This is a genomic window from Methylobacterium sp. OAE515 (assembly GCF_041806315.1).
Classification (GTDB): Bacteria; Pseudomonadota; Alphaproteobacteria; order Rhizobiales; family Beijerinckiaceae; genus Methylobacterium; species Methylobacterium tardum.
Genome location: NZ_JBGMUV010000001.1, coordinates 175,366 through 230,851, shown reverse-complemented (window position 1 = coordinate 230,851; position 55,486 = coordinate 175,366). Strand labels below are relative to the sequence as shown.

The window sequence follows — 55,486 nt, the reverse complement described above, 5'->3', positions numbered from 1 at the left end:
CGGCCCGCGGGAGGCTCTTTTCGCGCCCTAGCCGCCCGCGGCATCGACCTCCGCGCCGCGGCCCAGGCCGCGCAGCAGGTCGGCGAGGTGCGGCCGCACCCGCAGCTGCAGGGCGTGAAGCTGCCGGACCGCTTCGCTGAGCTGACCGTCCCGGTTCAGCATCGCGTCGGCGAAGCCGATCATCCGGGCATTGGGCCAGGCGGGCTCGCGCAGGGCGTGCAGGCGCGCCACCAGCGCCTCGGCGGATGTCTCGGCCTCGGCCTGCGCGAACACCATCAGCAGCGCCGCCGTCGAGCGCGACAGGCCGTAATGGCAATGCACCAGGAGATGGGCGGCACCGTCGAGCTGCCGTCCGAAGTCGAGGATGGCCGCGACGTGCTCGGGCTGCGGCGGCACGAGGCCCTCGCCGGGGCCGAGGCAATCGTGGAAGCGCAAGGTCGTCCGGGCATGGAGGCCGTAGCCCGCGAACGCCTCGGGTTCCGGCGTGCCGGGATCGAGCAGGGACAGGACATGGCTGACGCCGCGCGCGCTGTGGCCCGCCAGCTCCTCCAGGCCGCAGACGGTGTGCAGGGTGACGGCGGGCTCTGATTGCATTCGCGGCGCGTAGCACGGGCGGATGCCCGTTTCGAGCCGGGACGGAACTGGCCCCGGCGCCCGCGACTTTCGAGAACCGGCGCGGACGTGCTACCTGCGGCCGCCGATCCCGCGCCGGCCGGATCGGAGTTGCTCGAACGAGATGCCGTTGGACGAGACTTACATCGCGCACCCCCCCACGGCCGGGACGCGGCGCCGGACGGTGTTGACCGCCGGCCTCGGCGCGGCCGCCGCGATCGCCGGGCCGTTGGCGGCTCCCGCCCGCGCGGAGGGCGCACCCGAACTGCGCTGGCGTCTGTCCTCGGCTTACGCGAAGAGTCTCGACATCCTGTTCGGCGCGCCCGAGGCGCTCAGCCGGATCGTGGCCGAGGCCACGGATGGGCGCTTCCAGATCCAGGTGCAGGGCCCGGGCGAGCCGGTGCCCGCGGACGGATTGCTGGACGCCGTGGCGGCGGGCACCGTCGAGATGGGCCACGGCCCCGCGACGCTGGGCATGGCCAAGGACCCGACCTTCGCGCTCGCCACCGCGATCCCGTTCGGCCTCAACGCGCGGGGCGCCGCCGCCTGGTGGCAGGCGGGAGGCGCCGCCGAACTCTTCGGCGAGGTCTTCGCGAAGGCCGGCTTGGTCTGTCTGCCCGGCGGCAATACCGGTGCCCAGATGGGCGGCTGGTTCCGGCGCGAGATCAAGAGCCTCGCCGACCTCCAGGGCCTCAAGTTCCGGATCGGCGGCATGGGCGGGCAGGTGCTGGCCAAGTTCGGGGTCCAACCGCAGGCGGTGCCGGGTCCCGAGATCTACGCCGCCCTGGAGAGCAAGAAGCTCGATGCCGCCGAGTGGATCGGCCCCTACGACGACGAGCGGCTCGGCCTGCAGAAGGTCGCACCGGTCTATCACTATCCCGGCTTCTGGGAGGGCGGCGCGATGCTGCACTTCTGGTTCAACGCCGAGAAGTGGAAGGCGCTGCCGAAGGCCTATCAGGCTATCCTCCGGATGGCCGCCGCCGAGGTCGGTGCCGATGTCCAGGCCAAGTACGACGCGCGCAACCCCCAGGCTTTGCGCCGGCTCGTCGCCGCGGGGGCGCAGCTGCGCCCCTTCCCCCAGGAGGTGATGGAAGCCGCCCTCAAGAACGCCAACGACGTCTACGGCGAGATCGCCGCCAAGAACCCCGATTTCCGTCGGGTCTACGAGGCGATGCGCACCTTCCGCAACGAGGAGTACCTCTGGTTCCAGGTGGCGGAGTATACCTACGACAATTTCATGATCCGGGCCCGGGCGCGGGGATAGCGTCCGGTCGGGCAAGGGCGAGCGGGGAGGGCAGGATGGCCGGAGCGCTGAAGGTCGGGTTGGTGCTGCTCGGGGCCGCGCTGCCCCTCCAGGCGCAGGCGCAATCGTCCGCCAACCTGACGGCCCTGCGCGGGCTCGTCCCGGTGGCGCGGCTGCAGACCGCGCCGGACGGCCGGGCGGCGCTCGACGCGAATCTACGCATCACCGGCGACATCCAGACCGGCGATCTCAAGCAGCCGATCCTCCTGCCGTTCTCCGAGCAGCAGCAGCTCGCCCTGCGGGACTGCTTCATCACCGACGGCAACGCCGCGAATCTCGCCGACGGCCTCGGCACGACGCTCGCCCAGGCCTATCACGCCAAGGCGACCTACAGCGACTACAAGACCTTCACGAGCATCGCCCCGGCGGTCGCCAACCTGATCGGCTACACCAACAACGTGAGCAAGTCGGATTCGAATTCCGGCAAGTACTTCTTCGCCAACGCCACCACCAACGGCAAGCATGCGGTCTCGGCCGAGGCCGCCGCGATCCTGGCGGACGGCGCCGTGACCGACGTGTTCGGAAAAGCCTACGACCGGCCCGCCGGCAGCCCCGGTGCCGACCGCTACGGCAATTCGCGGCCGTTCCAGACCCTGCCGCGCCTCCGGGCCTATCGCGGCAAGGACTATTTCGGCGATCCCTCTCACAGCCTCGACTGGCTGCGCGGGCCCTCGCAGGATCTCGTCGACAGCCCGTCCTACCCGAGCGGCCACACCACCTACGGCTATACCGAGTCCATGCTGCTCGCGCTCCTCGTGCCGGAGCGCTACCAGCAGATGGTCGCGCGCGCGGCCGAGTACGGCAACGACCGGATCATCGTCGGCGCCCATTACGCGATGGACGTGCTCGGCGGGCGGGCGACCTCGCTCCACGCCCTGGCTCACCTGCTGGCCAACGATCCGGCCTATGTCGGCCAGATCCGGAAGAACCCGGCCGTGCTCGACAAGGCCAGTGCCGAGGCCGACAAGACGGTGGGCGTGACCGATTACCGGGCGCTCCTGACGGAGGCCCGGGCGGCCATGACCGAGGCGCTGAAGGCCGGCTGCGGCGACACGGTGGCGGCCTGTGCCGCGAAGGATGACGGCCGTTTCAAGGATCCGGCCGCCAACGCGGCGTTCTACGCGGCGACCCAGACCTACGGCCTGCCCGTGGTGCATCCGGAGATCGCCGGCCGCCGGGAAGACGTGGCCAAGGTCGCCCCGGAGGCGGGCCACCTGCTCACCGCGGCCTTCCCGTCGCTGACGCTCGACGAGGCCAACGCGATCCTCACCGAGACGCAGGGACCAGGCGGCGGCTTCCTCGATGACGGCTCGGAGTTCGGCGTCTATTCCCGCCTCGACCTCTACACGGCGGCCGGCAAGGCCGCGGCGCTGGCGGCGAGCCGCGGCGGGACGAGCGCGACGCGCTGAGGGGGACGCCGACTGCGTCGCGCCGTCAGCGCAACACCCCCTCCGCCAGGGCGCGCTGGATGCCGCGCACGTCGGTACCCTTCTTCAGGGTACGCTCGATCGGCTGCGGCGTACCTGACACCCAGATCTTGAGTTCGGCATCGAGATCGAACGTGCCGGCCGTCTCGACCGAGAAGCGCACGATGGCCCGATAGGGCACGGACAGGAACTCGACCTTGCTGCCCGTGGCACCCTGCACGTTGATCAGGATAACGCGGCGCTCGGTGAACACGAACACGTCCCGGATGATCTTGAAGGCGAGGCGGGCCGTCTCGCCTTCGATCAGGATTCCCTCGAGCCTGCGCTCGAGGGAGGCGGCATCGACCGCGCTGCCGTGGCCCAGCAATCCATCAAGTAGACCCATGATCCCGCCGCTGCGTCATGCCTGTCGACCTACGATAGCACCCACCCGAGGCGAAGATTCTACCGATACGGGCCGGCGGGAGCGCCGCGAGGCTCAGGCACGGCGCCCCGCTCTCACGGCGACCAGTCGCGCTCACGGCGTGCGCTTGCGCAGCACGAAGTCCCCGAGCGCCAGGAACTTCTGGGCCCGCTTGCCGGTGTCGACCTCGGTGGTGAACACGTTGCCCTTCGAATCGACCGCGAGGTTGTGGACCCAGTGGAACTGGCCCGCCATGCGCCCGTTCCGGCCGAAGGCCCCGACCACCTCGCCGGTGGCCCGCGACAGGGTCCGGACCTCGTTGTTGGCCCCGTCGGCGTTGAGCAGGTAAGTCTCGTCGGCGTCCGGCCACAGGGCCAGCTCCCAGACCGAGCCGTTCGCCCGGGTGTTCTTCTCGACGAAGAACTCCTTCACGAACGTCCCGTCCTTCTTGAACACCTGGATGCGGTCGTTCGTCCGGTCGCACACATAGACCAGCCCATCCTGGGCGATCCGCACGCAGTGGACCGGGTTGGCGAATTGCTGCGACGGCGCCGCCGCCGGGTCGTAGGGGCCGAGCTTGTCGTCGGTCGGCGGCTTCCCGTAGGCGCCCCACATCCGTTTGAACGCGCCCGTATCGCGGTCGAAGACGATAATGCGGTGGTTGTAATAGCCGTCCGCGACGTAGACCTCGTTCGCCGCCATGTCGAAGTCGACATTGGCGGGCTTGCCCAGGCGGCTGGTGTCGCGGCTGTCGGTCTGCGGGCCGGACTTGCCGATCTGCAGGACGAACTTGCCGTCGGGCGTGAATTTCAGGAGCTGCCCGTCCTGGTCGCCGTTGCCGGCGATCCAGACGAAACCCTGGCCGTCGATCTGGATCCCGTGCTCGTTGGTCGGCCAGTCGTAGCCCGCGCTCGGGCCGCCCCAGCTCCGCAGGAGGTTGCCGGCCTGGTCAAATTCCAGCACCGACGGAGCCGGCTTGCAGCACTTGGTGCGCGGCGGATCGAGGCTCGCGGCCTTCTCGTCATCGGTGAGCGTCCGGGGCCGCTGGACCACCCAGACATGGTCCTGCGCGTCCACGGCGACGCCGGCCGCCTGACCCATGATCCAGTCATTCGGCAGCGGCTTCGGCCAGGACGGGTCGACCTGAAAGCGCGGTGCGTCCGCAGCAGGCGCCGGGCCGGCGAGGGTGAGCAGGCAGGCGAATGCCGGCAGCGCGGCGAAAATCCTCATGGCGTATCCTCAACCGCGCCTGTCCCGGCGCTCGCGGCCAGCATGGCGACCGGCGCAAGCGGGATCCAGCCACACGGGGAGCACTCCGATGACAAAGGGCGCCGGATCAGGGGCCTAAAAAGAAAAAAGGCCACTCCCGAAGGAGCGGCCCGAAGTCTAGGGAGGAAACGCCCAAGAAGGGCTGCGGAAGGGCGACGCCATCGCTCTCCCGCGCTGCACAATCTGCGCTGATGGGCGAAAATTACAAGGGGATCAGGACAGCAGGGCTGTCCTTTTGTGCGTCTGCACACGCGTGCGCGGACGGCTGTGTTGAAAATGTCGCATGCGGTGCATCGCGGCCGAAGTCTGAATTTTGGCGGACCAGGGCGACGGAAGATCCCATAAGGTCCTGATCAGGCGCGGTTTTGTCGGATCACGCGGCGCTCTGCGCCGCGGTTCGATTGCGTCTTCTCATCTCGGACCCGCCGAGAGACGAATTCGCCCTGCGCTCTAGCTCTCCGGCCAAGTCTTCCGTGGGACGGCTGAAGCAAGGGTCAGGGTGCGCATGGCGATTCAGGGCGAACGGATCCGGGTCCTCAACGATGTCGAGCCGCGCGGAGACGGGGATTACGTCCTGTACCTCCTGCAGCAGGCCAATCGGGCCCAGTTCAACCCGGCCCTGGAATTTGCCATCGAGGAGGCGAACCGGCTGAACCTGCCGGTCGTCGCCTGCTTCGGCCTGCTCGATGGCGCGAGCGGCTTCCCCGAAGCCAATGCCCGGCACTACGCCTTCCTGCTTCAGGGGCTCGCGGACGCGAAGGCGGGTCTCGAGACGCGCGGGATCGGCTTCGTGATGCGCAAGGCCTCACCCGCGAAGGTGGCGATTGACCTGTCCGCGGACGCGGCGCTGCTCGTTCTCGACCGCGGCTATCTCGCCATCCAGAAGGGCTGGTACCGGGAGATCGCCGCGGCCGTCACGACGCGGATCGTTCAGGTCGAGGGCGACGTGGTCGTGCCCGTCGAGACGGCCTCGAAGAAGCATGAATATGCCGCGCGGACGCTGCGGCCGAAGCTCAACCGGCTCTGGGACCCGTTCATCGCGGAGCTGACGCCGCGCAAGCTGAAGCGCAAGGCGGAGGGCCTCAAGCTTGAGACCGAGATCGACGTCTCCGATCCGGAGGCGGTGCTCGCCGGCATGAGCCTCGACCGGGTGGTCGGGCCGGTGAAGCGCTTCACCGGCGGCGAGACGCAGGCCCGCAAGCGGCTCAAGGCGTTCCTGAAGGATGGGTTCGCGGGCTACGGGGCCGGGCGCAACATGCCGGGGGCCGCCGCCGCCTCGCACATGAGCCCGTACCTGCATTTCGGCCAGATCTCGCCGGTGGAGATCGCCCTGGCAGTGCGGGGGGCCAAGATCGGCGATGACGACGACCACAGCGCCTATCTGGAGGAGCTGATCGTCCGGCGCGAGCTCGCCATGAACCACGTCTTCTACACGGAGGGGTACGACGATTACGACAGGGCAGTGCCGGATTGGGCGCGCAAGACCCTGGCGGAACACGCCGAGGATGCCCGCCCGCACACCTATTCGGAGGACCAGCTCGCGGCCGGCGAGACCCATGATCTGTACTGGAACGCGGCGATGCGCGAGATGCGCGAGACCGGCTACATGCACAACCAGTTGCGGATGTACTGGGGCAAGAAGATCCTCGACTGGTCGCCTTCGCCCAAGGAGGCCTTCGCGCGCACGCTCCGGCTCAACAACCGCTACTTCCTCGACGGACGCGATCCGAACTCCTTCACCAACGTCGCCTGGGTGTTCGGCCTCCACGATCGCCCGTGGCAGACGCGCAAGGTCTTCGGCACCGTCCGCTATCAGAGCGAGAACTCGCTCAAGAAGTTCGACGCCAAGGCCTATGTGAAGGCCGTCGAGGCGCTCTGTGCGGCGGAGGCGGACGGGTAGGGCGGGCCTGGCGCCGATCGGGCCCGAGGCTCCGACTTTCGGCGCGCCGGGTCAGGCTGCAGCGGTCGGCGCCACAGCCGATCTGAACATGCGCGCAGCCCGGATCGGTGCGGTGTCGCGCGGCCTATGCGCCGTCGCGCGCCCGTCCGTGCCGGACCTCGCGGATCCGGACGGGGCCAATCCTTGCCGATTGCGGTATAGCGTTCGCTCCGGCAGTGCGGGTGCAGAGCTCAGACAGGATCGAGATGCGGGACGAGGCGCAGGAGACGATGGACGCCCCGCTCCCGAAGCGTTCGCGCTACCGCCGCTCGATCATGCGGCTGCGCTCAGCCTCGATGGAGGCCTATCCGCTCTGGCGCGGCCGGCTGCTGTTCCTGGCCGGCGGCATCGGCGTCGGCCTCGCCGCCGTGCTGATGGCCAAGGGCGCGGATCTCGCGCAGGACGGATTCCGGCGTCTGATTGCGATCTCGCCGCTGATCGCCCTGGTGCTCACGCCGGCGGGGTTCGCGCTCGCGGCGCTGCTCGCCCGTACGGTCTTCCCAAACTCGCAGGGCTCAGGCATCCCGCAGGTGATCGCCGCCCGCCACGCTCGCGATGCGGGCTTCCGCTACGCCCTGATCTCGCCGCGGGTCGCCTTCGGCAAGGTGATGGTCCTATTCCTGGGACTGCTCTGCGGCGCCTCGGCCGGCCGCGAGGGGCCGACCGTGCAGGTCGGCGCCGCGATCATGGCCGCCTTCGGGCGCCTGACGCCGGAGCGGCTGCCGGGGCTGCTGCTCGCCGGCGGCGCGGCGGGCGTGGCGGCGGCCTTCAACACGCCGCTCGCCGGAATCGTGTTCGGGATCGAGGAACTGGGCCGGGCCTACGAGGCGCGCTCGTCCGGGCTGATCGTCGCCGGGATCGTGGCCGCGGGCCTGACCTCCCTCTGGCTCCTGGGGAACTACACCTATTTCGGAACGACCCAGGCGGAGCTGCCGCTGGCCGCGGGCTGGATCGTGCCTCTGATCGCCGCCTTGGGGGGCCTCGCGGGCGGCGTGTTCAGCCGCCTCGTGATCCTGTTCGCCCGCGGGCTGCCCGGCGCCGCCGGGCGGCTGGTCCGGGGCCGGCCGGTCCTGTTCGCGGCGGCCTGCGGCCTGTGCGTCGCCCTGTGCGGGCTCGCCTCGAGCGGTGCCGCCTACGGCACCGGCTACGAGGAGGCCCGGGCGATCCTCCACGGCGACGCCGCGGCCGGCTGGAGCTACGCGCCGCTGAAATTCGCCGCCACCGTGCTCAGCTCGATCAGCGGCATCCCGGGCGGCCTGTTCGCGCCGTCCCTGGCGGTCGGGGCCGGGATCGGCGGCACGGCCCACGGCCTGCTGCCGGACATGCCGGTGGGGGCGCTCGTGCTGATCGGGATGGTGGCTTACCTCACCGGGGTGCTCCAGGCGCCGATCACGTGCTTCGTCATCGTCACCGAGATGACCCAGAACCACTCGATGATGATCCCCCTGATGGTGGCGGCGCTGATCGCCGACGCCGCCTCCAAGGCGGTCTGCCGCGGCGGGCTCTATCACACCCTGGCGGAGATCATGCTGGAGCGCGCCGACGTCCCAGCGCAGCCGGTGACCAAGACCGCCTGACCGATCTTGAGAATAAAAGCGGACCGGGCCAGATTCGGCGGAACGGTCTCGCTTGGCGCCGGTTGAGGCAGGAATTGTCAGCCCGCCCTGCGGGCCAAGCCGGAGTGACGCCATGACCCTTCTGAAGTGGGCCCTCATCTGCTTCGTGATCTCGCTGATCGCGGGCGGTCTCGGATTCACCGGCATCGCCTCGGGCGCGGGCTCGCTGGCGCGGATCCTGTTCGGGCTGTTCCTGCTGATCGCCATCGTGATCGTCGTGATCGCCTTCGCGGTCGGCCAGGCGGTGTTCTGAGGCTGGCGCGATGCGGGACCGGGTCTGCCTCGTCACCGGGGCGACCAACGGCATCGGCTACGAGACCGCCCTCGGGCTCGCGCGCCACGGCGCGCGGGTCGCGATCGTCGGCCGGGATGCGGAGAAGGCGCAGGCCTGCGCCGCGCGGATCCGCGCCGTCGCGCCCGGCGCGGCGGTCGACGAGCATGTCGCGGACCTGTCCGCCCAGGCCGAGATCCGGCGCCTCGCCGGCGTGCTACGGGGCGCCTATCCGCGCCTCGACGTTCTGGTGAACAATGCCGGTGCGATCTTCGACCGGCGCACGCTCACCGTCGATGGCATCGAGCGTACCTGGGCCCTGGATCACCTGGGCTACGTGTTGCTCACCCTCGAACTGCTCGACACCCTCAAGGCCTCGGCGGCGGCCGGCGGGAAGCCGCGGATCGTCAACGTCGCCTCGGCGGCCCATTACCGGGGCCATATCAACTTCGACGACATCGAGGGCGCCCGGCGCTACGGGGCGATGCGGGCCTACGCCCAGGCGAAGCTCGGCAACGTCCTGTTCACCTACGCTCTGACCCGGCGCCTCGGCGGCAGCGGCATCACCGTCAACGCCCTGCATCCGGGCGTGATCAACACCGGCTTCGCCCGGAACACCGGCGGCCTGTTCGGCACCGCGTGGTCGCTGATGCGCCCGTTCCTGTCGAGCCCCGACAAGGGCGCCGAAACCTCGCTCCACGTCGCGACTGCCCCCGAACTCGACGGCGTCACCGGCCGCTACTTCTCGCATCGGCGGCCGAAGCCATCCTCGGCCGAGAGCCGCGACGAGGCCGTGCAGGAGCGGGTCTGGGCACTCAGCCTCCGACAGGTCGGCCGGAGCGGCTGACCGGCGCAAGGAGCTGGTCACGCCGCCGCCCGGACCCCGTGCTCGCCCTGCTGCTGGATCTCGATGAACACCCGGGTGACGTCCGGGCTGCGCTGCTTCAGCGCCCGGTCGAGGCGGGTCACGAGGCTCTCGACCTCGCCGGCGCTCAGGTCGTCGGCCATGTCGATGCTGAGATTGACCAGGATGTCGGACGGACCAAGGTGCTGGGTCAGCACCTCGTTGACGTGGAGCACGCCCGGCTCGGCCCGCGCCAGATCGCCGATCGCCGCAACGATCTCGGGATCGGCCGCCTCGCCGATCAGCAGGCCGTGGGTCTCGATCATCAGGAACCCGGCCATGCCGACGAGCACGAGCCCGATCCCCACCGAGGCCCAGCCGTCGAGGCTCGGCATCTCCAGGATGTGGGACAGGCCGACGCCGGCCAGCGCGATCAGGAGGCCGATCAGCGCGGCGGCGTCTTCGGCCAGCACCGTGAACAGGGTCGGATCCTTGCTGCGCCGGATCGCCCGCACCGCCGAGTGCTTGCCCTTCTCGGCCCAGAACTGGCGCATCGCCACGAAGAACGACGTCCCCTCGGCCGCGATGGAGAAGCCCAGGATCGCGACGTTCACCCAGATCCCCGGCAGCCGGTATCCGAGGATCTCGGCATCCACGTCGGGCTCCGGATGGCGGATCCGCGCGATGCCCTCGTAGATCGCGAACAGGCCGCCGCCGAGGAAGATCATCAGGGCGACTACGAAGGCGTAGAAGTAGATCTCACGCCCGTAGCCGAATGGGTGGCGTTCGTCGGCGGGCCGCTCGGCCCGCTTCATGCCGACGAGCAGCAGCACCTGATTGGCCGTGTCGACCACCGAATGCACACCCTCGGCGATCATCGCGGTCGAGCCGGTCAGCGCCCCGCCGACGAACTTCGCCGCCGCGATGGCGAGGTTGGCGCCGGCCGCCGCGTAGATCGCCCCCGTGCTCTCATGCGCCATCCGGTACCCTCCTGCACTCCATCACGCGCGGCGGCAGCCGCGGCGGTGCAAGCGTTCCCGCGCGCGACCGGTTCCCGTGTGGACGCGGACCGACACCCCGTGCAACCTGCGCCCGTTCAAGAATGCTCGGAGGCAGCATGGCCGACGCCCGCTACGATCCCGACAACATCTTCGCCAAGATCCTGCGGGGCGAGATCCCGTGCCATCGCGTCTATGAGGACGCGCACACGCTGGCCTTCATGGACGTGATGCCCCAGGGCGAGGGCCACACCCTGGTGATCCCGAAGGCCCCGGCCCGGGGCCTGCTCGACGCCGAGCCCGAGTCGCTGAGCGCCCTGATGACGAGCGTCCAGACGGTCGCCCGCGCCGTGAAGGCAGCCTTCCAGGCCGAGGGCCTGACGCTGTTCCAGTTCAACGAGCCGGCCGGCGGCCAGACCGTGTTCCACCTGCACGTCCACATCATCCCGCGGCGCGAGGGTGTGACGTTGAAGCGGCACGAGGGCGGGATGGCCGACAACGCAATCCTGGCCGAGCACGCCGCGCGGATCCGCGCGGCGCTCGAAGGGCAGGGCTGACGCTCAGGCGGCGCTCACCGAGTCGCCGGATTGGGCCATGCTGGCGAGCAGCCGACGCAGGGCGGCGTTCTCAGTCTCCAACTCGCTGACGCGCTTCAGCAGCATCGCCAGAGCCGCCTCGGTCGACGCCGGATCGGGCGCGGGCGCCGAACCGGCGGTCCGGGCCGGCTCCTCGAACGTGACGCCGATGCCGTCCTCCCGGCGCCAGCGCAGGGTCGCCCGGTATGTGCGGTCCTTCTGCGGGATGTAGAGGTCGAACGCCTCCGGGAGCGTCGTCGCGTCGCTCATGACGAGGCGCGCGCCGGAGGAGGACATGTCCCGCACGAGGCAGTCGAAGCTCGACGACCCGTTGTTGAAGACGATGCGGCCCTTGAGGAAGACCCTCTGCCGCGTCTCTTTGCGATGCTCGGACATGCGGCCGGCTCCGAAGTGCTGACGATGCTCCGGATCCTGCCTGCCAGCCCTTAAGGAATCTTGGTCAGGATACTGGAGTCGCGGCCCGTTTGAGCGGCCGGATGTTGATGGATCGACCGAGGCCGGGGGTGCATCCCGGCTACGCCCGCAGGCCGTCCGGCTCGATCGCGCGGGTCTGGACGGCGCGCAGCAGCGCGATCACGAGACCGAAGATCGTCAGCACGTCGCAGGTCAGGCCGAAGACCGAGCCGACCAGCAGGTTGTGGCCGCCCCAGCACAGCGAGGCACCGAGGAAAAGGAGGCGCATGGGCTGCGGCGCCGCGTTGAGCCGCGCGGCTGTCGCGAGCAGCGTCCCGACGGCCGCGCAGGCCGACGGCCAGCCGTTCCACGTGGCCACCGTCAGGCAGGCCGCCACGAGGGTGCTCGCCGCGAAGAGCGGCGGGACCCAGCCACTCCGGCCCGGCATGCCCAAGCACCGCAGGGAGACGAGGCTCTGCATCACCGAGATGGCGCACATCGCCGTGCCCGTCAGCGCGCCGAGCGTCAGGTAATGGGCGCCGAAGCAGGCGGCACAGGCCGCCGACGCCAGGAGGATCCGATCCCGGCGCGGCATGACGCCAGCGATGAAGCCGAGAGATAGACCGAGTGATCCGAACAGATCGAGGTGCGCCGCGGCCGAAGCGTACCAGGAATACAAAACATCGACGGCGTTCATTGTCAGCGCCCAAGCGGCGCAGGGGCGCCGTTTCTGTCGGATGCGCTAGGTTCGCATGGTAATCAGCTGGTTAACGCCAGCCCGCCCCCGCCCGCATGGTCACGCGAGCGTGTCCGCCGCGCCGCAATCGTGAGCGAAGCCGGCTTCACGCCCGGTCTTTCCGGGGCGCCGGAGGCGAGCCCCGCAGATCAAATCATACGCCAAGCTGACAAGTATTAGCCGTGTAATCGGACTAGAGGGGAAGACTTAACATATATCAATCTGGGAATGCGGTTCGTCGCCTGGGGAACAATGCCTGCCAAGTCCGGTTTTCCGGGCATTGAACTCGGGACGACATCTCGGCCACTCGGGCCGCGATGGGTGCGACCGTGCGCGATACCGGTGGTCTGACCCAGCTCTCACATGCAGCTTCCGACGAATGACGACCATCATCCGGTTGCCGAGCGCTTCCGGGACTTCATCCAGCATGTGCCGTTCCCCTGCGTGGGCGCCAAATCCGCCCTCTCGCGGGGCCAGATGAAGATCGTGGTCGCCCGCGACATCACCTCCGGCTGGGACGACACCCGCATCTATCCGGCGCTCCTGTCCTTCATCTACCGCTACCGCGCGCAGCCGAATCTGTTCCAGAGCTTCGTGGTGCTGTTCGAGGGTCCCCGGACCCTCTCGGAGGAGGCGTTCGAGGCGGCGCTCTGGGAGCGGGTGCAGTCGCTCTCCGACAAGGACCAGTGCCTCGGCCAGGGCTACGACCCGCGGGTCGCCTCGGACCCGGAGGATCCGCACTTCTCGCTGAGCCTGGGCGGCGAGGGCTTCTTCTTGGTCGGGCTGCATCCGGGGGCGAGCCGCCGCGCCCGGCGCTTCGAGACGCCGGCCCTCGTGTTCAATCTCCACGACCAGTTCGAGCGCCTGCGCGCGGAGGGGCGCTACGAGCGCCTGCGCGCCTCGATCGTCGACCGCGACGCCGCCTGGACCGGTTCGGTCAACCCCATGCTCGCCCAGCATGGCGAGCGCTCGGCGGCCCGGCAGTTCAGCGGGCGCGCGGTCCCCGACGACTGGGCCTGCCCGTTCCGGCGCGGGGCCGCCGCGGCGCCCTGGGACGCGCAGCAGGTGGCCGAGGATCTCTCGAACGGCGCCTTCGTGGCGCGCCAGATGGACAGCTGAAGGGCCGCCCGATGACGCAATCCGAACCGTTTCCCCAGAACGAGGAAGCTGTGCTGGCTCTGGGGCGCGCCGTGCGCTACACCGGCTACACCTTCACGACGGTGACCCCCGCGACCCACGCCCACGTCAACGCCCGGCCGCGCAATGCCGAGGCGAAGAGCCTGCGCGACGTGTTCGGCTGGAGCCGTCCGTTCCGCGCCGACCTGCTGCCCGAGCCGATCCTGCGGCTGATGCGGGAGGCGGGCGCCGTGGTCGAGGACGGCCCGCTTCTGCGGCCCACGATCCGGTTCTCCAGCCTCGACGGCGAGCTGTTCGCCCATTCCTCGTACCCGCCCAGCGCCGCCGACGCGGTGTTCTTCGGGCCCGACACGATGCGCTTCGCCGGCGCGGTGATCGCCCATCTCGCAGGTCGTTCGGGGCCGGTGCGCCGCGCGGTCGATCTCGGCTGCGGCTCGGGCGCCGCCGGAATCTGCGTCGCCAAGCGCGCGCCGGGCGCCGAGGTCGTGCTGGTCGACATCAACCCGGCCGCCATGCGGGCGGCGCGCGTCAACGCCCGGCTTGCCGGCACGGACGGCGTCGACGTCCGCCGCAGCGACATGCTCCGCGACGTCGAGGGCCAGTTCGACCTGATCGTGTCGAACCCGCCCTTCATGATCGACACCGCGGCGCGCGCCTACCGGCACGGCGGCGGTCCGCTCGGCGCTGGGCTGTCGCTCGCTGTGGCCGAGCAGGCGGTCGAGCGGCTGGCGCCCGGCGGCAGCCTCGTCCTGTTCACCGGTGCGGCGATCGTCGAGGGCGAGGATCCGTTCCGCGACGCCGTGGCGGCGCTGTGCGACCGCGCCGGCCTCGACCGGAGCTATCGCGAGTTCGACCCCGACGAGTATGGTGAGGAACTGGCGAATGCCGTCTACGACGAGGTCGAGCGGCTCGCGCTGGTCATCCTTACGGTCACGCGCCGGTGATGCCGCGATGAACGACGAATTTCTCCGGGATGCCCTCGTGGGCCTGACGGCCGGGCCGAAGACGCTGCCGGGGAAGTTCCTCTGGGACGAGACCGGTTCCGACCTGTTCGACCAGATCTGCCACAACGCCGACTACTACCCGACCGCGCAGGAGACGGGGCTCCTGCCCCAGGTCGCGGCCGACGTGGCGCGCGCGGTGGCGCCGGGCGTGACGGTGGTCGAGTTCGGCAGCGGCGCGAGCCGCAAGATCCGCACGCTCCTCGACGCCCTGGACAGCCCGTCCGGCTACGTGGCCATCGACATCTCGGGCGCGTATCTCGAAGCAGCGATCCGGCGGCTGGCGCCGGATTACCCGGGCATCGCCATGGTGCCGGTCTGCGCCGACTACTCGAAGCCGGTGCAGCTCCCGGTCTCGGCGGGGCCGGGCGGGATCCTCGGCTTCTACCCGGGGACGAGCATCGGCAACTTCGACCCGCGCGACGCCGGCCTGTTCCTGGAACGCGCGCGCGCGACACTGGGTCCGAGCCTGTTCCTGGTCGGTGCCGACGGCACGACTGATCCGGCGCGCCTGGAGCGCGCCTATGGCGGCGCCGACGGGCTGATGGCCGCCTTCCACCGCAACATCCTCACCCGTCTCAACCGCGAGTGCGGCGCCGATTTCGACATCGACAATTTCCGGCACGAGGTCCGGCTCCTGCCCGAGCCGTTCCGCGTGGAGGCGCATCTGGTGGCGATCCGGCCGGCCATCTACCGGCTGGGTGACCGGAGCATCGCGTTCGCCGCCTCCGAGAGCATCCGGACGGATACGTCGCACAAATACACGGCGGACGCGTTCCAGGCCGTGGCGCGAGCGAGCGGGTGGCAGCCCCGCGCGCTCTGGCAGGCGGACGGGGGCAGCTTCAACCTGCACCTGCTGCAGGCGGAGGCCTGATCCGGGTTCCGATCAAGGTCCCCGGGTGACGGACCCCTTCGTCATCGCGAGCGCAGCGAAGCGAACCAGGGCAGCGCGACACGGAGCCTCGTCGCGCCGACGCGACTGCATCGCGTCGCTCGCAAAGACGCCGGCACCGCGATCCGTGGATCAGATCGAGGCGATGGGCTGGTGCTTGCCGTCATGGGCGGCGCCCGAGGCCATGCTCTGGGTCTCGCCGGCCTGCTGCTGGTCGCGCCGCGGAGGCGGATAATCCGTCAGCGGACGCCAAGGCGCCGCCGGGGCGCCGAGGCGAATGCTGCCCGGCTTGAGATACAGCCAGACGGCGAAGGCCATCCACGGAACGACGAAGAAGACGAAGGCGGCGAGCCCCACGGCATTCCTCCGGGCAGTGATGCGGTTCGGTGAGAACGCGGCACCGGCCGATCGGGATCCCGGGCTCCTCCGGCTATGGAGACGGGCGCTGTCCGGCCGCCTGCTCGGGCGCTGCACGGCCGGCCGGGAGGACGAGGTCGCCCAGAGCCATCTGCACCGCAGCCAGGCCTTCAAGCCCGTGCATCAGAGCGATCTCGCCGCGCTGCTCGTGGCGGATGCCCTGCGCCATGATCCGCAGGCGGAGGTCATTCGCCTGGCGCATCGCGTCGTCGGCCATGGCGATCGCGCCGGCATGGTGGAACGTCATGAGCGCCACGAACCGCGCGTCGAAGGCCGGGCCGTCCAGGCCGCGGAGCGCCTCGATCTGGCCGGGATCCAGCATGCCCGGCATGGAATCCCGCTCGGCCGGCGCGCAGATCTGCGACGCGTCGCCGAACCAACTGCGCCACCATTGGTCGAAGACCGTGTTCTCGCCGGTCTGCGCGGCCGCGATCAGGCGGGCGAGCGACCGGAGATGACTGTCCTGGGCGCGCTCGGCCCCGAGCTTCGCGAGCGCGATCCCCTGCGCGTGGTGGGCCATCATGCGCCGCATGTAGCCCTGGTCGTAAGCCGGATCGTGCCCGGTCCAGGGGATCTCGCGGCCCTGCCAGCCGAGGAGCGCCAGCGTACCGAGGGCGAACACGCCGAGGATAGCCCCGCCGCTCCAGACGGCCGCGAACCGGCCGTGCGCCGAGGGGCGCCGCCCCGCCACCGCGTCCCGCAGATACGGGAACAGCGGATAGAGCGAGGCCGAGGTGAGGTGGACCAGGAAGCCGATCCAGTAGGGCTGCTCCAGCGGGAAGATCGGCTGCCAGAACGGCAGGAGCGGCACCAGGAAGAGCCATTCCGACGCGGAGGTGAAGAGGGCCCAGACCGGCGCGATCAGCAGGATCGTCCACGGCCGGAGGCCGGCGGTCCAGCGCCCGAACAGGCCGAAGAACACCAAGGCCCAGGAGAAGTCCGCCCATTGGTGGAACAGGATGCCGGTGAGGATCACCGGCCAGGACGGCTCGACCTGGAAGGCCGTGTCGCGCATCGGGATCGCCGCGACCACCATCCAGTCGACCACGGCGTCGCGCCCGATGCGGGTGGCGGTGAACTGGCTGACCAGGGTCGAGAACGTGCTGCTGAACAGGCCGAGCAGGGCCGCGGCGCGCCAGTTGATCCCGGCCTTGCTTGACCAGAGACGCCTCACGATGCCGCTCACGCTTGGGTCCCCGCCCCCGACCGGGTCTGCCATAGGGGGCCGGCTCGGCGCGGGCGACAGCCTATGTTGGAGATTGCCGCGCCGCGCGCCTGGAGCCCGGCCCCGGCGGGACCTACAATGCCGCCGCTTGGCCCGATGCCGGCACGCAGCACGCAGCCTGCAGGGAGCACGTGATGGCAGATCTCTCCGGAAAGACCGTCCTGGTCACGGCCGCGGCGCAGGGGATCGGGCGCGCCAGCGCGCTCGCCTTCGCGCGGGCCGGCGCGCGGGTCTACGCCACCGACATCAACGCGGACGCGCTCGCCGCCCTGCAGGCCGACGGCCTTCAGACCGCGATCCTCGATGTGCTCGACGCGGGCGCCGTCACCGCCCTGGTCGAGCGGATCGGCGCGGTCGATGTCCTGTTCAACTGCGCCGGAATCGTCCATGCCGGCAGCATCCTAGAGATGCCCGACGCCGACCTCGACTTCGCCATCGACCTCAATGTCAAGGCGATGATCCGCACGATCCGCGCCGTGCTGCCGGGCATGCTGGAGCGCCGCGACGGCGCCATCGTCAACATGGCCTCGGTCGCGTCCTCGGTGAAGGGCGTCCCGAACCGCTTCGCCTACGGGCTGACCAAGGCGGCGGTGGTCGGCCTGACCAAGTCCGTCGCCGCCGATTACGTCGGCCACAACATCCGCTGCAACGCGATCTGCCCCGGCACGGTGGAGAGCCCGTCGCTGCAGGAGCGGATCCGCCAGCAGGGCGATTACGAGCAGACCCGCGCGGCCTTCGTCGCCCGCCAGCCGATCGGGCGGCTCGGCACGCCGGAGGAGATCGCCAATCTCGCCGTCTATCTCGCGGGCGCGACCTACACGACCGGGCAGGCGGTCGTCGTCGACGGCGGCTGGACGATCTGATCCGACGGCAAGCGTCTCAGAACAAGCGTCTCAGAACAAGCGTCTCAGAACCGGGCGACCAGCGCGACGCCGCCGATCATCAGGGCGCCGCCCAGGATCCGCCAGAGGCCCGCTTCGTGGACCTTGAAGCCGACCAGTCCGAAATGGTCGAGCAGGATCGAGGTGACCACGCCCGCCGTGACGATCAGCCCGAGGAAGGTGGCGGCGCCGATCCGTTTGGAGATGTAGAGCTGCGCCATCGTCAGGCCCGCGCTCATCAGGCCGCCGAGCCACGCCCACCAGGGCACCTGCGCGAGGCGGTCCATCCCAGGCACGCCGTACTGCCCCGTCACCAGCATGGTTGCCCCGATGGTGAGGATGCTGACGACGAGGCTGACCACGCCGGCCAGGAGCGGCCGCGCCAGGGACTTGGCGAGGCCCGCGTTCTGGCCCGGTTCGATCGCGGTGGCGATGCCCGCCAGCAGGGCGAAGCCGTAGAGGAAGATCATGCTGGGATCCTGAAGGAAGCGGAGCGTCGGAGGGTCGGGCGGCGGGTCAGAACACCGCCACGAGGGCGACGCCCGCGACCATCAGGACACCTCCAAGAATGCGCCAGCGGCTGGCGCAATGGCGCTCGAAGCCGATGAGGCCGTAATGGTCCAAGGCGATCGAGCCGATCACACCCGCCGTGATGACGCAGCCCAGGAACGGCGCGGCGCCGACCTGCTCCGAGATGTAGAGTTGCGCGAGCACGACCGCGGCCCCGAGGATGCCGCCGGGCCAGGCCCACCACGGAACGCGCGTGGCCGCGTCGGTCGGGCTCTGGCCGCGGAGCCGGACGACGATGATGACGCCGAGGAAGCAGACGATTGCCAGGGCGAAGCAGAAGACCCCCGCCAGCATCGGCTGCCCCGTGACCTTCGCCAGCGTGGCGTTCTGGCCGGGCTCGATGGCGTTGGCGACGCCCGCCAGAAGGGCGAAGCCGTAGAGATACCACATGGGCTGTCCGGAATGTCCCGAGGGAGGGCGCCCGGCGCGCCGGGCGGGCAAGCGGGCGTTGGCCTGCTGGGAAACCCTGGAGCGCGCCGGGCGACTCCATCCCCTCGCCGGCATGACCCAGAGACAGATCGCCTCAGGCGACGGGTTGCTGGAATGCGGGCCGCTCATGACGGCGGACCCGGGGAAAGTTTCCGCCTCTCGGGTGGTTTGCGTACGATAGCCCGAGTGGATGATGGACGCCCGCAGCCCGACGACCACGCCGAAATCGCAGGATCGTCAGGCCGAACTGACCTTGCGTGGCATCGCGCTCGGCGCGGGCATCACGGTCATCTTCATGGCCGCCAACCTCTATATGGGCCTGAAGACCGGGATGACGTTCTCGTCCTCCATCCCGGCCGCGATGATCTCGATGGGTGCGTTCCGGCTGATGGGCGGCGCCGGCATCCTCGAGAACAACATCGTGCAGACGCAGGCCTCGGCCGCCGGCACCTTGTGCAACGTCATCCTCGCCCTGCCCGGGCTCGTGCTGATCGGACACTGGCACGGCTTCCCGTTCTGGCAGACCACGGCCGTGTGCATGCTGGGCGGCCTCCTCGGCGTCGCCTTCTCGATCCCGCTCCGCCGGGCCCTCGTCTCGGGCAGCGACCTTCCCTATCCCGAGGGCATCGCCGCCGCGGAGGTGCTGCGCACCGGTCAGGAGGAGGAGGGCGGCCACGGCCTGCGCGACCTGCTCGGGGCCGCCGCGGCCGCCGGGACGATCGGGCTCGCCACCACCGGGCTGAAGATCCTGGGCGACGGGTGGAACGGCGCGATCAGCCTCGGGGGGGCGGTGTTCCGCACCGGAACCGGCTTTTCGCTGGCGCTGGTCGGGGTCGGCTACCTCGTGGGCATCGGCGCCTGCCTGGCGCTGCTGACCGGCGTCGTGATCGCTTGGGGCATCGCGGTGCCGGTGCTGACCGCCCTGTCGGCCGATCCCGCCAAGTCCGCCGGGGAGGCCGCCGAGGCGGTCTGGTCTGGCCAGGTGCGCCTGATGGGCGCCGGCATCATTGCGGTGGGTGGGCTGTGGACCGTGGGGTCGCTGGCGCGCCCGATCCTGGCGAGCATCCGCTCGGCCCTGTCGGGCAGCGGCGGCCTCGGCAAGGATCATCCGCGCGAGGAGCGCGACCTGCCGATCACCTGGGTCGCCGCCGCGACGCTAGGCCTGTGCGTGCCGCTCGCGATCCTGTTCTACTTCTTCGCCATGCCCGCCGATCTCGGCAGCCTGATGATCGTGCTGGCGGTCGCCGCGACCCTGTTCACCGTTCTGTTCGGCTTCCTGATGGCGGCGGCCTGCGGCTACCTCGCGGGGCTGCTCGGCTCCTCGTCGAGCCCAATCTCGGGGATCGGCATCCTGACCACGATGGCCACCGCGCTGCTCCTGCCCTTCATCCTCGGGCATTCCGGCGGGCCGGAGGGCGACCGCTTCGTCACCGGAATGGCGCTGCTGCTGACGTCGGTCATCATCACCACCTCCTCGATCGCCAACGACAACCTGCAGGACCTGAAGACCGGGCAGGTGCTGGGCGCCACGCCCTGGCACCAGCAGGTCGCGCTGATCATCGGCGTCGGCGTCGGCGCCGTGGTGATCGCGCCGCTGCTGTCGCTGCTCTACGAGGCCTACGGCTTTGTTGGCGCCCCCGCGCATGACGGACAGGATGCGGGCAGTGCCATGGCGGCGCCTCAGGCCGCCCTGATGACTCAGATCGCGAACGGCATCACGCACAGCGAGCTGCCCTGGCGCATGGTGCTGATCGGCGCCGGGCTCGGCGTGGTCCTGGTCGCCGCGGAGACGTGGCTGAAGCGGCGAAACCTCACCTTTCCGGCCCTGACGGTCGGGATCGGCATGTACCTGCCGCTCTCGGTGGAGATGACGATCGCCATCGGCGGCATCCTCGGCTGGGTCGCCGAGCGTCGGCTGCGCGCCCGGGTCGGCGGCAAAGGCGACAAGAAGGCCGATAAGGCGGTAGGAGCCGCCCGCCGCCGCGGCGTGCTCCTCGCCTCCGGGTTCCTCGTCGGGGAGAGCTGCGTCGGCGTGCTGCTCGCCGGCACGGATCTCCTGGCGGGGCACAGCTCGGCGATCGCGATCGCCGGCAAGGGCTTCGCGCCCTACGCCACCGGGCTCGGCCTCGCGGTCTTCCTGGCGGGTCTGGCCGTCTACCTACGGATGGTATCCGCCGCCGAGCCGTCAACCGGTGAGCGGAGGGCCTCCTGATGCCGACCGCCGTCGTCCAGGCTTGAACTGGTCGCGGGGCCTCGACCCCGAAACGGGAGTTGGAGATGGCAGCGGCTGAACCCCGGGAGCGCGTCTTCCCGCTGAGCGCCGGGATCCTGTTCGGGCTCGGTCTCGGCGGCTTCTTCGACGGGATCGTGCTGCACCAAGTCCTGCAATGGCACCACATGCTGAGCAGCTGGTACCCGATCGACACGATCCCGAATCTCGAGATGAATACCCGCTGGGACGGCATCTTCCACAGCGCAACCTACGTCTTCGTGGTCCTCGGACTGTTCATCCTCTGGCGCGCCGCGCACCGCACGCACCTCTACTGGTCCAGCAAGCTGCTCGCCGGGTCGCTCCTGATCGGCTGGGGCCTGTTCAATCTCGTCGAGGGCGTGATCGACCACGAGATCCTCGGCGTGCATCACGTCAACGAGCTGACGCCGCGGGAGCAGTGGCTCTACTGGGATCTCGGATTCCTGCTCTGGGGCGGCGCCATGCTGGCCGCGGGCCTCGGCCTCGTGCAGGTCGGCCGGGCGGAGGAGGCCTCGGCGGCGCGGGCCGCCGCATGAGGGCCGCTGGTTCGGGCCTCCGGCTGGTCCTTCCCTGGCTCGTCCTGACGGCCGGCCTGATCCTCGCCACCCTGCCGGCGTGGCGGCCCCTGATCTTCGGGACCGTGCTGACCCTCGACGACCTGCTCAGCCTGCGCTGCCTGCCCCGCTGAACGACGGGGAGCCGCGGATCAGGGCTGGTCCGCCGCCTCGCCGAGCAAGGTCCGGATGAAGCGGCGGGTGCGCGGATCGCCCGGGCGTCCGAACAGGTCGGCGGCCGGTCCCTGCTCGACGATCGTGCCGCCTTCGAGGAACACCACCCGGTCGGCGACGCGTCGCGCGAGGCGCAGGTCGTGGGTCGCCATCAGCATGGTCATGCCTTCGCCCGCGAGGCCGGCCAGCACGTCGACCACCTCGGCGGCGAGTTCCGGATCCAGCGCCGAGGTCGGCTCGTCGCAGAGCAGCAGGCGCGGGGAGGGGGCCAGCGCCCGGGCAATCGCCACCCGCTGCTGCTGGCCGCCCGACAGGCTGGCGGGCCAGTCCGAGGCCTTTTGGGCGAGGCCGACGCGCTCCAGCAGTTCCAGAGCGCGCGCCCGCGCCCTGGCCTGCGGCCACCGGGCGACGGTGACGAGCCCCTCCGTGACGTTCTCCAGCACGGTGCGGTGGGGGAAGAGCTGGAAGTTCTGGAACACCATGCCGGTCTGCCGGCGCACGGCGAGCACCGCGCGCCGCGCCGGCGGGCTGTCCGGCCGGAAGGTGAGGCGGAGATCGCCGAGGGTGAGCGTCCCCGCCTGCGGGATTTCCAGCAGGTTGACGCAGCGCAGGAGCGTCGACTTGCCCGAGCCCGACGGGCCGATCAGCGCCGTGACCCGCCCCTCGGGGATGGCGAGGTCGACGTCGTGCAGGACCGTGGTGGCGCCGAAGCGTTTCTCGATGGCCGACAGGGCGATCACGCGCGCGCCTCCAGGTAGCCGCCGTAGCGGCCGAGGCGCCGCTCCAGGAGCGTCTGGAGCCACGACAGCAGCGAGGACAGGACCAGGTAGATCAGGGCGGCCTCGCTATAGAGGATCAGCGGCTCGTAGGTGACGGCGACGATGCGCTGCGCCGCCTGGAACAGCTCCGGCACCGTGATGGCGGCGGCAAGCGAGGTGTCTTTCACGAGGGCGATGAAGGAATTGCCGAGCGGCGGCACCGCCACCCGCGCGGCTTGCGGCAGGATCGTGCGGCGCAGGGTCTGGCTCGGCGTCATGCCGATCGCGTAGGACGCCTCCCACTGGCCGCGCGGGAGGGACGCGATCGCGGCCCGAATGATCTCCGACGTGTAGGCGCCGACATTGAGCGTGAAGCCGATCACCGCGGCCGGGAAGGCGTCGATCAGGATCCCGGCGCTCGGCAGGCCGTAGAAGATCACGAAGAGCTGCACGAGGAGCGGGGTGCCCCGGAAGATCCACACGTAAAGCCATGCCAGCGCCGCCAGCGGTCGGGGCGCGAACAGGCGCACGAGGGCGGTCCCGAGGCCGAGCCCCAGGCCCAGGACGAAGGCGATGAGCGTCAGCGGAACGGTGAAGCGCAGGCCGGCCGCGAGCAGCGGCCCGAGCGACTGGAGCATGAGGTCGAGCCAGTGCGGCACGGGGTGGCGTTTCCTTCCGGGCGGAAAGTTACGGGCTATACAGGTTTGGCACCGAGACGCGCGCTTCTTCGCGCAGGATGCGGTGCGAAACGCGTCTCCCGTGCGGGAGCGGGCCAGCTTTCGGGTCATCGACCCGCTCCGTCATTACGAGCGAAGCGACGTGACCCAGGGCAGCGCGACCGCGATGAAGGTGGCGCCGACTGGACTGCTTTGCTTCGCTCCGCTCGCAAGGCCGGGGAGGACGCGGCGGCCCATCACGGTAAGTATGGCGGGACGGGTCTCTCCGCAGCGAACCCCGACCTGACCGACCGCCGGGGGCGCATCGCGCTCCGGTATCGGCGACTTGCTCGGATCTGGGAGCCCTCAGGCAAGCGGGTCCCGCTGCGGCCCCGGCCTATTTCGAGACGTCCGCGCCGAAATACTTCTGCGCGATCGCCGCGTAGCTGCCGTCGGCCTTGATCGCCTCCAGCGCCTTGTCGATCGCGGCCTTCAGCGCGGGATTGTTCTTGCGCAGGATGATCCCGGACGCGTCCGCGTCCTGCTGCTCGGCGGCGATCTTCACCGGCGCGTTCGGCTTCTGCTTGTGGAAGTCGAGGAACGACAGGCTGTCGTTGACGGTCGCGTCGGCGCGCCCGGTGATGACCAGCTGGACCGACTGGTCGAACCCGTCCGTGCCCACGAGCTCGGCCCCGGACTGCTCGGCGAGGCGCGCGAAGTTGCTGGTCAGGCTCTGCGCGGCCTTCTTGCCCTTCAGGTCGGCGAAGGACTTGATGTCCGCCCGGTCGGCGCGGGTGATCAGCACGGCGCGCGCCCGGATATAGGGCTCGGAGAAGTCGAACTTCGCCTGCCGCTCCTTGGTGATGCCGACCTGATTGATCACCACGTCGTAGCGCTTGCCGTCGAGCCCGGCGATCAGGCCGTCCCACTTGCCCTCGAGGAATTGCGGCGTGACGCCGAGCTGCTCGGCGACCTTGCGGCCGATCTCCACGTCGAAGCCGACGAGGGCCCCGGAGGCGTCGTGGAACGTGAAGGGCGCGTAGGTCCCCTCGGTACCGATCCGCAGGGTCTTGGCGGCGCGGATCGCGTCGAGATCGTCGGCCCGGGCGGGTGTGCCCAGGAGAACCGCCGAGACCGCCAGCATCGCGGCCACGCCCGTCGAGAAAAGTCGCATTCCTAATTGCTCCTGCTCGATAACAATGTTCTCTCGCCGTCGCTGAAGTCGATCCCGGCTCCGCACGTACATCGCAGCAATGAATCGAGTCGGGTGGCGCTGGCAAGAGACCGGATCGACGGAGGTGGATTCCTGCCCCGTCGTGACGCTCTACTCCGCGCCGCGGATTCTTTATCAACCGGTGCCCGGAACCCACCAGACGACCAGCCGCCGACGGGCGAACTGCACTGTCCCCACCGATCGCACCGCGTCACGACGGCGGCGCGGCGGGTTCGTGGTAGACGGGACGGATCCCGATCCCCGACCGAGTCCGGCGCCGGGGCGCGGCCCGACCGACGGAAGGATCGCCCATGACCTCGCCCATCCAGACCTATCGCGGCGTGTTCCCGGTCGCCCCCACGGTGTTCGACGCCTCCGGCGCCCTCGATCTCGACGGTCAGCGCCGGGCGATCGACTTCATGATCGCGGCCGGCAGCGAAGGTCTGTGCATCCTCGCCAATTTCTCGGAGCAGTTCGTTCTCACCGACGACGAGCGCGAGACCGTGATGCACGCCGTGCTGGAGCACGTCGCCGGGCGCGTGCCGGTGATCGTGACGACCACCCACTTCGCCACGCAGGTCTGCGCCGAGCGCTCGCGCCGGGCGCAGGCCGCCGGAGCCGCAATGGTGATGATCATGCCGCCCTATCACGGCGCCACGATCCGGGTGCCGGAACTCGGCGTCTACGAGTTCTTCCGCGCGGTGTCGGACGCGATCTCCATCCCGATCATGATCCAGGACGCGCCGGTGGCGGGCACGCCGCTCTCGGCGGCGTTCCTCGCGCGTATGGCCCGGGAGATCGAAAACGTCGCGTATTTCAAGATCGAGACCGCGGGCGCCGCGGCCAAGCTCCGCGAGCTGATCGCGCTGGGCGGCGACGCGGTGGTCGGCCCCTGGGACGGCGAGGAGGCGATCACCCTGATGGCCGACCTCGATGCCGGCGCCACGGGGGCGATGACCGGCGGCGGCTATCCGGACGGGATCCGGCAGATCACCGACGCCTACGCGGCCGGCCGGCGGGAGGCGGCCATGGACGCCTACGCGCGCTGGCTGCCGCTGATCAACTACGAGAACCGGCAATGCGGGCTTCTGGCCTGCAAGGCGCTGATGCAGGAGGGCGGCGTGATCGCCCACGAGACCGCGCGGCTGCCGATCCAGCCGCTGCACCCCGACACACGCGCCGGCCTGATCGAGCTCGCCTGCCGGAACGACGCGCTCGTGCTCCGCTGGGGGCGCTGAGGCGGGCGCCGCCGCGGCGGCAATCGTCTCGGAGCACAGGGGCCGCCTCAGCCCACCTGTCCGAGCACCGACGACAGGCGCGCCACCGCCTCCCGCGCCAGGGCCGGGCTGATGGCGAAGCAGATCCGCACCAAGCCTTCGCCCTCCGGCCCGAAGGCGGTGCCGGGCGCGACCCCAACCTTCGCTTCGCGCAGCAGGCGGAGCGCCAGGTCGAGGCTCGGCTCGTCGCCGCCCATCCGGGCCATCAGGTAGAACGCCCCGTCCGGCGGCGCGACGGTGACTCCCGGCAACCGGGACAGCCCGTCCACCAGGATCGCCCGCGCCTCGGCGCAGCGATCGACCATGGTGCGGATGAAGCCGTCGCCCTCCTCGAGAGCCGCGATGCAGGCGTGCTGCACGAAGGTCGAGATCGAGGTCGTGCTGTACTGCCCGAGCTTCGCGAAGGTGGGCGCCAGACCGCGGGGGTAGATCACCCAGCCGGCACGCCAGCCGGTCATCGCCCAGTTCTTGGAGAAGGTGTTGGTCACGATCAGCCGGTCGTCCTCCGTGCAGATCTGCAGGAAGGACGGCGCGATGCGGTTGCCATAGGTGAAGTGCGCGTAGACCTCGTCCGAGAGGATCCACAGGCCGCGGTCGCGGGCGAGGTCGCGCAACGCCGTCATCTCCGAGAGCGGCATGGTCCAGCCGGTCGGGTTTGAGGGCGAGTTGATCATGATCACGCGGGTGCGGGGCGTCAGCGCCGCCTCGATATCGGCGAGCGGCAGGGCGAAGCGCCCGTCGGGCAGCCTCCGATACGGGACCGTCACGGGCACGCCCCCGGCGATGCGCACCGCCTCGCGCAGGTTCGGCCACGCCGGAGACGGGATAATGATCTCGTCGCCGGGCTCCAGCAGCACCTGGGCGGCCTGCATGATCGCGTTCATGCCGCCGGCCGTCACGGCGAACCGGTCGGGCGGGATCTCCACACCCCAGTGGCGCGCGTGATAGGCGCCGAGCGCCGCCCGCAGGGCCGGCAGGCCGAGGGACGTCGTGTAGCGGGTGTGCCCCGCCAGCATGGCCCGGTGCGCCGCCTCGACGATGAAGGGCGGGGTCGGCAGGTCACCCTCACCGATCCAGAGCTTCACGACCTCCGGATCGTCGCGCCCGCGATCCGCCACAAGGCCGATCTGGCTCGTACCGATCCCCTGGATGCGCGCCGAGAGGGCATCCGTGAGATCGGCGGGCGCGGCGGGAGCGAGGGATGCGGCCATGATTCGCGACGGCTCTCCGTGCGCCGGGACGCGCGGTTCCCGCGCGACGCAGCAGGCCGATGGCGACCAGCGGGCCTGCAAGGATCCCGGCAGAGGGGTGATCGGCCGGACCCTGACGCGTTCGGGCCCATCCGTCCAGGCCCGCGAAGGCGGGACCCGGGGCAATCGCTTGGGAGATTATGTCTCCAAGACCGAGGGCGGCATCATAGGCTGATGCTGGCAGATATCCGGCCACCAGGCTGGTCGACCACTTCGTCATTCCGGGGCGCCGGAGGCGAGCCCGGTATCTAGAACCGCCGTCGGTGCAGAACGAGAACCACCCGAGTGTCTGGAGCCTGGGCTCCGCTGCGCGGCCCCGGGATGACGGGGCGGACGCTTCAGCGTCAAGGCCCCGTGCCCGGTCAGGCGACCGCGAGGGTGCCGCGGTAGATCGCGATCAGCGAGACCCCGACATGCTCGATATGAGCGCGCAGGAGTTCGGCCGCGGCGTCGACCTTGCGCGCCTCGCACAGGTCCAGGATCTGCGTGTGCTCCAGCTCGGCACGGTCGATATCGGACGGCGTCGAGAGCTGGATGCGGGTCGGGCGATCGCAATCCTGCAGCAGGCCGGACACGATGGTCAGCGCACGCGGGCGGCCTGCGTGCCGCAGGAGATCGAGGTGGAACCGGCTGTTCAGCTCGCCCCACCTTTGGACCTCGCCGGCTTCGAGCGCGCGGCTGTACTCGCGCGAGAGCGCGTGCAGGTCCTGCAGATCAGCTTTCGTGAGATGGGGCGCGGAAAGTGCCAGGAGTTGCGGCTCAAGCTGGCAGCGCAGTTGGAAGATGTCTTCCACTTCTTCGAGGGACAGCCCCGAGACCACGGCACCACGGTGCGGCATGATCTTGACCAGGTTGCTGGCTTCGAGTTGCAGGAGCGCTTCTCGCACCGGGATGCGGCTGATCCCGAACTCCTCGGCCAGCGCATCCTGACGAAGCTGGACGCCGGGCGGCAGTTCCCCGTTCAGGATCCGCTGCCGGATCGAATCGGCCACGGCGGCCGACACGGTCTTGTGCCGCAATCGGTCGGATGCGGGTCGGGCCGGAACCGCTGGGGACATCAACGCCTCGGAATATGTGTACGCATTTATACAGAATGGTCCGCTGCGATCAAACCCTGCCGGTGACAAAAGCGTCGCTGATAATTACGTCAGGTTGCCGAAAAAGCGGGCTCAGGCGCAGCCGGCACTCGCTAGAGTGCACGCGGATGGGCAGCTGGACCGCCCACAGAGCGAACTTGAGGCTTGTGCCGGCACCGAACGGTCGCAAACCACTCACTCCCATCCGAAGGCGCATTCCACAGGAAGCGCACGCCCTGTGCCGGGCGAGCGCGGAAGGGGAGGGGAACATATTCCAAGTCCCGCCAAATGGCCCTCAAGTACATTAGTTTTTCAACAGGCGCGGTTCGGCACGGCCGTGCGGATCCGCCCAGGGGGCCTGGGCGAGCCTCCGCACGAGGTAGCCGATCAGGGCGGTCACCCGGGCCGGGCGCGGGTCGCCCGGTGGCGTGACGAGGTGAAGGGCGATCGGCGGCGGCGACCAGCCGGGTAGGACCCGTTCCAGGCGGCCCGCCTGCAGGTCGTCCCAGATCATGAAATCCGGCTGCAGCGCGAGACCGAGGCCGGCCCGGAGCGCCGGCGCAAGCGCCTCGGCGTTGTTCGCCCGCAGCTGGCCGCCAGGCACGATGACGGCCTCGGCCCCGGCCCCGTCCACGAAGCGCCAGCGATCGGGCGTCGGCAGGTAGGCGTAGCCGAGACAGGCGTGCCGAGCGAGGTCGTCCGGATGCGCGGGGCGGCCCTCCCGGTCGAGATAGGCGGGTGTGGCCACGAGCGACCGCCGGATCGCGCAGAGGCGACGCGCCCGCAGGGACGAGTCCGGCAGGGCCGCGATGCGCAGGCCAATATCGAAGCCGCCGCCCACGAGGTCGACCACCGCGTCGGAGAGGTGCAGGTCCACCGACACGGCCGGATGCTCACCGAGGAAGGCGGGCAGGAGCGGCGCCACGTGCATCACCCCGAAGGTCATAGGCGCGGCGAGGCGCACCAAGCCCCGCGGTTCCGCGGCCCCGGCGGTGGCGAGGGCCTCGGCCGCCTCGCCCTCGGCGAGGATGCGCGCGGCGCTCGCCTTAGCGGCCTGTCCCGCCTCGGTAAGCGCGAGCTTGCGCGAGGTGCGGTTGAACAGCCGCGCCCCAATCCGGGTCTCCAGCCGGCCGACGGCCTTCGAGACGGTGCCCTTCGACAGCCCGAGATCGGCCGCGGCCCGGCCGAAGGAGCCGGTCTCCACCACCTTGGCGAACACCGCCCAGGCCTCGAAATCGGGCAGTCGCATGGTTCAAATCCGGAAACGATAGGTTTCCATCGTTTCTATTTTCGGGCGACCTGGCAAGGGGCACATTGCGGTCATCGGAACAGGCGCCGCGTCCTTCGCGGCGATCCTCAGGGAGACATCGCCATGGTTCAGACCGGCCTCCACCACGTCACGGCCTTCTCCGGCCCGGCCCTGCGCAACCTCGACTTCCACACCCGGATCCTCGGGCTGCGGCTGGTGAAGAAGACCGTCAACTTCGACGATCCGGGCACCTACCACCTGTATTACGGCGACGCGGCCGGCCAGCCCGGCACGATCCTGACCTTCTTCCCGATCGAGCACGCGGCGCCGGGCCGCGTCGGGATCGGCGAGACCCAGGAGACCGCGTTCCGGGTGCCCCGCGCGTCCATTGGCTGGTGGACCCACCGGCTGATCGAGAAGGGCGTCGCCCACGAGCCGCTGGTCCAGGTCTTCGGCGAGCCGACGCTGCGCTTCCGCGATCCCGACGGCATGATGCTGGCCCTGGTCGGCGTCGATGCCGGGGACGAGGCGGCCTGGGCCTCGGCCGAAGTGCCGGCCGAGCACGCGATCCGCGGCTTCCACGGCGTGACGCTCCTCCTCGACAAGGCGGAGCCCACGGCGGCGATCCTCACGGAGGTGCTGGGCCTGCACGAGGTCGGCCGCGAGGGCAACCTGGTCCGCTTCGCGGGCAGCGCCGCGATCGGCAGCCTCGTGACCCTACGGGCGGTAGGCGGCTTCCTTCCGGGGCGGCCGGGCGCCGGGTCGGTCCACCACATCGCGTTCCGGGCCGCGGACGATGCCGCCCAGGCCGCGATGGGCGAGCAGCTCGCCGCACGGGGGCTCCACGTCACCGAGCAGCGCGACCGCCAGTACTTCCGCTCGATCTACTTCCGCGAGCCCGGCGGTGTGCTGTTCGAGATTGCCACCGACGCGCCCGGCTTCGCAGTCGACGAGCCGGTGGAGGCCCTCGGCCAAGCCCTGAAGCTGCCCGCCGGCCTCGAGCCGCACCGGGCCCAGATCGAGGCCGTGCTGCCCAAGGTCGCCTGACCCCACAGGCCCGCCCCGCAACCCGCGGGGTGGGCGCCCGCACTCACCACCAGCGAGGTCGCCATGACCCAGGACACCCTCGGCTTCATCCACCATTTCGAGCCCGGCGCCGATGCCGCGCGGCCGCTCCTTCTCCTCCACGGGACCGGCGGCAACGAGCTGGACCTCCTGCCGCTGGGCCGGATCGTCGCTCCGGGCGCCGCCCTGCTGTCGCCGCGCGGCGCGGTGTCGGAGAACGGCATGCCGCGCTTCTTCCGGCGCCTGGCGGAGGGCGTGTTCGACGAGGCGGATCTACGCCGCCGCACCGCGGATCTCGCGGGCTTCGTGGCTGCGGCGCGGGAGCGCTACGGGATCGGAGCGCCCTTGGCGCTCGGCTTCTCCAACGGCGCCAACATCGCCGCGTCGCTGCTGATGCTGCGGCCGGAGGCGCTGGCCGGCGCCGTGCTCATCCGCCCGATGGTGCCCTTCGCCGAGTCGCCTGCCGCCGACCTCGCCGGCAAGCCGGTCCTGATCCTCTCCGGGGCGATGGACCCGATCGTGCCGGTGGAGAACGCAAGCCGCCTCGCCGACCAGCTTGCCGCCGCGGGCGCGGCGGTCGAGCACCGGATCCTGCCCAGCGGCCACGGACTGTCGCAGGCCGACATCAACCTCGCCATCGACTGGACCCGCGGCCGCGCACTTCCGAGCGCCGCCTGATCTTCGCGTCCCACGCACACAGGACGACATCCGCTATGGACTCCTCGATCTCTCCCCTCGCGCTCGTCGCCGGCGCCTTGCCGGCGACCCTCCTGCCGGTCACCGGCCGCGTCCTGATGAGCGCGCTCTTCCTGGTGAGCGGCGTCGGCAAGCTCGCCGCGCCCGCCGCGACCCTCGCCACCATCCGCGCCGCCGGCCTGCCGCTGCCGGAGGTCTCCTTCGCGGCCGCCGCCCTGGTCGAGGTCGGAGGCGGCCTGCTGCTGATCGCAGGCTACCGCGCCCGGATCGTCGCCCTCGTCCTGGCGGCCTTCGCGGTCGCCACGGCGCTGACCTTCCACAGCGTCCTCGCGGATCAGAACCAGATGTTCCACTTCCTGAAGAACCTCGCGGTGGCGGGGGGCTTGCTGCAGGTCGCGGCGTTCGGGGCCGGCCCGCTCAGCCTCGACGCGCGCCAGGGCCGGGCCTGACCGGTCGCCTTCTCGGAACCGGCCGCCGGTTTTCATCCAGAGTTGAGCGGGGCAGCGGCCTTTCCCGCGCCGGTCGGTGCCCCTAAAGCCTGTCGGAGCCTCGGACCGGGGCCTGACAGCTGACGGAACCGCGGATGCCGACCACCGACGCTCCTCTCGCCCTCGGGATCATCGGCGCGGGGATCATGGGCGAGCGCCTGCTCAACGCCATCCACGGGGCGCCGGACTCGCCCGTCCGGGTCTCGGCGATCTGGGATCCCGCCCCGGACGCCCTCGACCGCGTCGCCGCGGCCTTTCCGGCGGTGCCCCGCGTCGCCGATGCCGCTGCGGTCGTCGCGGCGAGCGGCTGCGTCTACGTCGCCTCGCCGCCGGCCTCGCATCTCGGCTACGCCCGCGCGGCCATCACTGCGGGGCGCAGCGTGTTCTGTGAGAAGCCGCTCGCCATCGATCTCACCGAGGCGCGGGCCTTCGTGGCGGAGGCCGGGACGGCCGGCGGGGTGAACTTCCCGTTCGCCTCGTCGCCGGGCGTGGCGGCGATCGCGCGCTGGATCGAAGCGGGCGCGATCGGGACGCCGCGGCGGCTCGCCATCGCGGTCGAATTCGCCCGCTGGCCGCGGCCCTGGCAGGAGGACGCGGCGCGCTGGCTCGACGCGCGGGACGAGGGCGGCTTCACCCGCGAGGTGGTCTCGCACTTCCTGTTCCTGGCCCGTCGCCTGCTCGGCCCCCTGCATGACATCCGCGGGCGGGTCGATTTCCCCGAGGCCGGCCGGTCCGAGCGGGCGATCGACGTCACGCTGACGGCGGGCGGCCTTCCGGTCACCCTGACCGGTCGGGTCGGCGCCACCGCCGCGGACGATCACAACACCTGGACCCTGGAGGGTGACACGGGCGCCGTGCGGCTGCGCGACTGGGCCATCGCCGAGCGCCGCGGTCCGGACGGGCGCTTCGAGCCGGAACCCGACGCGATCCCCAACGAGCGGCTGCGCCCGATCACCCTCCGACGCCAGATCGAGGGCGTAGTGCGGATGGCGCGCGGTGAGCCCCACCACCTCGCCACCTTCGCGGAGGCGCTGGCCGTGCAGGAGGCGGTCGAGGCCATCCTGGCGCTTTGAAGGGCGGAGGCCCTCGGACCCTGTCCGGGTGATTGCTTCGGCCTCACCGTCCTTGCGAGAGCAGCGAAGCAATCCAGGGGCGCAACTCGTGGATGGCGCGCCGTCCTAGGGTCCGTCCGCCATCCGTGCAATCTCAGCCTGGGCACGAGCACAACGATCACGATGCCAGGGGCAGTGTTTATGCGCCCGGGTGCTCGGAGTGTGAGGCTGACCCCGCAAACCCCGCGCAATGATCTCAGGTACGGCTGATCGAGAATTGCGATCGCATGGCCCGATGATTGCGGTTCGCTGCATCTCACAGAGCTGACCTTACAAAGTCGAAGATCGCTCCCGACAAGCTTCGGCGCGGAATGATTGAGAGCTTCTGCGCGCCAACAGTGATGATCTGCGCTGTCGTGCAGCAGGGTGCTTGACGAGCTGAGACGATTGTCCTATTGCCATCTCCGGCAACGTTGCTGTGGTTGCAGCTGAAGCACCAGCGACAGTCTATCGAGCATGACAGCCCCGGCGAATCCATGCAGGCCCGGAAGCTGGCATCGGTCCGGATCGATCATCGGCGGGCGGATGCAATCGTAAGATCGTAACACGCGGCTCGGCTGCGGCGAACATAGCTGTTGTCAAAAGAAACATCAGTCATTTTACGTCTTTGTAGGAGCCGTTGAATGAGTGCTGCCATTTCCCCTTTCGGGATATCTCGCTTTCGGACAGGGCCCCTGCCGACTGATCGTTTGGCAACGCCTTCTCTGGACGATGTCAAAACAACACAGCTGAAGCAGTCGGCCGATCCGCGATCGACTCTGACGCTATCTCCAGCAAGCAGAGAAGCAATATTCCAAACTGCAAACATACCGCAAAATCCGGGTGACGACCTTCCTCCCAATAATCCAGTCGACAACCCGCCGGAAATCATTCCGAACCCTCCGGACTACCCGGAACCAACTCCAACGCCTCCCTATGATCCCCCGCCGTATGGTCCGGGGTATCCTGGCGAGGAACATTGAAATCAAGTCTTATAAAACTTGGCAGGTACTCTTCGGGGCGCCTGCCCCAATTGAACTCAATCATATGAAATATTGTTGTACAATAGTGCCCGTAATTACCTGCAGCATAGGCCTATTGTGTTCAGTTGCGACATCGTATGCGAGCAAAGTGTTTGAATACTCGCACATAGGCATATATGAAAACGATCGATTTGTTTGTCGAGGGCTGAAAATCGGCAACGATATCATAACGGCGGCCCATTGTTTCCGAGGAAGAAAGGGGCTTGGAATCAGATATTTTATTGGCGGACAGATCAGATTTGCCGAGATTTCAGGAATAAAAGCTTTGTATTCGCACTCGCCCGTCATTGACATAGCCATATTTCAGGCGAGCGTTCCTCTCGCGGCCGAAGTCGATGGCGTTATCGCCATCGGGGACGCTGAGCCGATCGAAAAGTTCAACGGAAAGCAGAATTTCTCAATCGAATTAAAGTCATTCGACGCCAACGGAAATGAGGCGCGTTCTCAAGCTGTTGAAATTTTGCCTATGAATTACTTAAAGGGATACGACGATATCGTTCTTCTGTCTCTGGATAAGCAAAGCCGTATCAGTCTTCCTGATCCGAAAAGCGCCGGATCGATGGCGTTTTCGATCAACATGCACGAGAACATGATCGTCGATCCCTCGGATTTGATATGCCAGGGCCAGTCAGGGTCGCCGGTCTTTGCACGCAAGAATAATGTAAAGTATCTTATAGGTGTTCTAATTCGGGGGAAGCCAAATGGATACTATAATAATGTTCTATGCGGGAAAAGTGCTTATGCTCTCCGGCTTGATGGTGCGGCCGGAGCTTGGATAAGAAAGAATTTGTATCCGACGGATTAGGATTTGGACTCGTTCTGCACCAGAAGGCGACGATCGCAGCCGGGGCGACGGCTGAGGCGCAGTTGCGGGCGAGCGTGTCGTATCCGGTGGCTATGCGGCGGAAGTCCTTGAGCTGGTTGAAGGTTGCCTCGATGCGCCAGCGTTCCCGGTAGCGCTGCTTGTCGTGGCGGAGCCTTCTCTTGCGTCCGCGCTTGCATCGGTCAGTGCGCAGCCAGTCGGCGTCGTAGCCCGAGTTGGCGCTCGGGCGGCGGATCCGGCCGGGCGCCTCGGCCAGGACGGCCGGAGCGGCGGTGACATCGCTGGCGTTGCCAGGCGTCAGCAGGAGGACGCCGAGCCGGCCGAGGACTTCGGTGATCGCTTCCGTCCCGCCGTCCTTGCGAGCGGAGCGAAGCAATCCAGTCGGCGCGACGCCGGATGATGTGGCGCTGCCCTGGGTCGCTTCGCTGCGCTCGCGATGACGGAGCGGTTCCGTCACCCGAGGGCTTCAGCCGGATACCGTCTCAGACCTCGAGGAGGTCGACCAAGAACGGGATCAGCGGCGCGTCGGCGGGCGGCATGGCGAGATCGCGCAGCGCCTTCGGCCGGATCCATTTGAGCGCCTGTCCCTCCATCGGGCGCGGCGTGCCGGTCCAGCGCCGGCAGACGTAGAGCGGCATCAGAAGGTGGAAGTCTGGATAGGCGTGGCTGGCGAAGGTCAGCGGCGCGAGACACGGCTCCTCGACCCGGATGCCGAGTTCCTCGGCGAGCTCCCGGATCAGCGTCTGCTCGGGGCGCTCGCCGGGCTCGACCTTGCCGCCGGGGAACTCCCACAGGCCGGCGAGCTGCTTGTCCGCCGGACGCTCGCTGACGAGCACGCGCCCGTCGACATCGACGAGCGCCACCGCGACGACCAGCAGGAGGCGGAGCGCGGGCTGTCCGGACGCGCTCACGGGGCCACCGCGAAGCTGGCCGAGACCTCGGAGGACATCTGGATCGTGCCGGCCTCGATCGGGACGCGCCGGCCCTTGGCGGGCATGGGCGCCGGGAGGGCGCGACTGGCCATTGGGAACGGCGCTCCGCCCTGGGTCGAGAGGGTGCAGAGCGGGCCGAGCTTGGTGCCGAGCGCCTCGGCGAGCGCCTCGGCCCGGGTCCGGGCGTCGCGCGCCGCCGCGACCTGGAGGGCCGATTCGGTCGTGTCGGGATCGCGCAGCCCGAAGCTCACGGAATCGATCCGGTTCGCACCCGAATCGAGGGCTTGGCGCAGCAGATCCCCGAGGTGGTCCATGTCGGCAAGCCGGACGGTCACGAGATTGCTCGCGCGATACCCGTCGGGCTCCTCGGTGCTGCCGCCGCCCGGCCGGACCACCGCGCGGGTTGCGGCCTGGAGCGTCACCGCGGCCGTCCCGATATCCGCCGGCGGCACGCCGAGCGTGCGGGCCTGCGCGGAGATCCCCGCCACCGCCTTCGAGGCCGCGTCGAGGGCTGCCGCCGCGGTGGCGCCGCGCGCCTCGACCCCGATCGAGATCTCGGCGAAGTCGGGCGCCCGCGTCTCGACGGCGCGTCCGACCACGCTGATGTGGCGCTTGCAGGCCGAATCGTCGGCGTGGACCGGCGCGACCAGAAATGCCGCTAGGACGGTGCCGGCGAGGGCCGCCCTCACGAGCGGTAATCCCCGTTGATCTCGACATAGGCCTTGGTCAGGTCGCAGGTCCAGACGCGGGCCGCACCTGCGCCGAGGCCGAGATCGACCCGGATACCGATCTCCGGCGCGCGCATGATGGCACTCGCCGCTGCCTCGCTGTACGCGGGATCGCGGGCGCCCTCGACAGCCACGCGCACGTCGCCGAACCAGATGGCCAGCCGGTCCCGGTCGGCGGGCTCGCCGGCCTTGCCCACGGCCATCACCACCCGGCCCCAATTGGCGTCCTCGCCCGCCACTGCGGTCTTCACCAGCGGCGAGTTGGCGATCGCCATCGCGATCCGGTGCGCGGAGGCGTCGCTCTCGGCGCCGGTGACCCGCACGGTGACGAACTTGCGCGCGCCCTCGCCATCCTTTGCGACCAGCTGGGCCAGTTCGACCAGCAGGCTCTCCAGCGCCGCGCGGAAGGCTGTGAGGCGCGGGTCTGCGGGATCGGACACGGCCGCGTTTCCGGCCCTGCCGGTGGCGAACAGCATCAGCGTGTCGGAGGTGGAGGTGTCGCCGTCCACCGTCACGCAGTTGAAGCTGGTCTTCGTCCCTGCGGACAGGAGGGCCTGCAGCACGTCCTGCGGCAGGGCGGCGTCGGTGAAGACAAAGGACAGCATCGTCGCCATGTCGGGGGCGATCATGCCGGCGCCCTTGGCGATGCCGTTGATCGTCACGCTGACGCCGTCGATCTCGGCCGTGCGGGTGGCGAGCTTCGGGAATGTATCGGTGGTCATGATCGCGCGGGCGGCCGCGTCCCAGGCGGCAGGCCCGTCCTCGGCCCGGGCCGCGCACTCCGCCAGCACGCCCTCGAAGCGCTCCGCCGGGAGCGGCTCGCCGATCACGCCGGTGGAGGCGACATAGACTTCGCGCGCGTCGCAGCCCGCCGCCTGCGCGGCGATCGCGACGGTGCGCGCCACCGCCTCGCGGCCGAGCCGGCCGGTGAAGGCGTTGGCGTTGCCGGAATTGACCACCAGCGCCCGCGCCGCGCCGTCGGCGAGCGCCTCCCGGCACCAATCCACAGGGGCCGAGGGGCATTTCGAGCGGGTGAACACGCCGGCTGCCCGGGTCCCGGGCTCGAGGGCGACGTAGAGCACGTCGGTGCGGCCGCTATAGCGGATCCCGGCCTGAGCGGTGGCGATTCGCACCCCGGGCACGGGCGGCAGATCGGGGCTCGCGGCGGGCGCCAGCGGGGAGACGGGCGGTGATTTCGCGGACGACATCGGCTCGGGCTCCGGCAGCGCGCGGCGTGAGGGGCCGCGGCCGGCCGGTGTTGCCCACGGGACCGCCGCGCCGTCAACTGCGTGCCCAGTGTCTGGTCACGCTTCGGGCTGCATCGCCTTTGTGCAGCGGCGGCGCCGAATGCGGCGCCTTCACGGCGGCGGGCTTGCGTGTGGATTGCTTCCCAGCTTAGCATGCTGCATCGCAAAGCCAGCGCGAAGTCGAGTGCGGAATGCCCCCAGCCGACGTCGAGACTGCCTCCGACAGCCTTCCCCAGGGCAGCTGCTACCGTATTCAGGTGCTGGTTGTCGGCCGCCACAAGCGCTGGCGCGACGAGGTCTCGGCGCAAGTCCGGATGCTGGGTTACCAAGTCACCGCCTGCGACCGCGGCGTCGATGCCATGACGGTGCTGGCTCTCGGCCTGCCGGTCGACGTGATGGTGGTGGATACCGCGCTCCATGGCGGATTGTGCTGCGCGCAGCTCGCCGTCGAGGCGCGGACCCTGCGGCCGGGCCTGCGCATCATCCTCGCCCGCGATCCGGTCGACGCCATGGGCCCGGAGGTCTCGGCCCGGGTGCCCGACGCGCTGCTCGTCCCGCGCGACCAGCTCCAGAACGGGATGGTCGCCACGACGATGCGTGAGGCGCTGGCAAGCCGCGCCGCCTGAGGCGCCGCTTCAACTTCTCCCCGGCTCGGCCGGCGGGCGGCCGCGACGCTGAGAGCATCCCGCCGAACTTGGAGCGCATCCCGGCCGAGCGGGCGCGCAAACCCGAGCCGACGCATCGGTGAATCGAGGGTCGCCCCGCGGCAGGGACGCTGCGTCAACGGCGTCTGCGGAGCGTCGAGCCATGGGAATTGATGGTTCCGCTTTGATCCCGAATCGCGCGATGTAAACGGCGGGACTGTTCAAATGCAGTCACCGACATGATCGAGCGGACAGCGCGGGCGCGCGGGGTTTCGCGCCGATCCGGCAGCGTACACGTACAAGGTGACGCTGTCATGCGACGCGAGCGAATGCCCAGCACTGGTACATCGTAGCGAGAATGCGGCAAATTTGGTTTGCCGATGCGTCAGAAACTCGGGGATGGTGTCGGGGCCGCGAAATCAGATATTCGGTCGAAGTCTGTCCGAGCAAATTCTGTAGTACAAGTTCAACTTGATCTGGCGACATGATGTTGTCATGTTAGTATCATCTATCATGCGGCCGAATGATGGGCCTGTTTTTTGGAAGAATGATCCGTGAGATTTGGGATCCGTACGCGCCTTTACGCGGGATTTGCGATGCTCGTCATGTTGACGGGCCTTATCGGTGCGTATGCGATTTATCAGCAGGGTGTGATGGACCAAGAACGCGCGCTGCAGGAGCGCGTGGAACGGGGAAGGCAATCGGTCCTCACAATCGACGGTTATGCCGCGCGTCTGATCGGACATGCCGAGCGGTACCGGCTGCATCCGGATACCGCGCTGATCAGCGCGATGGAGCAGGCTCGGCAGGCGATCGAGCAGACCTGCGACAAGCACGTCTCGCTGGCCATGACGGATGGGGGGCGGAAACTGTACGACGACATGCGCGCCAGCGCCCGCACGATGAAACCGGAGCTGGACCGGCTCGCGGCGACAGGCGCAAGCTTGCGTGATGCCAAAGCGAAGTTGTTCGAGGTCGGCAATACGCTCACTGCTTTGCTGAACATCCTGCTCGTGGAGGCGCGTGCACGCGCCGGCGAGTCGATGCTCGCGCGCGCCGAGCATATCGAGACTGCCGTGCTGCGCTCCCGCCTCGCCTCCGCGCGCTTCGTGATCAGCCTGGATCCACAGGACCGCAAAGCCTTCGAGGAGCGGGTGGAACAAGCTCTGGCGGTCATCGATGGGTTCAAGGAGCCGCAGGGGACCGCCTTCGCGCAGCAGGTTAGGGCCGTCCGCGACGCGCTGACGGCGAGCGCGATGGGCCTGCGCGCCTACGACCGGGCCACAGACGCCGCGCAGGCGACGTTCGAGACCGGGATCAAGCCCCACGTCGAGGCAATCGACCGAATCGGCCAAGCGCTGCGCGACCGGATCCTGGCGGCCGGCGAGAAGATTGCCCGGGACACCGCGGAGACTGCGGCACGGGCTCGGTCCATCCTGATCGGCCTGGTCGGGTCGGTGCTGATTCTCGGGGGTATCCTGGCCTTCGTGCTCGCCCGCAGCATCATCCGGCCGATCGACGGCATGACGGAGGCGATGACGAAGCTGGCTGGCGGCGATCTGGCGGTCTTGGTGCCCTATCGCGATGCGACCGATGAGATGGGGGCGATGGCCCGCGCCGTCGACATTTTCCGCCAGAATGCCGTCGCCCGCGCCGAGCTGGAGGCCGCGCAGGCGGCCGAGCAGGCCGCCCGCCTGCGCCGGTCCGAGCGGGTCGATGACCTCGTGCAGGCGTTCGAGCGGAAGATCGCCGCCTCGCTCGACATCGTCACGACGGCGACCACTGAGCTCGACGCCACCGCACGGGCGATGACCCGGGTGGCCGACGATACCAACAGCCAGGCCGTGACCTCGAGTACGGCGGCCGAGCAGACCTCGTCCAACGTCCAGACCGTGGCGGCGGCGGCCGAGGAGATGGTCTCCTCGCTCCAGGAGATCGAGCGGCAGGTCGTCCGCTCCAACGAGGTCGCCGGTCATGCCGCCCACGAGGCCGAGGCGACCAACGCCGCCATGGCGAGCCTGCGCGCGGCGGCCGAGCAGATCGGTGCGGCCGTGACCCTGATCTCGGGCATTGCCAGCCAGACCAATCTGCTGGCTCTGAATGCCACGATCGAGGCGGCCCGCGCCGGAGAGGCGGGGCGGGGCTTCGCGGTGGTCGCCGCCGAGGTGAAGGAGCTCGCAGCGCAGACGGCGCGGGCCACCGAGGAGGTCGGCGCTCAGATCGCCGCGATTCAGGCGGCCTCAGGCCAGGCCGCGGAGGCGATGCAGCAGATCGGTTGCACGATTGCCGCCGTGAACGAGATCAGCGGCGCCATCGCCGCGACTGTTGTGGAGCAGACGGCGGCGACGAGCGAGATCTCGCGCAATGCCGGCGAGGCGGCGCGGGGCACGGAGGACGTCTCGGCCAACGTGGCGCGGGTTCTGGCTGCCGCCCGCCAGACCGGCAGCGCGGCCGCGCAGGTGCAGAGCGCGGCCGCCGAGCTGGCGGCGCAGTCGCTCACCGTCAAACGCGACGTCGACCGTTTCCTCAGCGACATCCAGGCCGCTTAAGGCAGAAGCGCCGGTCGGTCCGGGATCCCCACGTCCGCTGGATCCGTCGCCCAGCGCGGCTCCCGATAGCGTCGAGTCAAAGGAGACGACCGCGTCCTGGGCTGCCGTGACCCATCCCGCCCGCTCCTCCTGAGGTGCCGGAGCGCAGCGAAAGCCTCGAAGAAGGGCTCCAGGGATCGCGCGTCTGGCTGGAGCCCTCCTTTGAGGCGGCTCACGCCGCACTTCAGGAGGAGGGGCATGGTTTGGACAACCGTTCTCCGAAACGGCCTGCTGCCTGGCGCGACCGGATCGGAAGCGCCGCTAGATCGCGGCGGCGGGATCCGACTCGTCGCCGTCCTGTCCGCGGCGCTCGCGCGGGCGGCGCTCCAGGAACGAGCGGCCAAGGGCACGCAGCGGCGCCGTCAGCCGGCGGACATCCGCGGCCCGCTCCATGAAGCGCTCGCCGTTGCGGATCTCCTTGTCGAGCCGCGCCATGGTCCGGGCGAGCGCCGGATCGTCGTCGTCGAGCCAGACCTGGGTCACGCGAGCGAAAGCGATCACCACGCCCTGCAGCTTGAGCTGGCCCAGCGGCCCCTCGGTGTCGATCCCGGCCGCCGCCAGCATGTAGCGGTGCGAGTTCAGCATGACGCCGTTCAGCGCCAGCATCGACAGCGGCTCGCCGCGGAGCGCGTAGGCGATCCGGCGCAGCGCTGGCTTGTACGGCTCCATGGCGTCGAGGCGGCGCATCAGCACGTCGAACAGGCGTTCGCGGGTCGGCTCCTCCTCGAGGCCCGCGAGGTCGCCCTCCAGGACCTTGCGGTCGATGATCCGGGTGAGGCCGCCGAGCACCGCGCCCTTCGACGGGAAAAGGTCGCGCAACTCGGCCAAGGTCAGGCCCGCCTCCCGAGCGATGTCGCTGACCTCGATGTCGTTCCAGGGCTGCTCGGCGGCGAGGCGCATCAGGGCCTCGACGGCGGCCTCCCGGGGTGGCAGCTTCGGCGGGCTGTCGCTCGGCGCTGCGCCCGCCTGCCCAGAGGCCTCGGCCGCACCGCCCACCTGCGTGACGTTCTCGTCGGTGCCGCTCGCCTTCGCGGGGCTCGCGGTCTTGCGGGGGCGCTTCGGGGAGGCTTTGCTGTCGGTCATGGGTCGGTCGCCCGCATCTGTCGGTCGTGTCGCCTCATGTAGGTGGCCCGGCGGCGAAGGGCAGGGCCGTCGCGCGGCCATGCCGCACAGAGGCCGGCCCGCTGTCAGCCGGAGAGTTCCCCGGCCCGCCGACGGGCCGCCGCCACAGCCTCCCGCATCAAGGCGTGGAGGCCGTCCGGGCGCATCAGAACGTCGAGCGCCGCCGCGGTGGTACCGCCGGGCGAGGTGACGTTGCGGCGCAGTTCCGCCGCGTCGGCGGGGCTCGCATCGAGGAGCGCGCCGGCGCCCGCCACCGTCGCCCGGGCGAGATCGCGGGCCACGTCGGGGTCCAGGCCGGCCGCGACGCCGGCCTCGGCCAGGGTCTCGGCGAGCAGGAAGACGTAGGCCGGGCCTGAGCCCGAGACCGCCGTCACCGCGTCGATCTGCGCCTCGTCGGCGAGCCACGCCACCGTGCCGCTCGCCGCGAGCAGCGCCTCGGCAGCCGCGCGCTGCTCGGGCGAGACCTCGTGATTTGCGCAGGCGCCGGTGGCGCCCCGGCAGATGCTCGCCGGCAGGTTGGGCATCGCCCGGACGACGGCGCGCGCCCGCGGCAGCCGGGCGCGCAGGTCGGCGATGGTCTTGCCCGCCAGGATCGAGACGAGGAGCGTGTCGCGGCCGATCAGCCGGTCCAGCCCAGGGGCGGCCGTCTCCAAGCCCTGCGGCTTGATCCCGAGAACCAGCACCGCGCCGGGCTCGGGATCGGGCGGGTTCAGGGCGATGCCCCGCGCGGCGCAGAGATCCACGATCGCGCGGGCGGGCACCGGATCGATGATCGTCGTGCGGCGCGGGTCGAGGCCGGCGTCGAGCCAGCCCGTCAGCATCGCGCCGCCCATCTTGCCGGCCCCGGCCAGGACCAGGGAGGCCGGCATCCGCGCCGCGGCGGCGCCCGCGGCCGTCACGCCTCGCCTTCGGTCTCGAACAGGACGGCGTCCAGCGCCTCGCGGGCGCTCTTGCCGGCCCAGAGCACGAACTGGAACGCCTGGAAGTAACGCTCACAGGCGTCGACCGCGGTCTTCATCATGGTGGCGCATTGCGGATGGGTCGGGACCGCCCCACCCGTCAGCAGCAGGGCGTGCCGGAACATGACCACGCTGTCGCTCGACCACAGGTCGAAATGTCCGACCCAGAGCTGCTCGTTGATCAGCGCCACGAGGCGCATCACCTCGGTCCGCTGCCGCTCCGGCACCTTCAGGTCGAACGCGCAGGCGACGTGCAGCGCCTCCACGTCCTCGATCCACGTGAAGGCGACGTTGTAGTCGGTCCATCGGCCGGGGCTCGTGACCGACATCTCGTCGGTCTCGGCCCGGTCGAAGATCCAGTCGCGCAGGGACGCCAGCCGCTCGACGACGTCGAGCGGATGCTCGTTCCGGTCCGGGTCGTGGAAGTCGACGTTGAGAAGCGGCATGACGATCCAAAAGGACGACCCAGACGAGTCCAGGCCTGACGTGACGGTGACGCGAAACCGGAGCGCGAGAACACTCCGAGAACTGAAACGACCGGCAGATCTAGGCCGGCGGTGAAACGATCGACTGTCGAAGCTCCGCGGACATCGCCCCGCAGCCCCCGAATCACCCTATGCCCGACTATAGACCGGCCGTGACTCGCGACACAAAGTGCAGGCCTCGTTCAGTGAACAGGAAACCGGATCGTCGCTGCCGCTTCCTGTGTAAAAGCCCCCGGCGTTGCCGCGGAGACTCAGACCACCTCGCTGAGGCCCGCCGCGCCCGCTCCGGCGGCCCCGGATTTCGCCTCCAGGGCCGCGACGCGGGCCGTGAGCGCCGCGTTCTGCGCCTGCAGGTTGGTGACGAGATCGCGCAGCACGTCGAGCTCCTCGCGCGAGGCGACGTCGAGGTCGCGGATCACGCGTTCGAGCTGCGCCTTGACCACGGTCTCGGCCTCGCGGCGCACGCCCTGTGCGGCTCCGGCCGCATCGGTCATCAGGCGGGCGAGATCGTCGAACAGTCGGTTGGAGGGGGGCATCCTGGTCTCCCGGATCGGCCGGCTGCCGCGACGGCCGCCTGACTGCGCGATTCGAGGTGACGAGATAGGAATCTTCGCGATGGGGGGCAACGCCCGATCGGGGCGAGCCCCCGGGAGGGCAGAGCGGGGCCGGTGGGCCGCCGCTCCGCCTGCGCGATCACATGTGGCGCATCATCCGGCGGTGCATGCGACGATGCATCATGCGCCGCTCCATCCGGCGGTGCATCATCCGGCGCTCCATGGGAGTCATGCGGACATGGGTCACCGCATCGGGGGCGGCGACGGCGCCGGGCATGGCGGGGGCCGCGGAGGCGGGCTGGACGAGGGCAGCGCCGCCGAGCGAGGCCAGCACGGCAAAGGCGAAGGTGAATTTCCTCACGAGGAGACTCCAGTTCTCTGATGGCCGGGTATGGTGCCCGGTTCATCCTCCCGGATGGGAGGTACGGAGAGTCGTCTCGTGCCGCGGGGCGGCACGGCGGGTCTGCGAGGACCCGCCGCCATCAACTTCCAGGTTACAGATTCGTTTCCTCGAACGCCTTCACCCATTCGGCGCAGATGCCCGAGCGGACGATGTCGTTGCGGGTGAACTCCACCACCGGGATCGGCATCATCCGGCTCTTGATCAGATGCATCACGGTGCGCAGGCCCGAGGTCTCGCGCAGATCGGTCTGCGAGACGTCGCCGTTGATGATGACCTGGCAATCGTCGCCGATGCGGGTCAGGAACATCTTGATCTCGTTGACCGTCGTGTTCTGCGCCTCGTCGAGGATCACGAGGCAGTTCTTGAAGGTCCGCCCGCGCATCACCTCAAAGGGGACGATCTCGATGTCGCCGGTCTTGAGGGCGATGTCGAAGGCGGCGGCGCCCATGCGCTCCTTCATGGCCTCGGTCAGCGGGGCGACCCAGGGGGCGATCTTCTCCTCGAGGGTGCCGGGGAAGTAGCCGAGCGAGCGGCCGGAGGGCACGTTCGGGCGGGTGATCACCACCTTGGCGATGCGGCGCTGGCGGAGCTGATCCGCGGCGCGGGTGCCGGCGATGAAGGTCTTGCCGGTGCCGGCCGGCCCCAGGACGATGACCTGCGGGGAGCGGGCAAGGGCGTCGAGATACTCGGCTTGCCGCTCGGTGAGCGGTTGGATCGGAGCGAGGTTGCGTTCTTCGTCGAAGCGTGTGCGATGAATGCGGGACGTGCGGTCTTCAACCAGTTCAAGTCGTGCGCGGCGTCTCTTCATGGATGTACACTCCAACGGGACTTGCCAACCTGGATCTGTTTCTGAACTGCCGTTTACCTGCTTGCTCCCGGTTCTACTCGTTTGCGGACTTAATACCGGCCCTAGACCGAAGGTTCCGCCCCGCGTTCGTCAGCCTGTGGAGAGCGTCACGACATGCCGTACGCGGCCGAATACGCGATGCAACTGCCGCACCAGCGCGCTTCGCGCCCGACGATTGCGCGCCGGGTGTGACCAAGGGGTGACGGTGCGGGGCGGGGCTTCGAAGATGCCGCGCGGCTGGCGCGGATGCATCAGGGTGGGCCGGAGCGATGCCGCCTCCGCGCGTCGACCGCACGAGCAGAGCGGAGAAAGCCAGCGGTGCCACGCTGGTGCATCTCCCGCCGCCCTGGGTCGCCGCGCAGCGCGCGCGATGCCGGGATGGATTGCGGGAACGGAAAGCCTCGACCGGATGCCGTACGGGACGGAGTGGCGTGGCATCCGGCACGATCGCGGATCCTCCCCGCCCGCAGGGGCGAAGCCGGCCGACCCTGCTGCCCTGAAACGTCCGGGCTTGGTCGGCGGGACTAGCTCGATCCAGCCTGGATAAAGCTGTCGAGGACCATCTTCCGGCCGGCCTTGTCGAAGTCAACGGTCAGCTTATTGCCATCCACGCCGGCGATCGTTCCGGGGCCGAACTTGGTGTGGAACACGCGCTGGCCCATCTCGAACGCCGACGGCGCGCCCGTCGATTTGGCGATGAGCTCGCCCTCGATCTGGCGCGGACCGCCCGAAAAGCCGCCAGACCGGCCGCCCGGCGCGGAGCCGAAGCCGCGGCCGCCCTGCGGCGCCGTGTTGGCCTGCGCCCGCTGCCAGCCGGGTGTGCCGTAGCTCGACCCGAACGGCGTCGGGTTGCGGTCGAACCGCGAGGCTCCGGCCGAGAAATGGGCGGGCGCCTCGACCACGTCGACCGCCGTCTCGGGCAATTCGTCGATGAACCGGGACGGGATGGTCGAGGACCACAGCCCGTGGATGCGCCGGTTCACCGCGAAGGACAGCTTCGCCCGCTTGCGCGCCCGGGTGAGACCGACATGGGCGAGGCGCCGCTCCTCCTCGAGGCCGGCCCGGCCGCTCTCGTCGAGCGCCCGCTGGCTGGGGAACAGGCCGTCCTCCCAACCGGGCAGGAACACGGTGTCGAATTCGAGCCCCTTGGCGGCATGGAGCGTCATCAGCGAGACGCGCTCGGCGCCCTCGGTCTCGGAGGCTTCCATCACCAGGGAGACGTGCTCGAGGAAGGCCGCCATGTCGGGGAACTCCTCCATCGAGCGGACGAATTCCTTCAGGTTCTCCAGGCGCCCGGCGGCATCCGCCGAGCGGTCCTTCTGCCACATCTCGGTGTAGCCGGATTCCTCCAGAATCATCTGCGCCACCTCGCTGTGCGGCTGCGACTCCACCAGCCGCGCCCAGCGGGAGAAGCTCTCGGTCAGCGCCCGCAGGGTCGAGCGGACCCGGGGCTTCAACTCGTCGGTCTCGCACAGGCGCTCCGCGGCGATCCGCAGTGGCAGCCGGTTGGCCCGGCCATAGGTGTGGAGCTGCTGCAGGGTCGCGTCGCCGAGGCCGCGCTTGGGCGTGTTGACGATGCGCTCGAAGGCGAGGTCGTCGCTGACATTCATGGTGGCGCGCAGATAGGCCAGGGCGTCGCGGATCTCGGCGCGCTCGTAGAAGCGGGGGCCGCCGATCACCCGGTAGGGCAGGCCGAGCTGGACGAAGCGGTCCTCGATCTCGCGCATCTGCGCGGAGATCCGCACCAGCACGGCGATCTCCGACAGGGGGTGCTGCTTCGCCTGAAGGGATTCGATCGACTCGGCGAGCATCCGCGCCTCCTCCTCGGAATCCCAGGCGCCGGTCACGGTGACGCGCTCGCCCGGCTCGTCGTCGGTGCGCAGGGTCTTGCCGAGGCGGCTCTCGTTCTTGGCGATGAGACCCGAGGCAGCCGCCAGGATGTGGCCGGTGGAGCGGTAATTGCGCTCCAGCCGCACCACCACGGCGCCGGGGAAGTCGTGCTCGAAGCGCAGGATGTTGTCGACCTCGGCGCCGCGCCAGCCGTAGATCGACTGGTCGTCGTCGCCCACGCAGGCGATGTTCTTGCGGCTCTGCGCGAGCAGGCGCAGCCACAGGTACTGGGCGACGTTGGTGTCCTGGTACTCGTCCACCAGGATGTAGCGGAAGCGGTCCTGATAGTTGGCGAGCACGTCGGGATTTTCCCGCCAGAGCTTGAGGCACAGGAGCAGAAGATCGCCGAAATCGACGGCGTTCAGCGTCGCGAGCCGGGCCTGATAGGCGGTGTAGAGCGTGCCGCCCTTGCCGAACGCGAAAGAGGCGGCTTCGCCCGGGGGCACCTGCTCCGGCCCGAGGCCGCGGTTCTTCCAGCCGTCGATGGCGTGGGACAGGGCGCGGGCCGGCCAGCGCTTCTCGTCGACGTTCTGATCGGCGATCACCTGCTTCATCAGCCGGAGCTGGTCGTCGGTGCCGAGGATGGTGAAGTCGGATTTCAGCCCGACCAGCTCCGCATGGCGGCGCAGGATCTTGGTGCCGATCGCGTGGAAGGTGCCGAGCCAGGGCATGCCCTCGCCGGCGGGGCCGATCAGCGCACCGATCCGGTGCTTCATCTCCCGGGCGGCCTTGTTGGTGAAGGTCACCGCCAGGATATCGAAGGGTCGGGCACGGTTGGTGGCGATCAGGTGGGCGATGCGGGTGGTCAGCACCCGGGTCTTGCCGGTGCCGGCGCCGGCCAGCACCAGGACCGGGCCCTCCGTGGTCTCGACGGCGCGGCGCTGCTCGGGGTTGAGGCCTTCGAGGTAGGCGGCGGCGTCGCGGCGGAGCGCGCCCATGGCGCGGGCGGCGATGGAGGAGGCGGGAGCGCCGTCCCCGGCGGGCTGCGCGTGCGGGCGGTTCTGCATCCCGCATCCCTGGACCAAATCGCGAACGGCGTCGAGGTGGTTCGCGCGCGATGGGGATAGCCAAGGCCGGCGTGCGCGGGGCGAACACCCGGGTAAACGCACCTTGGATCGTCGTCTCGCCACCGCCCCACGACAGCACGCCGTCATTTCGGGGCCGCGAAGCGGAGCCCGGAATCCAGATCCGCCGCGCCACGGGAACCACGCGCGACGCTGCGCGGACAGCGGCTGCAAATTGCCCGCCTGCTGTGTTCCCGTGCGAGTCCAGGCACCCCGGAGCGACGGGGGTCTGACGGCGCGGCAGCCGGGCCGGCATCGCCGCTGGCGCCCGCGGGGACTTATCGTGCTATGGCCGTGGCGACTGACTCGCGGGGGCAGGCGGGGCGCGGCGGCACGATGAGGCCGCGGCCCCGCGCAGAGATGGTGCGGAACGGGACCATTGCGTGATCTTCTGACCGCGCTGGCGGGCGCCGTCATCCTGGTTCTCGTGGCGGCGCTTGCCGTCCCCCCCTTCGTTGATTGGCAGGCCCATCGTGCGCTGGTCGAGCGGGCGATCACCCGGTCCATCGGTGTCCCGGCCCGGACCGACGGCCGGATCGAGGTCCGCCTGCTGCCGTCGCCCCGGCTGCGCGTCGACCGGCTGCATCTGGGAGCCGACGCGGACCGGCCCACGCTCGACGCCCGGTTCGTCAAGGCCGAGATCGCCCTGGCGCCCCTCCTGAAGGGCGAGTTCCGCTTCACCGAGACCCGGATCGGCCGGGCGGAGATCAAGCTCCCGCTCGCCGGACCCGACGCCCTGAAGCTGCCGACCGATTTCGGCGAGGCCCTGCGCGCGCGCGACTTCGCGATCGAGGCCCTGCACGTCCAGCAGTTCCTCGTCACCACGCAGGTGCCGGCCACCGGCCGGACCGACCAGCTCTACGTCCAGGACCTGACCCTCCAGGCGCCGGCCCTGGTCGGGCCCTGGCGCGTGGAGGGAACGAGCGGCGGCATCCCGTTCCGCGCCGTCAGCGGCACGCCGGGGCCCGACGGGCGGCTCGCCGTGAAGATCTCGGGCGGCGGCGACGCGCATCCACGGTTCGAGGCGGATGCACGCTTCGGCCTCGTCCCGGCGGAATCCGGCCGCGCCGTCTCGGTCGAGGCCGAGGGCTCCGCCCGCCTCGTGGTCGGACCGCCGACCCAGGCCGCCGGCGCCTACCTGCCGTTCTCCATCGGTGGGGCCTTCAAGGCCCGCGGCACCCAGGTGCGGTTCGAGAACGTCGATCTCGCGATCGATCCGGGCGGCCGCGCCCTGCGGCTCAACGGGACCGGCCGTCTCGACCTGCGCCAGTGGCGCGCCGGCCTGAACCTGGAGAGCCGCCGCCTCGACCTCGACGCGTTCCTGGCCACGCCCGAGGGCCAGAGCCTGATCGCCCGCGGCCTGCCGAGCTGGGCCGGGGGCCTGCCGGCCATGCTCGACCTCGATCTCGCGGTCGGCAGCGCCGTGGTGGGCGGCGAGGAATGGTCGAACCTCGCGCTCACCGGCACCCTGGAGCGTGCGGGCGGCCTGCTGCTGCGCCGCCTCGCGGTGACCGGACCGGCGGACTCGAGCGTCAGCGTGAGCGGGCAGGTCGAGACCGCGCCGTTCCGCCTGACCGGCCCGGTGGTGCTGAGCGCGCCGGATTCCGAGGCGCTCGGCCGCTACCTGCGCCGCCTCGGCCTGGACGGTCCCCTGACCGTGCTCCTCGACGGACGCCGGATCGAGGCTGCCGCCGACGTGTCCGCCGACGCGGCGAGCCTGTCCCTGCGCAACCTCCGGCTCGGCCTCGGGCCGGCACGGATCACCGGCAATGCCCGCTACACCGCCGCGGAGACCGGAACGCGCGGGCGGTTCGAGGCGCAGATCCGCGCGAGCGGCATCGACATCGCCGGCCTCCCGCCCGTCGGGACGGCGCTGGGGAGTCTGCGCGATCTCGACTTGGCTCTGACCCTGGAGGCGCGGGACGTCCGCTTCGGGGCGGCGGGCTCTGGAAACGGCACCATCGCGGCGCGCATCCAGTCGGACGGCGCGGGCCTCGCGGTCGACAGTCTCGACGTGACCGACCTCGCGGGCGCGAGCGCCGCGCTCTCCGGCCGGATCAGCGCGGACGGGACCGGCCGCGTCTCGGGGCGCCTGAAGGCCCCGGTGGCGGCGCCGCTGCTCGGCCTGCTCGAACGGGTCTGGGTCGGCGAGATCCGCCTGCTGCCCGCCTTCCTGCGGGACGCGCCCCTCGATCTCGCCGTCGCCCTCGACCGGGAGGGCGGCGCTTCCGAGGCCCTGCGCACCCAGGCGAAGGGCAATGCCGGCGGCGGCACCCTCGACCTGATCCTGGCGAGCCGCGGGACGCGGATCGAGGGCGGCACCGCCACTCTGACGACCCCGCGCGCCGGCCTGTGGTTCGGGCGGACCGACATCGCCGGCCTCCAGCGTCCCGCCGAACTGCACCTCAAGGCCGAGCGACCGGGCGCCGACACCCTCGCCCTCACCATCGACGGAACCGTGGCGGGCATCCGGATAGCGACCGGCCGGCCGCTCCAGATCGGGGCCGACGCCGTACCCGTCGGCGGCGAGGTCCGGGCCGACACGGCCGATCTCGCCCCGTTCCTGACGCTCGCCGGGGCCACGCGCCTCCAGCCGGGCGCCTGGCCGGCGGACCTGGCCGTCACCCTGTCGCGGGACGGGAGCGACAGCGTCGCCGCCCTCACGGGCAAGGTCGCGGGCTCGGGCGTGACCGGTACGCTGATGCGGGCGCCCGGCGGGGCCCTACGCGGCCGTCTCGGCCTGGACCGCCTGTCGCTGCCGCAGCTCGCCGCTGCGCTGCTGCTTCCGACGGAGGCGAGCGGCCGGTTCGCGCCGCCGCCGCCGCACCCGTCCGCCGCCCTCGACGCGCGCATCGCCAGCCTGGAGCTCGGGCGCGGCCTCGTGGCGACCGAGGCCTCCTTCGCTCTCGGGCTGACCGACACGAGCCTGACCCTGCAGGACCTCACGGCCAAGCTCGCCGGGGGACGGATCGCGGGCTCGGCCACGATCGCCCGGCTCGGGGCGGCCGCCGCGATCACCGGCGAGGGCAAGATTGACGCGGCCGCGATCCCGGCGCTCGCCGGGGGCAGCCCGCTCGGCGGCCGCCTGAGCGCCGACCTGCGCGTCTCCACCACGGCGGAGACGCTGACGGGCCTCGGCGAGGGTCTCTCGGGCAGCGGCACGCTCACCCTTCAGGACCTGAGCGTGCCCGAGGCCGATCCCGCCGGGCTCGGACGGGCCCTGGCGCGGGCGGCCGAGATCGACGACCCCCTGCGCAAGGGCCGGCTCCAGGCCCTGGTCTCCGAGGAACTCGCGAAAGGCGGCGCGCAGGCACGCGGCCCCGCCCGCGCCGCGGCCACCATCGTCGGCGGCGTGCTGCGGGCCGGCCCCCTCGACATCGATTTCGGACCCACGCGCTGGACCGGCACGGTCGGCTACGACCTGCGTGCCGGCCGACTCGACGCCCGCGGCACGCTCGCCGGCGGCCCGGTGCCCCGGGGCTGGAATGCCGGCCCGCCGGCCGTCCAGCTCGGGCTGACGGGGCCGCTCGGCGCGCCCGAACGGACCCTCGATGTCGGCGCGCTGTCGAATGGGCTCGCCGCCTTCGTGCTGCAGCGCGAACTGGAGACGATCGAGCTGTCCGAGGCCGACCAGGTGGAGCGGCAGCGGCGCCGCGCCCGGATCGAGATGGACCGGGCCCGCGCCGCGGCTTTGAAGGCTGCTGCCGACAAAGCCGCGGCCGAGAAGGCCGCCGCCGAGCGCGCCGCCGCCGAGGAGGCCACCCAGCGGGGCCGAGCGCAGGGCGAAGGGCAGGGGGCCGCACCCGCCGAGGCGCAGCATCCGTAATCGCTCAGGGGATTCGCCCACTGGGCCGACGACACCCACGCAGCTGCTGTGTGAACTCAGAGACCGGTGCGGGAGAGGCAGCCCGCATAGCATCCTGTCTGGCCGGCCAGTGGCTGCCGTCGTGCCCAGGATTCGCACGGACAGTTGATCCGACGTCCGGGTATGCCGCGGGCGCACCCGACAAGGACAGCGCCGGAGCGCACCCCGGACCGGTTCCCCATCCCCTCAGGCGAGGAAGCGCCGGTCGACGGTCTGGAACAGGTAGAAGCCGTTGAAGCGCACCGCCGTGTCGGCGGCCCGATCGTCGAAGTCGAGCGGTTGCCGGCTGCCGTCGCAGAGCTTGCCGCCGAAGGTCCAGCGGCCCGCACCGATGAAGGGCGGGACGCTGCTCGCCTCCGGCACCGCGCAGCAGAGGCCCTCCACGCTCTTGAGCTGGAACAGGTTGTAGCTTCGCATCCGAAGTCCTCCGCCTGGCCGCCCTCGCGCCAAATTTTCCCAATACAAGATCTTGCATTGCGAAAAATCGGCTTGACCGTGCTCATAATGGCACAATCAGTCGAGTTTGTGACGGTCAAGTTTCAGGGACGTTTCGGTTCAACTCCTCGATCCAGATGCGCGCGGACCCGTCCGAGGGCGCCCGCCAGTCGCCCCGCGGCGACAGCGAGCCGCCGGCCGAGACCTTCGGCCCGTTCGGGAGCGCCGAGCGCTTGAACTGGCTGAAGCCGAAGTAGCGGGTCAGGAAAACGGCGAGCCAGCGGCGGATCTCGGGCAGGTCGTAGGCGACACGCTTGGTCTCGGGAAAGTCCGGCGCCCAGAATCCGCGCTCCCGGTCGCCCCAGGCGTGGAGCGCCAGGAAGGCGATTTTCGAGGGCCGGAACCCGTGGCGCAGCGTGTAGAACAGGTTGAAATCCTGCAGCGCGTAGGGGCCGATCGTGCCCTCCGTGCTCTGCGGGCTGTCGTCTTGGTCCACCGGCACCAGCTCGGGGGAGATCTCGGTGTCGAGCACCGCCTGGAGGGTGCGTGCCTCGTCCGGCCCGACCTCGCCGTTGCCGATCACCCAGCGGATCAGGTGCTGGATCAGCGTCTTGGGCACGCCGGCATTGACCGCGTAGTGGCTCATCTGGTCGCCGACCCCGTAGGTGCACCAGCCGAGCGCCAGCTCCGAGAGGTCGCCGGTGCCGACCACGATGCCGCCGGCGTGGTTGGCCAGCCGGAACAGGTAGTCGGTGCGCAGGCCCGCCTGCACGTTCTCGAAGGTCACGTCGTAGACCGCCTCGCCCTTGGCGAAGGGGTGATTCATGTCGGCGAGCATCTGCTTGGCGGCCGGGCGGATGTCGATCTCGGCCGCCGTGCAGCCGAGCGCCTTCATCAGGGCGTGGGCGTTGGTCTTGGTGGCGTTCGAGGTCGCGAAGCCCGGCAGCGTGTAGGCCAGGATGTCCGAGCGCGGGTAGCCCAGGCGGTCGAAGGCCTTGGCGATCACGATCAGCGCGTGGGTCGAATCGAGGCCGCCCGAGACGCCGATGACGGCCTTGCGGGTGCCGGTGGCCTCCAGGCGCTTGGCGAGGCCGGCGACCTGGATGTTGTAGGCCTCGTAGCAATCCTGCGCGAGGCGCGTCGGATCGGCCGGCACGAACGGGAAGCGCTCGATCCGCCGGATCAAGCCGAGATCGGCTTCCGGAGCGCTGAGCCGGAACGGCACGCGGCGATAGGGGAGGGCGTGGCGCCGCGCATCGTCGTCGAAGCTGCCGGCCTGCAGCCGCTCCTGGGCGATCAGGTCGAGGTCGATATCGGCCGTCGTCGTCACCGGGCCTTCGGGGAAGCGCTCACCCTCGGCGAGACGCACACCCAACTCGTCGATGCTGGTCTGGCCGTCCCAGGACAGGTCGGTGGTCGATTCGCCCTGGCCGGCGGCGGCGTAGACATACGCGCAGGCGCCGCGCATCGAGGCCGCCCGGGACAGCAGCGCCCGCGACTCGGCCCGGCCGACGGTGATCGGGCTTCCGGAGAGGTTCGCCAGCACCGTGGCGCCCGCCAGCGCCGCGCGCATGCCGGGGGGCTCGGGCACCCACAGGTCCTCGCAGATCTCGACCCCGACCACGAGGCCCGGCAGATCCTCGGCCGGGAACAGCAGGTCGGCGCCGAAGGGCGCCTCGTGACCGGCGACCCGGATGATCTCGCCCAGGATCCCGGCGCCGGAAGCGAAGTGGCGCTTCTCGTAGAACTCCCGGTAATTCGGCAGGAAGGTTTTCGGCACGACGCCGAGCAGGCGGCCGCCCTGGATCGCCAAGGCGCAGTTGTAGATCCGGTGGCGCCAGCGCAGCGGCGCGCCGACGAGCAGCAGCGGCCGGAGGCTGGCCGTTTCGGCGATCACGCGGGCTGCGGCGGCCTCGACCGCGTCCAGCAGGGTCTGCTGCAGCAGCAGGTCCTCGATCGCGTAGGCCGAGAGGCCGAGTTCGGTGAACACCGCCAGCGCCGCCCCCGAATCGTGGCAGGTCCGGGCGAGGTCGAGGATTACGTCGGCGTTGCGCTCGGGTTCGGCCGGGTGGCTGCGGCCGGTGCAGGCGGCGACACGGGCGAAGCCGTGGCGGTAGAGGGAGCGGAAGCGCGCCGGCGATTCGGAGGTGGCTTGCGACACGGGCACCTGTCCGGATGAGGGGTGGCTGCGAATATTATATGGGACGCGGCAGGGTGGTGGCAGCACCGCGTCACGCCGGTCAACGCGTCGGGACGGAGTTTGGCCTCCGTCTGCCCTCCACAGCCGCCTTGGCATCGGGGGTCCACCTGCGACGCGCCGGAATGACCAGGCGGCGGTCGGGCGAAGGACCCCGCATGGTTTCCGCACCGCAATCGGTGGCAAGCCTCCATTAACGACGAATGGCCTAACTCAGGGACAGCCGCCGCGCGTCGGCGGATCCCTGTTTCGAGTATCGTTCGAGAACCCATGCGCGCATCGGGACGGCCTCCGTACTCCCACCGTGACCCCGCCCGCCCTGTGCGCGGCGGCGACCGCTCGGGCCTCTCCCTGGGAGCCCTTGCGCACCGGCTGATGGCTCTCCGCGCCAGCCTCACCCGCCGCCTGTCCGGCTCCCCGGCCGGCCTGCCCGCGCGCCCGTCCTACGGCGCCCCCGGACGCCGGGCGGAGCCGAGCTGGCTCACCGCGCCGGCCGCGATGGTCGGCCGCGACTCCGCAGAGCGCGCCCCGCGCGCCGCTCCGTCGGAGCCCCAGTGGCCGGCCCAGATCTTCGACGACCGGGCGAGCCTCGACGCGCTGGACGCGCCCGTCCTCGAGAGCCGGATCGACCGCAGCGCCTCCTCGCCGGGCGTGCTGGTGCGCCAGCCGCGCCGTCCCTCCGCCATCGCGCCGGAGCAGGCGCCGGCCACCGCACCCGTGCCGGCTCCGGCCGCGCCCTCGGCCGTGCGCTGGACCCGGACGCCCGATTCGGTGCTGCAGGAGCGCCGCCAGCGTGCCCTCGAGGCCGAGCGCGTCGCCCTGGAGCGCGCCCGCGCCGACGCGCAGGCGGCAGCCCTCGCTCAGGAGACCGAGCGGGCCGCGCGCGACGAGGCGGAGCGCGAG

Annotated in this window: 51 protein-coding genes and 2 pseudogenes (1 of these 53 cut by a window edge); 24 read left to right on the top strand and 29 right to left on the bottom strand. The window is 70.2% G+C overall.

Translation table 11 applies throughout. The features are described from left to right. Positions 1-27: 27 nt before the first annotated feature. Positions 28-594, bottom strand: coding sequence for a protein-tyrosine-phosphatase (locus tag ABIE45_RS01120; RefSeq protein ID WP_192709790.1), 567 nt, complete (start codon positions 592-594; stop codon positions 28-30). Positions 595-736: 142 nt separating this feature from the next. On the opposite strand from ABIE45_RS01120, the gene ABIE45_RS01115 reads away from it, so the two are divergent. Next, the gene (locus tag ABIE45_RS01115; RefSeq protein ID WP_192709791.1) at positions 737-1,876 is read left to right on the top strand and encodes an ABC transporter substrate-binding protein; all 1,140 of its coding nucleotides are present in this window, start codon (positions 737-739) and stop codon (positions 1,874-1,876) included. A gap of 35 nt (positions 1,877-1,911) precedes the next feature. Then, the gene (locus tag ABIE45_RS01110) at positions 1,912-3,324 is read left to right on the top strand and encodes a phosphatase PAP2 family protein (RefSeq protein WP_192709792.1); all 1,413 of its coding nucleotides are present in this window, start codon (positions 1,912-1,914) and stop codon (positions 3,322-3,324) included. Positions 3,325-3,349: 25 nt separating this feature from the next. Here ABIE45_RS01110 and ABIE45_RS01105 read toward each other — a convergent pair whose 3' ends face one another. Both ABIE45_RS01105 and ABIE45_RS01100 read right to left on the bottom strand, forming a co-directional pair. After that, a complete protein-coding gene (locus ABIE45_RS01105) occupies positions 3,350-3,727 on the bottom strand; it encodes a PH domain-containing protein (RefSeq protein ID WP_192709793.1) in 378 nt (125 codons plus the stop codon). Positions 3,728-3,859: 132 nt separating this feature from the next. Beyond that, the gene (locus ABIE45_RS01100) at positions 3,860-4,975 is read right to left on the bottom strand and encodes a hypothetical protein (protein ID WP_192709794.1); all 1,116 of its coding nucleotides are present in this window, start codon (positions 4,973-4,975) and stop codon (positions 3,860-3,862) included. Positions 4,976-5,519: 544 nt separating this feature from the next. On the opposite strand from ABIE45_RS01100, the gene ABIE45_RS01095 reads away from it, so the two are divergent. From ABIE45_RS01095 to ABIE45_RS01080, 4 genes are all read left to right on the top strand, one after another. Next, on the top strand, positions 5,520-6,914 hold the full coding sequence (locus ABIE45_RS01095) for a deoxyribodipyrimidine photo-lyase (protein WP_192709795.1): 1,395 nt from the start codon (positions 5,520-5,522) through the stop codon (positions 6,912-6,914). A gap of 245 nt (positions 6,915-7,159) precedes the next feature. Beyond that, positions 7,160-8,530, top strand: coding sequence for a chloride channel protein (locus tag ABIE45_RS01090; protein WP_373622068.1), 1,371 nt, complete (start codon positions 7,160-7,162; stop codon positions 8,528-8,530). A gap of 112 nt (positions 8,531-8,642) precedes the next feature. Next, positions 8,643-8,822, top strand: coding sequence for a DUF1328 domain-containing protein (locus ABIE45_RS01085; RefSeq protein WP_010685332.1), 180 nt, complete (start codon positions 8,643-8,645; stop codon positions 8,820-8,822). 10 nt (positions 8,823-8,832) lie between these two features. Further along, positions 8,833-9,687: an SDR family oxidoreductase gene (locus tag ABIE45_RS01080; RefSeq protein WP_192709797.1), complete on the top strand. Its 855-nt coding sequence runs from the start codon at positions 8,833-8,835 to the stop codon at positions 9,685-9,687. Between the two features lie 17 nt (positions 9,688-9,704). Here ABIE45_RS01080 and ABIE45_RS01075 read toward each other — a convergent pair whose 3' ends face one another. After that, a complete protein-coding gene (locus ABIE45_RS01075) occupies positions 9,705-10,664 on the bottom strand; it encodes a cation diffusion facilitator family transporter (RefSeq protein ID WP_192709798.1) in 960 nt (319 codons plus the stop codon). A gap of 137 nt (positions 10,665-10,801) precedes the next feature. Between ABIE45_RS01075 and ABIE45_RS01070 the strand changes: the two genes are divergently transcribed. Continuing rightward, the gene (locus ABIE45_RS01070; RefSeq protein WP_192709799.1) at positions 10,802-11,239 is read left to right on the top strand and encodes an HIT family protein; all 438 of its coding nucleotides are present in this window, start codon (positions 10,802-10,804) and stop codon (positions 11,237-11,239) included. Positions 11,240-11,242: 3 nt separating this feature from the next. Here ABIE45_RS01070 and ABIE45_RS01065 read toward each other — a convergent pair whose 3' ends face one another. Both ABIE45_RS01065 and ABIE45_RS01060 read right to left on the bottom strand, forming a co-directional pair. Then, complete coding sequence (locus tag ABIE45_RS01065) at positions 11,243-11,653, bottom strand: PilZ domain-containing protein (protein WP_192709800.1); 411 nt, start codon at positions 11,651-11,653, stop codon at positions 11,243-11,245. Positions 11,654-11,792: 139 nt separating this feature from the next. Next, on the bottom strand, positions 11,793-12,368 hold the full coding sequence (locus ABIE45_RS01060) for a YgjV family protein (RefSeq protein WP_192709801.1): 576 nt from the start codon (positions 12,366-12,368) through the stop codon (positions 11,793-11,795). 402 nt (positions 12,369-12,770) lie between these two features. On the opposite strand from ABIE45_RS01060, the gene gntA reads away from it, so the two are divergent. From gntA to egtD, 3 genes are read left to right on the top strand one after another with little or no spacing between them, the layout of a single operon-like run. Continuing rightward, a complete protein-coding gene (gene gntA / locus ABIE45_RS01055) occupies positions 12,771-13,526 on the top strand; it encodes a guanitoxin biosynthesis heme-dependent pre-guanitoxin N-hydroxylase GntA (protein ID WP_192709802.1) in 756 nt (251 codons plus the stop codon). A gap of 11 nt (positions 13,527-13,537) precedes the next feature. Beyond that, entirely contained in the window at positions 13,538-14,488 is a 951-nt protein-coding gene (locus ABIE45_RS01050; RefSeq protein WP_192709803.1) for a class I SAM-dependent methyltransferase, read from the top strand. A gap of 7 nt (positions 14,489-14,495) precedes the next feature. After that, on the top strand, positions 14,496-15,419 hold the full coding sequence (egtD, locus tag ABIE45_RS01045) for an L-histidine N(alpha)-methyltransferase (protein ID WP_192709804.1): 924 nt from the start codon (positions 14,496-14,498) through the stop codon (positions 15,417-15,419). A 150-nt stretch (positions 15,420-15,569) separates the two neighbouring features. On the opposite strand, the gene ABIE45_RS01040 is transcribed toward egtD, so the two are convergent. Then, positions 15,570-15,794, bottom strand: coding sequence for a hypothetical protein (locus ABIE45_RS01040; protein WP_192709805.1), 225 nt, complete (start codon positions 15,792-15,794; stop codon positions 15,570-15,572). Positions 15,795-15,867: 73 nt separating this feature from the next. Beyond that, the gene (locus tag ABIE45_RS01035; RefSeq protein ID WP_192709806.1) at positions 15,868-17,073 is read right to left on the bottom strand and encodes a DUF305 domain-containing protein; all 1,206 of its coding nucleotides are present in this window, start codon (positions 17,071-17,073) and stop codon (positions 15,868-15,870) included. A 140-nt stretch (positions 17,074-17,213) separates the two neighbouring features. Between ABIE45_RS01035 and ABIE45_RS01030 the strand changes: the two genes are divergently transcribed. Beyond that, positions 17,214-17,942 (top strand): SDR family oxidoreductase, encoded by a 729-nt coding sequence (locus ABIE45_RS01030; RefSeq protein ID WP_210331907.1) that lies wholly within the window; start codon positions 17,214-17,216, stop codon positions 17,940-17,942. 44 nt (positions 17,943-17,986) lie between these two features. Here the strand turns inward: ABIE45_RS01030 and ABIE45_RS01025 are convergent, their stop codons facing one another. Together ABIE45_RS01025 and ABIE45_RS01020 are read right to left on the bottom strand one after the other, a co-directional pair. Then, positions 17,987-18,430 carry a DMT family transporter gene (locus tag ABIE45_RS01025; protein WP_192709808.1) on the bottom strand — a complete coding sequence of 148 codons (444 nt, stop codon included), beginning with the start codon at positions 18,428-18,430 and terminating at the stop codon, positions 17,987-17,989. Positions 18,431-18,476: 46 nt separating this feature from the next. After that, entirely contained in the window at positions 18,477-18,920 is a 444-nt protein-coding gene (locus ABIE45_RS01020) for a DMT family transporter (RefSeq protein WP_192709809.1), read from the bottom strand. Between the two features lie 232 nt (positions 18,921-19,152). Here ABIE45_RS01020 and ABIE45_RS01015 point away from each other — a divergent pair, with 232 nt between their 5' ends. From ABIE45_RS01015 to ABIE45_RS01005, 3 genes are all read left to right on the top strand, one after another. After that, positions 19,153-21,171: an OPT family oligopeptide transporter gene (locus tag ABIE45_RS01015; protein WP_192709953.1), complete on the top strand. Its 2,019-nt coding sequence runs from the start codon at positions 19,153-19,155 to the stop codon at positions 21,169-21,171. A 65-nt stretch (positions 21,172-21,236) separates the two neighbouring features. Beyond that, a complete protein-coding gene (locus tag ABIE45_RS01010) occupies positions 21,237-21,746 on the top strand; it encodes a DUF2243 domain-containing protein (RefSeq protein WP_192709810.1) in 510 nt (169 codons plus the stop codon). Beyond that, entirely contained in the window at positions 21,743-21,898 is a 156-nt protein-coding gene (locus ABIE45_RS01005) for a hypothetical protein (RefSeq protein ID WP_192709811.1), read from the top strand. The genes ABIE45_RS01010 and ABIE45_RS01005 overlap by 4 nt, the downstream gene beginning before the upstream one ends. An 18-nt stretch (positions 21,899-21,916) precedes the next feature. Here the strand turns inward: ABIE45_RS01005 and ABIE45_RS01000 are convergent, their stop codons facing one another. The 3 genes from ABIE45_RS01000 to ABIE45_RS00990 all read right to left on the bottom strand — a co-directional run bounded on the left by ABIE45_RS01000 (position 21,917) and on the right by ABIE45_RS00990 (position 24,526). Next, a complete protein-coding gene (locus ABIE45_RS01000; protein WP_192709812.1) occupies positions 21,917-22,678 on the bottom strand; it encodes an amino acid ABC transporter ATP-binding protein in 762 nt (253 codons plus the stop codon). Beyond that, entirely contained in the window at positions 22,675-23,355 is a 681-nt protein-coding gene (locus ABIE45_RS00995) for an amino acid ABC transporter permease (protein WP_192709813.1), read from the bottom strand. The genes ABIE45_RS01000 and ABIE45_RS00995 overlap by 4 nt, the downstream gene beginning before the upstream one ends. Before the next feature lie 394 nt (positions 23,356-23,749). Then, entirely contained in the window at positions 23,750-24,526 is a 777-nt protein-coding gene (locus ABIE45_RS00990; protein ID WP_192709814.1) for an amino acid ABC transporter substrate-binding protein, read from the bottom strand. Between the two features lie 350 nt (positions 24,527-24,876). Between ABIE45_RS00990 and ABIE45_RS00985 the strand changes: the two genes are divergently transcribed. Then, a complete protein-coding gene (locus ABIE45_RS00985) occupies positions 24,877-25,803 on the top strand; it encodes a dihydrodipicolinate synthase family protein (RefSeq protein ID WP_192709815.1) in 927 nt (308 codons plus the stop codon). A gap of 47 nt (positions 25,804-25,850) precedes the next feature. Here the strand turns inward: ABIE45_RS00985 and ABIE45_RS00980 are convergent, their stop codons facing one another. The 3 genes from ABIE45_RS00980 to ABIE45_RS00970 all read right to left on the bottom strand — a co-directional run bounded on the left by ABIE45_RS00980 (position 25,851) and on the right by ABIE45_RS00970 (position 29,417). Beyond that, a complete protein-coding gene (locus ABIE45_RS00980) occupies positions 25,851-27,053 on the bottom strand; it encodes a pyridoxal phosphate-dependent aminotransferase (protein ID WP_192709816.1) in 1,203 nt (400 codons plus the stop codon). Between the two features lie 401 nt (positions 27,054-27,454). Further along, positions 27,455-28,150, bottom strand: a complete 696-nt coding sequence (locus ABIE45_RS00975; protein ID WP_192709817.1) for a GntR family transcriptional regulator — start codon at positions 28,148-28,150, stop codon at positions 27,455-27,457. 322 nt (positions 28,151-28,472) lie between these two features. Beyond that, positions 28,473-29,417: a LysR family transcriptional regulator gene (locus ABIE45_RS00970; protein WP_192709818.1), complete on the bottom strand. Its 945-nt coding sequence runs from the start codon at positions 29,415-29,417 to the stop codon at positions 28,473-28,475. Between the two features lie 123 nt (positions 29,418-29,540). Here ABIE45_RS00970 and ABIE45_RS00965 point away from each other — a divergent pair, with 123 nt between their 5' ends. The 5 genes from ABIE45_RS00965 (at position 29,541) to ABIE45_RS00945 (ending at position 34,605) form a co-directional block, all read left to right on the top strand. Further along, positions 29,541-30,464 carry a ring-cleaving dioxygenase gene (locus ABIE45_RS00965; RefSeq protein WP_192709819.1) on the top strand — a complete coding sequence of 308 codons (924 nt, stop codon included), beginning with the start codon at positions 29,541-29,543 and terminating at the stop codon, positions 30,462-30,464. A 63-nt stretch (positions 30,465-30,527) separates the two neighbouring features. After that, positions 30,528-31,160: an alpha/beta hydrolase gene (locus tag ABIE45_RS00960; protein WP_192709820.1), complete on the top strand. Its 633-nt coding sequence runs from the start codon at positions 30,528-30,530 to the stop codon at positions 31,158-31,160. A 35-nt stretch (positions 31,161-31,195) separates the two neighbouring features. Continuing rightward, positions 31,196-31,627 carry a DoxX family protein gene (locus ABIE45_RS00955; RefSeq protein ID WP_192709821.1) on the top strand — a complete coding sequence of 144 codons (432 nt, stop codon included), beginning with the start codon at positions 31,196-31,198 and terminating at the stop codon, positions 31,625-31,627. Positions 31,628-31,761: 134 nt separating this feature from the next. Continuing rightward, positions 31,762-32,739, top strand: a complete 978-nt coding sequence (locus ABIE45_RS00950; protein WP_192709822.1) for a Gfo/Idh/MocA family protein — start codon at positions 31,762-31,764, stop codon at positions 32,737-32,739. Between the two features lie 1,149 nt (positions 32,740-33,888). After that, positions 33,889-34,605 (top strand): hypothetical protein, encoded by a 717-nt coding sequence (locus ABIE45_RS00945; RefSeq protein ID WP_192709965.1) that lies wholly within the window; start codon positions 33,889-33,891, stop codon positions 34,603-34,605. A 16-nt stretch (positions 34,606-34,621) separates the two neighbouring features. Here the strand turns inward: ABIE45_RS00945 and ABIE45_RS00940 are convergent. The 4 genes and pseudogenes from ABIE45_RS00940 to argJ all read right to left on the bottom strand — a co-directional run. Continuing rightward, positions 34,622-34,963, bottom strand: a pseudogene (locus tag ABIE45_RS00940) (transposase); the annotation flags it as partial. A 142-nt stretch (positions 34,964-35,105) separates the two neighbouring features. Then, positions 35,106-35,534: a (deoxy)nucleoside triphosphate pyrophosphohydrolase gene (locus ABIE45_RS00935; RefSeq protein WP_192709823.1), complete on the bottom strand. Its 429-nt coding sequence runs from the start codon at positions 35,532-35,534 to the stop codon at positions 35,106-35,108. Beyond that, positions 35,531-36,244 (bottom strand): SIMPL domain-containing protein, encoded by a 714-nt coding sequence (locus ABIE45_RS00930; protein ID WP_192709824.1) that lies wholly within the window; start codon positions 36,242-36,244, stop codon positions 35,531-35,533. The genes ABIE45_RS00935 and ABIE45_RS00930 overlap by 4 nt, the downstream gene beginning before the upstream one ends. Continuing rightward, the gene (gene argJ / locus ABIE45_RS00925; RefSeq protein ID WP_192709825.1) at positions 36,241-37,491 is read right to left on the bottom strand and encodes a bifunctional glutamate N-acetyltransferase/amino-acid acetyltransferase ArgJ; all 1,251 of its coding nucleotides are present in this window, start codon (positions 37,489-37,491) and stop codon (positions 36,241-36,243) included. Before argJ ends, ABIE45_RS00930 begins: the two co-directional genes overlap by 4 nt. A 230-nt stretch (positions 37,492-37,721) precedes the next feature. Here argJ and ABIE45_RS00920 point away from each other — a divergent pair, with 230 nt between their 5' ends. Both ABIE45_RS00920 and ABIE45_RS00915 read left to right on the top strand, forming a co-directional pair. Then, positions 37,722-38,156: a histidine kinase gene (locus tag ABIE45_RS00920; protein WP_192709826.1), complete on the top strand. Its 435-nt coding sequence runs from the start codon at positions 37,722-37,724 to the stop codon at positions 38,154-38,156. A 671-nt stretch (positions 38,157-38,827) separates the two neighbouring features. Then, a complete protein-coding gene (locus ABIE45_RS00915) occupies positions 38,828-40,723 on the top strand; it encodes a methyl-accepting chemotaxis protein (RefSeq protein WP_373622055.1) in 1,896 nt (631 codons plus the stop codon). Between the two features lie 300 nt (positions 40,724-41,023). Here ABIE45_RS00915 and ABIE45_RS00910 read toward each other — a convergent pair whose 3' ends face one another. From ABIE45_RS00910 to ABIE45_RS00880, 7 genes are all read right to left on the bottom strand, one after another. After that, positions 41,024-41,845 carry a TetR/AcrR family transcriptional regulator gene (locus ABIE45_RS00910; protein ID WP_192709828.1) on the bottom strand — a complete coding sequence of 274 codons (822 nt, stop codon included), beginning with the start codon at positions 41,843-41,845 and terminating at the stop codon, positions 41,024-41,026. 104 nt (positions 41,846-41,949) lie between these two features. Continuing rightward, on the bottom strand, positions 41,950-42,753 hold the full coding sequence (proC, locus tag ABIE45_RS00905; protein ID WP_192709954.1) for a pyrroline-5-carboxylate reductase: 804 nt from the start codon (positions 42,751-42,753) through the stop codon (positions 41,950-41,952). Between the two features lie 26 nt (positions 42,754-42,779). Then, positions 42,780-43,289, bottom strand: coding sequence for a YbjN domain-containing protein (locus ABIE45_RS00900; protein ID WP_192709829.1), 510 nt, complete (start codon positions 43,287-43,289; stop codon positions 42,780-42,782). 290 nt (positions 43,290-43,579) lie between these two features. Beyond that, entirely contained in the window at positions 43,580-43,864 is a 285-nt protein-coding gene (locus tag ABIE45_RS00895; protein WP_192709830.1) for an accessory factor UbiK family protein, read from the bottom strand. Positions 43,865-44,021: 157 nt separating this feature from the next. Then, a complete protein-coding gene (locus tag ABIE45_RS00890) occupies positions 44,022-44,243 on the bottom strand; it encodes a hypothetical protein (RefSeq protein ID WP_192709831.1) in 222 nt (73 codons plus the stop codon). 133 nt (positions 44,244-44,376) lie between these two features. Continuing rightward, positions 44,377-45,093, bottom strand: a complete 717-nt coding sequence (locus tag ABIE45_RS00885) for a PhoH family protein (protein ID WP_192709832.1) — start codon at positions 45,091-45,093, stop codon at positions 44,377-44,379. Positions 45,094-45,656: 563 nt separating this feature from the next. Next, positions 45,657-48,029, bottom strand: a complete 2,373-nt coding sequence (locus tag ABIE45_RS00880) for a UvrD-helicase domain-containing protein (RefSeq protein WP_192709833.1) — start codon at positions 48,027-48,029, stop codon at positions 45,657-45,659. Positions 48,030-48,465: 436 nt separating this feature from the next. Between ABIE45_RS00880 and ABIE45_RS00875 the strand changes: the two genes are divergently transcribed. Beyond that, positions 48,466-51,912, top strand: coding sequence for an AsmA-like C-terminal region-containing protein (locus ABIE45_RS00875; RefSeq protein WP_192709834.1), 3,447 nt, complete (start codon positions 48,466-48,468; stop codon positions 51,910-51,912). Positions 51,913-52,137: 225 nt separating this feature from the next. On the opposite strand, the gene ABIE45_RS00870 is transcribed toward ABIE45_RS00875, so the two are convergent. Further along, complete coding sequence (locus tag ABIE45_RS00870) at positions 52,138-52,368, bottom strand: hypothetical protein (RefSeq protein ID WP_192709835.1); 231 nt, start codon at positions 52,366-52,368, stop codon at positions 52,138-52,140. Between the two features lie 115 nt (positions 52,369-52,483). Beyond that, positions 52,484-54,547, bottom strand: a complete 2,064-nt coding sequence (locus ABIE45_RS00865; RefSeq protein WP_192709836.1) for an NAD(+) synthase — start codon at positions 54,545-54,547, stop codon at positions 52,484-52,486. A 411-nt stretch (positions 54,548-54,958) separates the two neighbouring features. On the opposite strand from ABIE45_RS00865, the pseudogene ABIE45_RS00860 reads away from it, so the two are divergent. Further along, a pseudogene (locus ABIE45_RS00860) lies at positions 54,959-55,486 on the top strand (DNA translocase FtsK) (it continues 2,692 nt past the right edge of the window).

What these genes read in the sequence shown, in the direction of transcription:
- ABIE45_RS01035 (WP_192709806.1), bottom strand. Translation starts at nt 17,073, where the DNA reads ATGGCAGACCCGGTCGGGGGCGGGGACCCAAGCGTGAGCGGCATCGTG.
- ABIE45_RS00900 (WP_192709829.1), bottom strand. Translation starts at nt 43,289, where the DNA reads ATGCCGCTTCTCAACGTCGACTTCCACGACCCGGACCGGAACGAGCAT.
- ABIE45_RS01030 (WP_210331907.1), top strand. Translation starts at nt 17,214, where the DNA reads ATGGCAGATCTCTCCGGAAAGACCGTCCTGGTCACGGCCGCGGCGCAG.
- ABIE45_RS01090 (WP_373622068.1), top strand. Translation starts at nt 7,160, where the DNA reads ATGCGGGACGAGGCGCAGGAGACGATGGACGCCCCGCTCCCGAAGCGT.
- ABIE45_RS01025 (WP_192709808.1), bottom strand. Translation starts at nt 18,430, where the DNA reads ATGATCTTCCTCTACGGCTTCGCCCTGCTGGCGGGCATCGCCACCGCG.
- ABIE45_RS00885 (WP_192709832.1), bottom strand. Translation starts at nt 45,093, where the DNA reads ATGAAGAGACGCCGCGCACGACTTGAACTGGTTGAAGACCGCACGTCC.
- ABIE45_RS01105 (WP_192709793.1), bottom strand. Translation starts at nt 3,727, where the DNA reads ATGGGTCTACTTGATGGATTGCTGGGCCACGGCAGCGCGGTCGATGCC.
- ABIE45_RS01115 (WP_192709791.1), top strand. Translation starts at nt 737, where the DNA reads ATGCCGTTGGACGAGACTTACATCGCGCACCCCCCCACGGCCGGGACG.
- proC (WP_192709954.1), bottom strand. Translation starts at nt 42,753, where the DNA reads ATGCCGGCCTCCCTGGTCCTGGCCGGGGCCGGCAAGATGGGCGGCGCG.
- ABIE45_RS01110 (WP_192709792.1), top strand. Translation starts at nt 1,912, where the DNA reads ATGGCCGGAGCGCTGAAGGTCGGGTTGGTGCTGCTCGGGGCCGCGCTG.
- ABIE45_RS01050 (WP_192709803.1), top strand. Translation starts at nt 13,538, where the DNA reads ATGACGCAATCCGAACCGTTTCCCCAGAACGAGGAAGCTGTGCTGGCT.
- ABIE45_RS00950 (WP_192709822.1), top strand. Translation starts at nt 31,762, where the DNA reads ATGCCGACCACCGACGCTCCTCTCGCCCTCGGGATCATCGGCGCGGGG.
- ABIE45_RS00960 (WP_192709820.1), top strand. Translation starts at nt 30,528, where the DNA reads ATGACCCAGGACACCCTCGGCTTCATCCACCATTTCGAGCCCGGCGCC.
- ABIE45_RS00985 (WP_192709815.1), top strand. Translation starts at nt 24,877, where the DNA reads ATGACCTCGCCCATCCAGACCTATCGCGGCGTGTTCCCGGTCGCCCCC.
- ABIE45_RS01010 (WP_192709810.1), top strand. Translation starts at nt 21,237, where the DNA reads ATGGCAGCGGCTGAACCCCGGGAGCGCGTCTTCCCGCTGAGCGCCGGG.
- ABIE45_RS01100 (WP_192709794.1), bottom strand. Translation starts at nt 4,975, where the DNA reads ATGAGGATTTTCGCCGCGCTGCCGGCATTCGCCTGCCTGCTCACCCTC.
- ABIE45_RS00970 (WP_192709818.1), bottom strand. Translation starts at nt 29,417, where the DNA reads ATGCGACTGCCCGATTTCGAGGCCTGGGCGGTGTTCGCCAAGGTGGTG.
- ABIE45_RS01095 (WP_192709795.1), top strand. Translation starts at nt 5,520, where the DNA reads ATGGCGATTCAGGGCGAACGGATCCGGGTCCTCAACGATGTCGAGCCG.
- ABIE45_RS00965 (WP_192709819.1), top strand. Translation starts at nt 29,541, where the DNA reads ATGGTTCAGACCGGCCTCCACCACGTCACGGCCTTCTCCGGCCCGGCC.
- ABIE45_RS00870 (WP_192709835.1), bottom strand. Translation starts at nt 52,368, where the DNA reads ATGCGAAGCTACAACCTGTTCCAGCTCAAGAGCGTGGAGGGCCTCTGC.
- gntA (WP_192709802.1), top strand. Translation starts at nt 12,771, where the DNA reads ATGCAGCTTCCGACGAATGACGACCATCATCCGGTTGCCGAGCGCTTC.
- ABIE45_RS01080 (WP_192709797.1), top strand. Translation starts at nt 8,833, where the DNA reads ATGCGGGACCGGGTCTGCCTCGTCACCGGGGCGACCAACGGCATCGGC.
- ABIE45_RS01085 (WP_010685332.1), top strand. Translation starts at nt 8,643, where the DNA reads ATGACCCTTCTGAAGTGGGCCCTCATCTGCTTCGTGATCTCGCTGATC.
- ABIE45_RS00910 (WP_192709828.1), bottom strand. Translation starts at nt 41,845, where the DNA reads ATGACCGACAGCAAAGCCTCCCCGAAGCGCCCCCGCAAGACCGCGAGC.
- ABIE45_RS01015 (WP_192709953.1), top strand. Translation starts at nt 19,153, where the DNA reads ATGGACGCCCGCAGCCCGACGACCACGCCGAAATCGCAGGATCGTCAG.
- ABIE45_RS00895 (WP_192709830.1), bottom strand. Translation starts at nt 43,864, where the DNA reads ATGCCCCCCTCCAACCGACTGTTCGACGATCTCGCCCGCCTGATGACC.
- ABIE45_RS00955 (WP_192709821.1), top strand. Translation starts at nt 31,196, where the DNA reads ATGGACTCCTCGATCTCTCCCCTCGCGCTCGTCGCCGGCGCCTTGCCG.
- ABIE45_RS01005 (WP_192709811.1), top strand. Translation starts at nt 21,743, where the DNA reads ATGAGGGCCGCTGGTTCGGGCCTCCGGCTGGTCCTTCCCTGGCTCGTC.
- ABIE45_RS01075 (WP_192709798.1), bottom strand. Translation starts at nt 10,664, where the DNA reads ATGGCGCATGAGAGCACGGGGGCGATCTACGCGGCGGCCGGCGCCAAC.
- ABIE45_RS00990 (WP_192709814.1), bottom strand. Translation starts at nt 24,526, where the DNA reads ATGCGACTTTTCTCGACGGGCGTGGCCGCGATGCTGGCGGTCTCGGCG.
- ABIE45_RS01020 (WP_192709809.1), bottom strand. Translation starts at nt 18,920, where the DNA reads ATGTGGTATCTCTACGGCTTCGCCCTTCTGGCGGGCGTCGCCAACGCC.
- egtD (WP_192709804.1), top strand. Translation starts at nt 14,496, where the DNA reads ATGAACGACGAATTTCTCCGGGATGCCCTCGTGGGCCTGACGGCCGGG.
- ABIE45_RS01120 (WP_192709790.1), bottom strand. Translation starts at nt 594, where the DNA reads ATGCAATCAGAGCCCGCCGTCACCCTGCACACCGTCTGCGGCCTGGAG.
- ABIE45_RS01065 (WP_192709800.1), bottom strand. Translation starts at nt 11,653, where the DNA reads ATGTCCGAGCATCGCAAAGAGACGCGGCAGAGGGTCTTCCTCAAGGGC.
- ABIE45_RS01060 (WP_192709801.1), bottom strand. Translation starts at nt 12,368, where the DNA reads ATGAACGCCGTCGATGTTTTGTATTCCTGGTACGCTTCGGCCGCGGCG.
- ABIE45_RS00920 (WP_192709826.1), top strand. Translation starts at nt 37,722, where the DNA reads ATGCCCCCAGCCGACGTCGAGACTGCCTCCGACAGCCTTCCCCAGGGC.
- ABIE45_RS00975 (WP_192709817.1), bottom strand. Translation starts at nt 28,150, where the DNA reads ATGTCCCCAGCGGTTCCGGCCCGACCCGCATCCGACCGATTGCGGCAC.
- ABIE45_RS00915 (WP_373622055.1), top strand. Translation starts at nt 38,828, where the DNA reads ATGGACCAAGAACGCGCGCTGCAGGAGCGCGTGGAACGGGGAAGGCAA.
- ABIE45_RS00880 (WP_192709833.1), bottom strand. Translation starts at nt 48,029, where the DNA reads ATGCAGAACCGCCCGCACGCGCAGCCCGCCGGGGACGGCGCTCCCGCC.
- ABIE45_RS00980 (WP_192709816.1), bottom strand. Translation starts at nt 27,053, where the DNA reads ATGGCCGCATCCCTCGCTCCCGCCGCGCCCGCCGATCTCACGGATGCC.
- ABIE45_RS01070 (WP_192709799.1), top strand. Translation starts at nt 10,802, where the DNA reads ATGGCCGACGCCCGCTACGATCCCGACAACATCTTCGCCAAGATCCTG.
- argJ (WP_192709825.1), bottom strand. Translation starts at nt 37,491, where the DNA reads ATGTCGTCCGCGAAATCACCGCCCGTCTCCCCGCTGGCGCCCGCCGCG.